General features: G+C 66.6%; 56 protein-coding genes (2 of these 56 only partly in view). 24 read left to right on the forward strand and 32 right to left on the reverse strand.

Features of this window, described 5'->3' with window-relative positions; translation table 11 throughout:
* The 5 genes in view from hemW to GO608_RS03995 are tightly spaced (at most 10 nt apart) and all read right to left on the reverse strand, a layout consistent with a single transcriptional unit that may run on beyond the window.
* Positions 1–931: the 5' portion of a radical SAM family heme chaperone HemW gene (gene hemW, locus GO608_RS03975; protein WP_169198411.1), read on the reverse strand. 293 nt of this gene lie to the left of the window's left edge; the window shows 931 of its 1,224 coding nt (coding positions 1–931); it begins with the start codon at positions 929–931; its stop codon lies off the left edge, out of view.
* Positions 928–1,524 (reverse strand): RdgB/HAM1 family non-canonical purine NTP pyrophosphatase, encoded by a 597-nt coding sequence (rdgB, locus tag GO608_RS03980; protein ID WP_169198412.1) that lies wholly within the window; start codon positions 1,522–1,524, stop codon positions 928–930. The genes hemW and rdgB overlap by 4 nt, the downstream gene beginning before the upstream one ends.
* A 4-nt stretch (positions 1,525–1,528) precedes the next feature.
* Positions 1,529–2,248 (reverse strand): ribonuclease PH, encoded by a 720-nt coding sequence (gene rph, locus GO608_RS03985; RefSeq protein ID WP_169198413.1) that lies wholly within the window; start codon positions 2,246–2,248, stop codon positions 1,529–1,531.
* 9 nt (positions 2,249–2,257) lie between these two features.
* The gene (locus GO608_RS03990; RefSeq protein WP_169198414.1) at positions 2,258–3,175 is read right to left on the reverse strand and encodes a PP2C family protein-serine/threonine phosphatase; all 918 of its coding nucleotides are present in this window, start codon (positions 3,173–3,175) and stop codon (positions 2,258–2,260) included.
* A gap of 10 nt (positions 3,176–3,185) precedes the next feature.
* The gene (locus GO608_RS03995; protein ID WP_169198415.1) at positions 3,186–4,130 is read right to left on the reverse strand and encodes a serine/threonine protein kinase; all 945 of its coding nucleotides are present in this window, start codon (positions 4,128–4,130) and stop codon (positions 3,186–3,188) included.
* Positions 4,131–4,222: 92 nt separating this feature from the next.
* Here GO608_RS03995 and GO608_RS04000 point away from each other — a divergent pair, with 92 nt between their 5' ends.
* The gene (locus tag GO608_RS04000) at positions 4,223–5,089 is read left to right on the forward strand and encodes a YicC/YloC family endoribonuclease (RefSeq protein ID WP_169198416.1); all 867 of its coding nucleotides are present in this window, start codon (positions 4,223–4,225) and stop codon (positions 5,087–5,089) included.
* A gap of 311 nt (positions 5,090–5,400) precedes the next feature.
* Here the strand turns inward: GO608_RS04000 and GO608_RS04005 are convergent, their stop codons facing one another.
* Positions 5,401–5,670: a hypothetical protein gene (locus GO608_RS04005; protein ID WP_211159369.1), complete on the reverse strand. Its 270-nt coding sequence runs from the start codon at positions 5,668–5,670 to the stop codon at positions 5,401–5,403.
* 390 nt (positions 5,671–6,060) lie between these two features.
* Between GO608_RS04005 and GO608_RS04010 the strand changes: the two genes are divergently transcribed.
* Positions 6,061–7,428 (forward strand): alkaline phosphatase D family protein, encoded by a 1,368-nt coding sequence (locus GO608_RS04010; RefSeq protein ID WP_247002848.1) that lies wholly within the window; start codon positions 6,061–6,063, stop codon positions 7,426–7,428.
* 248 nt (positions 7,429–7,676) lie between these two features.
* On the opposite strand, the gene GO608_RS04015 is transcribed toward GO608_RS04010, so the two are convergent.
* Positions 7,677–8,060, reverse strand: a complete 384-nt coding sequence (locus tag GO608_RS04015; protein ID WP_169198418.1) for a hypothetical protein — start codon at positions 8,058–8,060, stop codon at positions 7,677–7,679.
* Between the two features lie 671 nt (positions 8,061–8,731).
* On the opposite strand from GO608_RS04015, the gene GO608_RS04020 reads away from it, so the two are divergent.
* Positions 8,732–9,943, forward strand: a complete 1,212-nt coding sequence (locus tag GO608_RS04020) for a hypothetical protein (RefSeq protein WP_169198419.1) — start codon at positions 8,732–8,734, stop codon at positions 9,941–9,943.
* A gap of 121 nt (positions 9,944–10,064) precedes the next feature.
* Here GO608_RS04020 and GO608_RS04025 read toward each other — a convergent pair whose 3' ends face one another.
* Positions 10,065–11,420 carry an IS1182 family transposase gene (locus GO608_RS04025; RefSeq protein ID WP_169200653.1) on the reverse strand — a complete coding sequence of 452 codons (1,356 nt, stop codon included), beginning with the start codon at positions 11,418–11,420 and terminating at the stop codon, positions 10,065–10,067.
* 476 nt (positions 11,421–11,896) lie between these two features.
* Complete coding sequence (locus GO608_RS04030) at positions 11,897–14,053, reverse strand: diguanylate cyclase domain-containing protein (protein ID WP_169199307.1); 2,157 nt, start codon at positions 14,051–14,053, stop codon at positions 11,897–11,899.
* Positions 14,054–14,519: 466 nt separating this feature from the next.
* On the opposite strand from GO608_RS04030, the gene GO608_RS04035 reads away from it, so the two are divergent.
* The 7 genes from GO608_RS04035 (at position 14,520) to GO608_RS04065 (ending at position 21,293) form a co-directional block, all read left to right on the forward strand.
* Positions 14,520–15,086: a carboxymuconolactone decarboxylase family protein gene (locus GO608_RS04035; protein ID WP_169199306.1), complete on the forward strand. Its 567-nt coding sequence runs from the start codon at positions 14,520–14,522 to the stop codon at positions 15,084–15,086.
* 7 nt (positions 15,087–15,093) lie between these two features.
* Entirely contained in the window at positions 15,094–15,237 is a 144-nt protein-coding gene (locus tag GO608_RS04040) for a hypothetical protein (protein ID WP_169199305.1), read from the forward strand.
* 53 nt (positions 15,238–15,290) lie between these two features.
* Positions 15,291–17,495, forward strand: a complete 2,205-nt coding sequence (locus tag GO608_RS04045) for an OsmC domain/YcaO domain-containing protein (protein ID WP_169199304.1) — start codon at positions 15,291–15,293, stop codon at positions 17,493–17,495.
* A 91-nt stretch (positions 17,496–17,586) separates the two neighbouring features.
* Complete coding sequence (locus tag GO608_RS04050) at positions 17,587–18,804, forward strand: polysaccharide pyruvyl transferase family protein (RefSeq protein ID WP_169199303.1); 1,218 nt, start codon at positions 17,587–17,589, stop codon at positions 18,802–18,804.
* 3 nt (positions 18,805–18,807) lie between these two features.
* Positions 18,808–20,229 carry an FAD-dependent oxidoreductase gene (locus GO608_RS04055; RefSeq protein ID WP_169199302.1) on the forward strand — a complete coding sequence of 474 codons (1,422 nt, stop codon included), beginning with the start codon at positions 18,808–18,810 and terminating at the stop codon, positions 20,227–20,229.
* Positions 20,230–20,290: 61 nt separating this feature from the next.
* The gene (locus tag GO608_RS04060) at positions 20,291–20,716 is read left to right on the forward strand and encodes a PilZ domain-containing protein (protein WP_169199301.1); all 426 of its coding nucleotides are present in this window, start codon (positions 20,291–20,293) and stop codon (positions 20,714–20,716) included.
* 97 nt (positions 20,717–20,813) lie between these two features.
* On the forward strand, positions 20,814–21,293 hold the full coding sequence (locus GO608_RS04065) for a DUF456 domain-containing protein (RefSeq protein ID WP_169199300.1): 480 nt from the start codon (positions 20,814–20,816) through the stop codon (positions 21,291–21,293).
* A 120-nt stretch (positions 21,294–21,413) separates the two neighbouring features.
* On the opposite strand, the gene GO608_RS04070 is transcribed toward GO608_RS04065, so the two are convergent.
* The 11 genes from GO608_RS04070 to GO608_RS04120 form a co-directional block, all read right to left on the reverse strand.
* Complete coding sequence (locus GO608_RS04070) at positions 21,414–21,893, reverse strand: DUF4112 domain-containing protein (RefSeq protein WP_169199299.1); 480 nt, start codon at positions 21,891–21,893, stop codon at positions 21,414–21,416.
* Between the two features lie 216 nt (positions 21,894–22,109).
* The gene (locus GO608_RS04075; RefSeq protein ID WP_169199298.1) at positions 22,110–23,348 is read right to left on the reverse strand and encodes a DUF2254 domain-containing protein; all 1,239 of its coding nucleotides are present in this window, start codon (positions 23,346–23,348) and stop codon (positions 22,110–22,112) included.
* Positions 23,349–23,416: 68 nt separating this feature from the next.
* Positions 23,417–23,857, reverse strand: coding sequence for an acyloxyacyl hydrolase (locus GO608_RS04080; protein WP_281505705.1), 441 nt, complete (start codon positions 23,855–23,857; stop codon positions 23,417–23,419).
* Between the two features lie 246 nt (positions 23,858–24,103).
* Positions 24,104–24,403, reverse strand: a complete 300-nt coding sequence (locus GO608_RS04085; RefSeq protein WP_041645975.1) for an RnfH family protein — start codon at positions 24,401–24,403, stop codon at positions 24,104–24,106.
* A gap of 19 nt (positions 24,404–24,422) precedes the next feature.
* Positions 24,423–25,100 (reverse strand): electron transport complex subunit E, encoded by a 678-nt coding sequence (locus tag GO608_RS04090; protein WP_169199296.1) that lies wholly within the window; start codon positions 25,098–25,100, stop codon positions 24,423–24,425.
* Entirely contained in the window at positions 25,097–25,732 is a 636-nt protein-coding gene (locus tag GO608_RS04095; protein ID WP_169199295.1) for an RnfABCDGE type electron transport complex subunit G, read from the reverse strand. Before GO608_RS04095 ends, GO608_RS04090 begins: the two co-directional genes overlap by 4 nt.
* Positions 25,729–26,805, reverse strand: a complete 1,077-nt coding sequence (locus GO608_RS04100; protein WP_169199294.1) for an RnfABCDGE type electron transport complex subunit D — start codon at positions 26,803–26,805, stop codon at positions 25,729–25,731. The genes GO608_RS04095 and GO608_RS04100 overlap by 4 nt, the downstream gene beginning before the upstream one ends.
* A complete protein-coding gene (gene rsxC, locus GO608_RS04105; RefSeq protein ID WP_169199293.1) occupies positions 26,802–28,328 on the reverse strand; it encodes an electron transport complex subunit RsxC in 1,527 nt (508 codons plus the stop codon). Before rsxC ends, GO608_RS04100 begins: the two co-directional genes overlap by 4 nt.
* 9 nt (positions 28,329–28,337) lie before the next feature.
* The gene (locus GO608_RS04110) at positions 28,338–28,868 is read right to left on the reverse strand and encodes an RnfABCDGE type electron transport complex subunit B (RefSeq protein WP_169199292.1); all 531 of its coding nucleotides are present in this window, start codon (positions 28,866–28,868) and stop codon (positions 28,338–28,340) included.
* A gap of 13 nt (positions 28,869–28,881) precedes the next feature.
* On the reverse strand, positions 28,882–29,463 hold the full coding sequence (rsxA, locus tag GO608_RS04115; protein WP_169199291.1) for an electron transport complex subunit RsxA: 582 nt from the start codon (positions 29,461–29,463) through the stop codon (positions 28,882–28,884).
* A 13-nt stretch (positions 29,464–29,476) separates the two neighbouring features.
* Complete coding sequence (locus GO608_RS04120; protein WP_169199290.1) at positions 29,477–30,007, reverse strand: SoxR reducing system RseC family protein; 531 nt, start codon at positions 30,005–30,007, stop codon at positions 29,477–29,479.
* Positions 30,008–30,379: 372 nt separating this feature from the next.
* Here GO608_RS04120 and GO608_RS04125 point away from each other — a divergent pair, with 372 nt between their 5' ends.
* Complete coding sequence (locus GO608_RS04125) at positions 30,380–31,099, forward strand: DUF1499 domain-containing protein (protein WP_169199289.1); 720 nt, start codon at positions 30,380–30,382, stop codon at positions 31,097–31,099.
* A 3-nt stretch (positions 31,100–31,102) separates the two neighbouring features.
* On the opposite strand, the gene GO608_RS04130 is transcribed toward GO608_RS04125, so the two are convergent.
* Positions 31,103–32,080, reverse strand: coding sequence for an MBL fold metallo-hydrolase (locus tag GO608_RS04130; protein WP_169199288.1), 978 nt, complete (start codon positions 32,078–32,080; stop codon positions 31,103–31,105).
* A 272-nt stretch (positions 32,081–32,352) separates the two neighbouring features.
* Here GO608_RS04130 and GO608_RS04135 point away from each other — a divergent pair, with 272 nt between their 5' ends.
* Positions 32,353–33,405: an extracellular catalytic domain type 1 short-chain-length polyhydroxyalkanoate depolymerase gene (locus GO608_RS04135; protein ID WP_169199287.1), complete on the forward strand. Its 1,053-nt coding sequence runs from the start codon at positions 32,353–32,355 to the stop codon at positions 33,403–33,405.
* A gap of 43 nt (positions 33,406–33,448) precedes the next feature.
* Here the strand turns inward: GO608_RS04135 and GO608_RS04140 are convergent, their stop codons facing one another.
* The 3 genes from GO608_RS04140 to GO608_RS04150 all read right to left on the reverse strand — a co-directional run bounded on the left by GO608_RS04140 (position 33,449) and on the right by GO608_RS04150 (position 35,579).
* A complete protein-coding gene (locus GO608_RS04140) occupies positions 33,449–33,937 on the reverse strand; it encodes a chaperone NapD (protein ID WP_169199286.1) in 489 nt (162 codons plus the stop codon).
* A 389-nt stretch (positions 33,938–34,326) separates the two neighbouring features.
* A complete protein-coding gene (locus GO608_RS04145) occupies positions 34,327–34,725 on the reverse strand; it encodes a DUF488 domain-containing protein (RefSeq protein ID WP_169199285.1) in 399 nt (132 codons plus the stop codon).
* Between the two features lie 65 nt (positions 34,726–34,790).
* The gene (locus GO608_RS04150) at positions 34,791–35,579 is read right to left on the reverse strand and encodes an EcsC family protein (protein ID WP_211159463.1); all 789 of its coding nucleotides are present in this window, start codon (positions 35,577–35,579) and stop codon (positions 34,791–34,793) included.
* Positions 35,580–35,763: 184 nt separating this feature from the next.
* Here GO608_RS04150 and GO608_RS04155 point away from each other — a divergent pair, with 184 nt between their 5' ends.
* From GO608_RS04155 to GO608_RS04180, 6 genes are all read left to right on the forward strand, one after another.
* Complete coding sequence (locus GO608_RS04155; protein WP_169199284.1) at positions 35,764–36,993, forward strand: Eco57I restriction-modification methylase domain-containing protein; 1,230 nt, start codon at positions 35,764–35,766, stop codon at positions 36,991–36,993.
* Positions 36,994–37,087: 94 nt separating this feature from the next.
* Positions 37,088–38,383, forward strand: coding sequence for a glutamate--cysteine ligase (gshA, locus tag GO608_RS04160; RefSeq protein WP_169199283.1), 1,296 nt, complete (start codon positions 37,088–37,090; stop codon positions 38,381–38,383).
* Positions 38,384–39,394, forward strand: a complete 1,011-nt coding sequence (gene gshB / locus GO608_RS04165; RefSeq protein WP_169199282.1) for a glutathione synthase — start codon at positions 38,384–38,386, stop codon at positions 39,392–39,394.
* Entirely contained in the window at positions 39,394–40,449 is a 1,056-nt protein-coding gene (locus tag GO608_RS04170; protein ID WP_211159462.1) for an FAD:protein FMN transferase, read from the forward strand. Before gshB ends, GO608_RS04170 begins: the two co-directional genes overlap by 1 nt.
* Positions 40,450–40,456: 7 nt before the next feature.
* A complete protein-coding gene (locus GO608_RS04175; protein ID WP_169199281.1) occupies positions 40,457–41,371 on the forward strand; it encodes a DMT family transporter in 915 nt (304 codons plus the stop codon).
* 33 nt (positions 41,372–41,404) lie between these two features.
* Positions 41,405–42,010 (forward strand): 2-hydroxychromene-2-carboxylate isomerase, encoded by a 606-nt coding sequence (locus GO608_RS04180; RefSeq protein ID WP_011237276.1) that lies wholly within the window; start codon positions 41,405–41,407, stop codon positions 42,008–42,010.
* 82 nt (positions 42,011–42,092) lie between these two features.
* Here GO608_RS04180 and GO608_RS04185 read toward each other — a convergent pair whose 3' ends face one another.
* On the reverse strand, positions 42,093–42,719 hold the full coding sequence (locus tag GO608_RS04185; protein WP_247002851.1) for a hypothetical protein: 627 nt from the start codon (positions 42,717–42,719) through the stop codon (positions 42,093–42,095).
* A 60-nt stretch (positions 42,720–42,779) separates the two neighbouring features.
* Here GO608_RS04185 and GO608_RS04190 point away from each other — a divergent pair, with 60 nt between their 5' ends.
* Positions 42,780–44,747, forward strand: coding sequence for an ATP-binding cassette domain-containing protein (locus GO608_RS04190; protein WP_169199279.1), 1,968 nt, complete (start codon positions 42,780–42,782; stop codon positions 44,745–44,747).
* 139 nt (positions 44,748–44,886) lie between these two features.
* Here the strand turns inward: GO608_RS04190 and GO608_RS04195 are convergent, their stop codons facing one another.
* Positions 44,887–45,558, reverse strand: a complete 672-nt coding sequence (locus GO608_RS04195; RefSeq protein ID WP_169199278.1) for a transglutaminase-like domain-containing protein — start codon at positions 45,556–45,558, stop codon at positions 44,887–44,889.
* 355 nt (positions 45,559–45,913) lie between these two features.
* Entirely contained in the window at positions 45,914–46,300 is a 387-nt protein-coding gene (locus GO608_RS04200; RefSeq protein ID WP_247002853.1) for a hypothetical protein, read from the reverse strand.
* Between the two features lie 175 nt (positions 46,301–46,475).
* On the opposite strand from GO608_RS04200, the gene ilvA reads away from it, so the two are divergent.
* The 4 genes from ilvA (at position 46,476) to GO608_RS04220 (ending at position 50,646) form a co-directional block, all read left to right on the forward strand.
* Positions 46,476–47,717, forward strand: coding sequence for a threonine ammonia-lyase (gene ilvA / locus GO608_RS04205; RefSeq protein ID WP_169199276.1), 1,242 nt, complete (start codon positions 46,476–46,478; stop codon positions 47,715–47,717).
* Between the two features lie 82 nt (positions 47,718–47,799).
* Positions 47,800–48,411: a bifunctional phosphoserine phosphatase/homoserine phosphotransferase ThrH gene (thrH, locus tag GO608_RS04210; RefSeq protein WP_169199275.1), complete on the forward strand. Its 612-nt coding sequence runs from the start codon at positions 47,800–47,802 to the stop codon at positions 48,409–48,411.
* Between the two features lie 13 nt (positions 48,412–48,424).
* The gene (gene purU, locus GO608_RS04215) at positions 48,425–49,300 is read left to right on the forward strand and encodes a formyltetrahydrofolate deformylase (protein WP_169199274.1); all 876 of its coding nucleotides are present in this window, start codon (positions 48,425–48,427) and stop codon (positions 49,298–49,300) included.
* 83 nt (positions 49,301–49,383) lie between these two features.
* Positions 49,384–50,646, forward strand: coding sequence for an Hsp70 family protein (locus GO608_RS04220; protein WP_169199273.1), 1,263 nt, complete (start codon positions 49,384–49,386; stop codon positions 50,644–50,646).
* 111 nt (positions 50,647–50,757) lie between these two features.
* Here GO608_RS04220 and GO608_RS04225 read toward each other — a convergent pair whose 3' ends face one another.
* Positions 50,758–50,961: a cold-shock protein gene (locus GO608_RS04225; protein WP_011237778.1), complete on the reverse strand. Its 204-nt coding sequence runs from the start codon at positions 50,959–50,961 to the stop codon at positions 50,758–50,760.
* 367 nt (positions 50,962–51,328) lie between these two features.
* On the opposite strand from GO608_RS04225, the gene GO608_RS04230 reads away from it, so the two are divergent.
* Positions 51,329–52,666 carry an MFS transporter gene (locus GO608_RS04230; protein ID WP_247002855.1) on the forward strand — a complete coding sequence of 446 codons (1,338 nt, stop codon included), beginning with the start codon at positions 51,329–51,331 and terminating at the stop codon, positions 52,664–52,666.
* Positions 52,667–52,675: 9 nt separating this feature from the next.
* Here GO608_RS04230 and GO608_RS04235 read toward each other — a convergent pair whose 3' ends face one another.
* The 4 genes from GO608_RS04235 to GO608_RS04250 all read right to left on the reverse strand — a co-directional run.
* Positions 52,676–53,554, reverse strand: a complete 879-nt coding sequence (locus GO608_RS04235; RefSeq protein WP_169199272.1) for an alpha/beta fold hydrolase — start codon at positions 53,552–53,554, stop codon at positions 52,676–52,678.
* Between the two features lie 64 nt (positions 53,555–53,618).
* Positions 53,619–54,503 (reverse strand): transglutaminase-like domain-containing protein, encoded by an 885-nt coding sequence (locus GO608_RS04240; RefSeq protein ID WP_247002857.1) that lies wholly within the window; start codon positions 54,501–54,503, stop codon positions 53,619–53,621.
* 242 nt (positions 54,504–54,745) lie between these two features.
* Entirely contained in the window at positions 54,746–55,300 is a 555-nt protein-coding gene (locus GO608_RS04245; protein WP_169199271.1) for a TlpA family protein disulfide reductase, read from the reverse strand.
* Between the two features lie 295 nt (positions 55,301–55,595).
* Positions 55,596–55,991 carry the 3' portion of a CreA family protein gene (locus GO608_RS04250; RefSeq protein ID WP_169199270.1) on the reverse strand. 111 nt of this gene lie beyond the right edge of the window, so only the last 396 of its 507 coding nucleotides appear in the window; the start codon falls outside the window, past its right edge; the stop codon is at positions 55,596–55,598.

Raw genomic sequence — 55,991 nt, forward strand, 5'->3', positions numbered from 1 at the left:
GCTTGTGGCGCATCTCGCGCACGATCCCCTCGAAGCTCGACAGCTTGCCGTGCGCGCCTGCGCCGACGCCGAGATAGTCGCCGAACGTCCAGTAGTTCAGGTTGTGGCGGCATTCCTCACCGGGCCGGGCGAACGCCGAGGTCTCGTAGTGGCGGAATCCCACGCCGGCAAGCCGCGCTTCGATCGCATCCTGCATGTCGGCCGCGGTGTCGGTATCGGGCAGCGGCGGTGGAGCGTGGTGGAAAGGCGTGTTCGGCTCGAGCGTCAGCTGGTAGCACGACAGATGGGTCGCGCCGGTCGCGAGCGCGGTGTCGAGGTCGGCGAGCGCCTGCTCAAGCGCCTGCTCCGGCAGCGCGTACATCAGGTCGAGGTTCACGCGGTCGAAGTTCGCCAGCGCGGTGTCGATCGCGATGCGCGCTTCCCGCCCATCATGGATGCGCCCGAGGCGTACGAGCTGCGCGTCGTCGAAGCTCTGAATGCCGAGCGACAGGCGGTTCACGCCGGCAGCGCGGTAATCACGGAAGCGGCCCGCCTCGACGGTGCCGGGATTGGCTTCGAGCGTGATTTCGGCCAGCGGGTCGAGCTGCAGCAGCATGCGCACGCCGGTCAGCAGGCGGTCGAGCGCCGCCGCCGACATCAGGCTCGGCGTGCCGCCGCCGATGAACACCGACAGCACGCGCCGCCCCCACACCTGCGGCAACGCGGTCTCGATGTCGGCGAGCAGCGCGTCGATGTAGGCCTGCTCTGGGATCTCGATCGTGCCGCCGCGCGACGCGTGCGAGTTGAAGTCGCAGTATGGGCACTTCTTCACGCACCAAGGGTAATGCACGTACAGCGCGAGCGGCGGCGACGCCGTCAGTTGCGGTTGCTCCGGCAGCGGTCCGGGCGCAGCCGGGGCGGGCGCGAGGGAGATGATGCGATGGCGGGTCACAGCGGTTCGGTGGAGAGGCGGGCCAGCAGGTGGCGCATCGCCGCGCCACGGTGGCTGAGCGTGTTCTTCAGCTGCGCATCGAGCTCGGCAGCAGTCTGGCCGAGCTCGGGGACGAAGAACAGCGGATCGTAGCCGAAGCCGTTGGCGCCGCGCGGCGCGTAAAGGATCGTGCCGTGCCACTCGCCGTCGGCGATCAGCGGGCGCGGATCGTCGGCATGGCGCACCAGTACCACAACAGAGTAGAAGAATGCGCGCCGGTCGGGGCTGCCCGCGAGCCGCTCGACGAGCAGCGCATTGTTGCGCACGTCGGACTTCGGTTCGCCGGCAAAGCGCGCCGACTGCACGCCCGGCAACCCGCCGAGCGCCGCAACGCACAGCCCGGAGTCGTCGGCGAGCGCCGGCAGCCCGCTCAACGCCGCGGCCTGGCGCGCCTTCGCGAGCGCGTTTTCGACGAACGTCGGGTGCGGCTCGTCGGCTTCCGGAATGTCGAACGCCGACTGCGGCAGCACCTCGATGCCGAGCGGCGCGAGCAGCGTCGTCATCTCGGCGGCTTTCTTGGCGTTGTTGCTGGCGAGAACGAGTCGGGCGGTCATGATTTCAGTTCCGGTCGATCGCCGCTTTCTGCGCGTCGACGAGCCGGCGGATACCGGACTCGGCAAGCTCCAGCAGCGCGTTGAGCTCGGCGCGCGAGAACGTCGCGCCTTCGGCAGTGCCCTGCACTTCGACGAAACCTCCCGAACCCGTCATGACGACGTTCATGTCGGTATCGCAGCCCGAATCCTCGGCATAGTCGAGATCGAGCACCGGCACGCCCTGGAACACGCCGACCGACACCGCCGCGACGAACTCGCGCAGCGGGTTGTGCGGCAGCTTGCCCTCGGCGACGAGTTTGCCGAACGCGTCGTGGACCGCGACGCAGGCGCCGGTGATCGCGGCGGTGCGGGTGCCGCCGTCAGCCTGCAGCACGTCGCAGTCGATGACGATCTGGCGTTCGCCGAGCGCGCTGAGGTCGACGACCGCGCGCAGGCTGCGGCCGATCAGGCGCTGGATTTCCTGCGTGCGTCCGCTCTGCTTGCCCTTGGCCGCCTCGCGCGCGCTGCGCGTGTGGGTCGCGCGCGGCAGCATGCCGTATTCGGCGGTCAGCCAGCCTTGGCCGCGCCCGCGCAGGAACGGCGGCACGGTGTCCTCGACGCTGGCGGTGCACAGCACGCGCGTGGCGCCGAATTCGACGAGCACCGAGCCTTCGGCGTGGCAGGTGAAGTTGCGGGTGATCGTGACCGGGCGCAGCTGGTCGGGGCGGCGTTGGCTGGGACGCATGAAGGATTCCTATCGGCTGTACTTGTGAATGGCCTGGTTGATTTCGGCGATCGCTTTCTCGATCTCGTCATCGCTGATGTCGCCGGCGGCGGCCGGCACGCGCGCGCGGCCGAAGACGTTGAGCTGCGTGGTGACCCGGTCGAGTGCCAGCGTCTGCGTCGATTCCATGTCGTCGTGCGCGGAGCCGCTCTCGTCGTGCCAGCACATCGCGACCATCGACAGGTTGTCGCAGCCCGGGCCGGCGAGCTGCTCGGCGCGGTCCAGCAGCTTCGGCACGGCGTGCATGACATTGGTTCCAGCAAGCCCGTCGACGACGCCCTGGTCGCGCACTGGACCCCACACGCCGTCAGTGCATAGCGCGAGGATGTCGCCGTCGCGCAATGGCGTCGGCACCGACAGTTCGAGCTGCGGCGTCCGCGTGCCGCCGAGGCAGCTGTAGATGCGATTGCGCTCGGGATGGTGCGCGGCCGCTTCATCATCGAGCAGGCCCTGGTCGATCATCAGCTGCACGCGCGAATGGTCGCGCGTACGTGCGGCGACACGACCGTCCCGCAGCAGGTAGAGGCGCGAGTCGCCGGCATGCGCCCAGTGCGCGAGGCCATCTTGGACCACGCAGGCGACGATCGTCGTGCGCGGCGTGTCGTCGAGGTCTTTGTCGAACGCGTGATCGACAATCGCGGTGTGCGCGTTCATCAGCACATGCGACAGGAAACGCGCCGGCTGGCCAAGCGTCGGCGCCGCTTCGCGCCGGAACGCTTCAGTGATGGATTGCACAGCCAAGTGCGCGGCGATCTCGCCATGCCGGTGCCCGCCCATGCCGTCGGCGATCACCATCAGCAGCGCGTCGCGCGAGTAACAGTATGCGAGACGGTCCTGGTTGCTTTTGCGCCGGCCGATGCGGCTTTCCTGGTAGATCGTGAATTTCATCGCGCGCCTCTCAAGTGCGGCCGATAAACGATTTGATGCGCGCACCGAGGTCGCCGAACAGGCCGGCCGGAACCGCGTCGTCGCCACTGCGCATCAGCGTCTTCTGCAGCGAATAGACGCTTTGCGGCCGCTCGAGCGGATCGAGCTTCAGGCACCAGTCGATCGTCTGCAGCAACTGCGCTGAATAACGTGTGGCGTACGCCCTGGTCACGGGAACGAAAGTGTCGCGCCGGCTGCGCTCGTCCGAACGCGGCGGGGCTGTCCCGGCGATGCACGCGTACAGGCTCGCGCCGACACTGTAGATGTCGCTCCACGGCCCCAGCGCGTTGCGGTTCGCGAACTGCTCGGGCGACGCGAAGCCGGGGGTGTACATCGGTTTGAGCATCGCCTGGCCGGTCAGCAGGGTCTGGCGCGCGGCGCCGAAGTCGAGCAGCACCGGCGTGCCGTCGTTGCGCAGATAGATGTTGGACGGCTTGATGTCGAGGTGCAGCAGCTTGTGCGAGTGGACTTCGCGCAGGCCGTTGAGCATGCGCGCGAAAACGGCCCGGATGAAAGCCTCGCGCACCCCGTCGCGGTGTTTATGGATATAGTCGTGCAGCGTGCGACCGCGCTCGAACTGCATCACCATGTACACTGTGCCGTTGGCGCGAAAGAAATTGAGCACCCGGACGACGTTCGGATGGATCAGCTTCGCGAGCGAACGCCCTTCCTCGAAGAAGCATTTCATGCCGTAGCGGAAGGCCGGCCGGTTCTCTTCCGTGACCTGCGGTTCGAGTTCGCCGTCCTTGCGCAGCGCGAGAGAGTTCGGCAGGTATTCCTTGATCGCGACCGCAGTGCCATGACGATCACGCGCGAGATAGACAATCGAAAAACCGCCAACGGAAAGCTGCCGCTCTATTTGATACTGGTCCAGCTGAAAGCCGGAGGGCAGAGGGCAGTTGGCTTGAGGCGGCATCGACAGGGGGAGAGCCGGAGCCGGCTTTCCGCAGGATTTTCTTGATTGGACCTGCAGTGTAAAGGATCGCGGCAGGTTCCCGGAGACACTTCATGATCCACAGCATGACCGGTTTCGCGGCGCAGACGCGGGACCTCGGGCCGGTGAGCCTGCATATCGAACTGCGCAGCGTCAATTCCCGCTACCTCGACCTGTTCTTTCGCATCGGCGACGAACTGCGCCAGGCCGAGCCGGCACTGCGCGAGCGGATCACGGCGAAACTCACGCGCGGCAAGGTCGAATGCCGCCTCAATTTGCAGACGAACGGCGCCGCGCCGCGCAGCCTCGCGCTGAACACCGCGCTGCTCGATCAGCTGCGCGACGCCGAGCAGCTCGTGCGCGAACGCCTGCCGCAGGCCGGGTGCCTGTCGGTCAATGAAGTGCTGCGCTGGCCCGGCATGCTCGCCGACGACGGCGTGAGCTTCGAGCAGCTGCAGCCGGCGCTGCTCGAACTCGCGCAGGCCGCGCTCGACGAGCTCGCCGCGACGCGCCGGCGCGAAGGCGACAAGCTCGCCGCGATGATCCGCGAGCGGCTCGTCCGCCTGCGCGAACTGGTCGCCCAAGCCGAGCCTCGCGTGCCGGTGATCGTCACCGAATACCAGGAGCGGCTCGCGACGCGGCTGCGCGACGCTGTCGCTTCGCTGGACGAGGACCGGATTCGCCAGGAAGTCGCGCTGTTCGCCCACCGCATCGACGTCGCCGAGGAGCTGTCCCGCCTCGCCACCCATCTCGACGAAGTCGAACGCATCCTCGGCGCCGGCGGCGCAGCCGGAAAACGGCTCGATTTCCTGATGCAGGAGCTGAACCGCGAAGCCAACACGCTGGCATCGAAATCCGCCGCCACCGAGGTCACCGGCATCGCGATGGAGATGAAAGTGCTGATCGAGCAGATGCGGGAGCAGGTGCAGAACATCGAGTAGCGGGTCGCATAGCTTCATCCGGCCGCAAAAACCGATAAGGCCCGCGCAGTTAGCGGGCTTTGTTGTATCTCAGCGCCTCACGTCATATCACTGAATCGCGGTCTAGGCGTGTACCCAAACGTGCACCCAAAGCTGGTAAGGGCCGAAAAATTGGGTGCTGCTACGCGAGCTGGAGCGGGGATTACGCGAACAGGAGCGAGCGCGGCGAGACCTGTCATAAATGTACGCACTAGTCTGCAGTTCCTGCCTCTCCGATTGGCGGCTCCCAGGTGCGGATTCAACCGGTGAATGCAACAGCTCGGTGAAAACGTTCAGCTGGTGTCTGGTAGTTGAGTGTCTTCCTTGGTCGCTCGTTCAATCGCCTCGCGATGGTAATTCCGTAGGGCGCAGTAACCGAAGCGCATTGCACCGCCATAGCGTTCCGCGCAACATGCGGCATGCCCGACTATCGACGCGCCTGGCATGTCGGCGGCACCAGGTTCTTCACGGTCGATGCCCTGCAGCGCGTGGACAATGATTTGCTGATCCTGTTGCCCAACGTTGTTCGGGACGTTCTCCGCCGGCATCGGTTCGCCTTCCACGGTTGGGTCGTGCTGGCGTAACACCTGCACTGCGGGCGGGAATTGCCGTCATCGGATACGGATTTCGCCTCCCGCTGGCGATTGATCAAGGCAGGCTTCAAAGGTCTTGGCTGCCGCGGAGAGGCGCTCCGTGGTTCCCTGGGCGCGTGGACAGCGGGAGATACGGCAGCGGCGCTATTGGGAACACCTGATTCATGACGAGCAGGACTATCGTGCGCACCTCGACTACTGCATTTCAATCTCGTCAAATACGTGGATGTCCCGCGGGTGGCAGACTGGGCTCATTCGACGTTCCACGCCTGGGTGGGGCGTGGGAGGTCTATTCGCTCGATTGGGCAGGGAGTGGTCTCGCACCGTAGCCCGATGCATGCCGCCAGGTCCGTCCCCCCGTTGCGCCCCGGCCTCGCATGGCGCGCCCTGCGCCGCCTGGCGCTGCCCTGGCTGCTGCTGGCGCTGCACGCGGCCGGCGCCAGCGCGGCCACATTGGCCGGCGGCCCGATGGCCGGGCCGGCGACGGCCGGGCGGGTAGGGGTGTGGCTGATGACCGACGGCCCCGCCCAAGTGCAACTCGAGTACTGGCCGCACGGGCAGCCCGACGCGGCGCGGCGCAGCGCGCCAGTCGCCGTCAGCCCGGAGCGCGGCCACACCGCGCGCGTGGACCTCGACGGTCTGCAGGCCGCCACCCGTTACGCCTACCGCGTGCTGCTCGACGGGACGCCGGTCGAGCTCGGCGAGGTGCCCGCGTTCACCACCGCGCCCGCGGATCCGGCCGCGCCGCGCGAACTGGTCATCGCCACCGGCTCGTGCAACTACGTCCCCGACCCCCCTTACGAGGTCACGCCGGACTCCTTCGGCGCCGGCTTCGAGATCTTCGATACCATCGTCGCACGGCGGCCCGACGTGATGCTGTGGCTCGGGGACAGCATCTACTACCGCGACGACGACTTCGCGCCCGCGGACGAGGCCGCCGCGCGGATGCACCGGCGCTGGGCGGCCACGCGCGGCTTCGCGTCGCTGCAGCGGCTGCTGCGCACCGGCCAGCACGTCGCAATCTGGGACGACCACGACTACGGCCCGAACAACTCGAACCGCGACTTCGCGTTCAAGGCGACGGGGCTGGAGCTGTTCCAGGACTACTGGGTGAACCCCAGCTACGGACTGCCGGGCGCGCCCGGGGTCTTCGCCCGGGTGCCGCTCGGCGACGTCGAGCTGTTCCTGCTCGACGACCGTTACCACCGCGACGACGATGCCGGTGCGGACCCGGCGCGGACGATGCTGGGCGCGGCGCAGCTCGAGTGGCTCAAGGGTGCGCTGCGCGACTCGCGCGCGAGCTTCAAGCTGGTCGCCAACGGCAGCCGCATGCTCAGCGACCGCCCGTCGCCGGAGAGCCGCGGCGGTGAGGGCTGGCACAACTTCCCGCGCGAGCGCCAGGCGTTCCTCGACTGGCTCGCTACAGAGCGCATCGACGGCGTGTTCTTTCTCTCCGGCGACATCCATTACACCCACCTGACCGAGCGCGAGCGCCCCGGCACCTACCCGCTGACCGAGCTGACCTGCTCGCCGCTGACCGCGCGCGTGCATCCCCGCCCATTCCCGGTGCGCGAAGTGCCCGGGACGCTGGTCACGCAGCGCAACTTCTGCACGCTGGAATTCTCCGGGCCGGCCGGCGCGCGGTTGCTCCGCGTCGCCACGTGGAATGCCGCGGGCACGCGCCTGTGGGAGGAGGAATTTCCGGCCGCGCGGCTGCGCACGCCGTGAGCGCGCCCACCCGCCGCCCGGTAGCGGGACTGATGTTGGCAGAGCCGATTCGGCTAGTCCCAGACAGTCGCCCTAACATTTCACTTACCGGCAAGCAGCCGTTGAGGAGGCGCCCGCGCCGGAATTAGAAGCGGCGCCGGGCACCTTACAGTAGTTAAGCCAATGTTCCTTGCTGTCACTGCGTGACCCACGTCATCGAGGTCGCTCTCGAATACGCAGGTGTCGGCCAGATTTACACATGTCAGCGATCAAGGAGCGGCGCAGACCATATCCGCCTGTTTTTCCTGTGTGCAGCAGTTTTGGCGTGGATATTGCTGGCAGTAAATTTTGGTAGGTCGGTGGGTCAATGACGTTCTCGCGCGTCCGATCATGATCCATTCGCCCCCACGCACAAACCGTTTCCATGCCTTCCACATGGTTCTTACTGAACCTTGCTCACACGAGGGATTGGCGATGAGATCCACGATCGGCAAACTTGCAGCAAGCTTCGTCGCCGCTGTCATTGCCATGTTCTCGGCACCGGCCACCGCCGTGATCGAGACCAACGGATGTCTGGATAAGAACCGAAGCTGCACGTTGAGCGAGCTGGTTGACAAGCGCGCCTCGTTCGAGGTGAACGGCGTCGAATTCACTGACTGGGCCTTGTTCGAGGGACCGACCGAAGGCGCCGTCATCTACCCGATGGCCATAAACGGTGTCGGGTTCGAGCTGGTGTTCGATCCCCCCTTCACGGTCGACGAAAAGGGGGTAACAGCCAATTTCATCCTGGATTACAGCATCTCGCTCGAGCGGGTCCGCTCACTGTCGGTGGGCATATCCACTGGGTGGATGCACGGCGCCGGCGACATTGCGAATTTCCTGCTGGACGTGGTCGCCGCGCCGGAAGCCCGCATTCGGGTCGACTGCCCTTACGACATAATGGCCGACTGCTCTAATTTGGGCGGCCTCGTGTCCGTCGGGTATTACCCGCCGTTCGAGCCCGCAGAGGTTATTAGCAACTACCTCACCCTGTTCATCACGGAGGATACCGGCCTGATTAGCGAACCGTTGGCGCAGATAGTCAGTTTCGGAAACTTCTTCCAGGTCGCGGAACCGGGCACCCTACTGCTGTCGCTTTCGGGGCTCGTGCTGCTCGCGCTGGTCTTCTTGCGACCGTCCCGCTCCAGAGGCAAGGCGCAGGCGGCGCTCGCCGCCGCATTCTGCATAGCCCTGGGCGGCTCTCGTCAAGGGTTGGGAGTACTCAATCATTGCCACGGATGCGCGTCTCAGCCTGCCCGCGCTCGATTCGGACCAAATCGCTTATATGCGATCGCCCGACCGCGAACTGACCACGACTCGCGTCGAAACCTTCGATCCACTTGCGGGCACCCGGTTAGTGGCCGAGAACTTCTCCACGACACCCCCCGATCGCTTTCCGCTGAACTACCAGGCCTTCTTCCCGGACGAGTTCGGCAACACGCGCTTCCTCGGCAGAGTCTCTCTCGACAACGGCCAAGTGGCCTTCATGGCCAACGCACAGACCTTGCCGCCCGACGACAATCCGGTGATACAGGGCGTGTTTGTTGGCGGCCAGGGGCCGCGAACCGTCGCCACGACGAGTATCGACGGCAGTCCCACGCCCGGCGAAGGCAACTTTCAGGGCTTCCCTGGTCTGCGGGCGTCGATCAGCGGGGGCAACGTGGCCTTCAACGGGTTCGGAGAATCGGGCTCGGCGGCCACGGGCATTTACGCCAATTTCGGCGGGACGCTGCAGCGCGTGGCGGATACGTCGACTCCGGTGCCGCCTTCGCCGGGGACCTCCGTTGGCGCCGGCCATTTCACCTCCCTCTCTCTGCTTCCCGTGATGGTCGGCAGCGACGTTGTGTTCTCCGGGCGGGGCAGCATCCCAGTACCACCCTCCGGCGAAGGCTTCGACGGCATCTACCTGGCTAACCTCGACGGACAGGCATCCAGCCTGTTCGCCCTCGTGACGGACGACACGAAGATACCTGGCACCGATGTCAGTTTCGGCGGGCATAGCTTCGGGACCACTCCTGCCTTCGGCGGTGCGTCAGTGGCGTTCTTCGGGCAGGCATCGAGCGGCGAGCACAGCGGCATCTATCTCGCCGATCGCTTCTCCGGCTTGGTCACCCGCATAGCCGACACCAACACGCTGGTGCCCGGCAAGGACACGACGTTCTCGGCCTTTCGCGATACCGACATCTCGGTTGACCGCGGAAATGTCGTCTTCGCCGCCGAGACAGCGGATGGACCGGGGATCTACATGTACCTCAATGGCAGCCTGATCGAGGTGGCCGAAGCGGCCGATTTCGCCTTTCCGAATTTCGAAACCATCATCGCCCTTGGCCTGCAAGGCGAGGCGTTGGACGGCCGCGACGTCGCCTTCTGGGCGGAAGCCGTAGGCGAAGGTGGAGCCCAGGAGTTCATCATCCTGGCCTCGATTCCGATTCCGGCCACGCTATGGCTCGTCGGACTGGCGCTAATGGTAATGTTCGGGATCAGGCGGAATCGCTAGCAGTCCGTCGGACTACGCCACCCACGGTGGCGTAGTGTTCGCGATGCGAAACGTGAATCGGGCGTGAAGGCCGTTTTCACCGTCATTTTTGCGAGAATGCGCACGATTCCCCGCCGTTTCCTTACTGTGGACGCAATACGGCCATGCGCTTCAGATTCCACGCGAGGCAAACGAGGCTCCATTCGTTCGTCACGTTGTCGAGGCCGCGCAGCAGAAACTGCCGGAAGCCCATCACCGACTTGATGATGCCGAACACCGGCTCGACGGTTTGTTTGCGCAGGGCATAAGCCGCGCGTCCGGCACGTGTCTTCAACCGGTGCTTCATCGTCTCGACCGCCGAGGCCCCCGCGGCCAGCGGTTCGGGTTCGCTGAAACGTTCCCGCCAATCCGGATGATGCGCGTCGCGCTTGACCGCGATCAGCGGTTCGATCTTCGCGGTGACGCACGCCGTGACGTTCTTCTCGCTGTAGTAACCGGTGTCGGCGAGCCAAATCGCCGGCTGATTCAACCCCTCGGGATTGGCCTGGACCTTCGCCAGCATCGGCTCGATCTGTTCCTTGTCGTTGGTCGCCTGGGTCACGTGAGTGGCGAGGATGAGCATCGATTCGGTATCGACCACCGCCTGCGCGTTGTAGCTCTGCTCGAATCCGCCACCCGCGACCGGCATGATCCGGGACTCTTCGTCGGTCAGATTGATCTGGTCGTCGGCGCGGGGCCCGGCTTGCGGCGGTTTCGGCCCTTTGCCCTTGGACTTCTTGCCCGTTTCGGCTTCCTTCTTTGCGCGGGCGGCGAGCTTCGCCTGGTGCTCGGCCTGTTCGCGTGCGAAGCGCTCCGCGGCACGCGCTTCGATCTTCGCTTTCGCTTCCGCGATCGCCGCCAGCCGGTCTTCCCGGCGGCGGATTTCCTCGGGCAGCTTCACCCCGTCCGGCAGCGAGGATTGATCGGCCGCCTCGGCCAGCTTCATGAGCTCCTGCACCTCGGCCTTGAGCTGCGCCTCGATCGTCCGTGCGTGCCCATAGGAGAGCGCACTGTGCCGGCTCGCGTTGGCGTGGATCTTGGTCCCGTCCAGACTCACCGTGCCAAAGCGCGAGAGCTGGTTCTCGCGCGCCACCTGCAGCACCTGGACAAAGGCCGCTTCGAACTCCCCGCCGAAGCGCTTCCTGAAATTGGCCAGCGTGTCGTGATCCGGATGCCGATTGCAGGCGATGAACCGGAAGGCGAGCGAGTCATACGTCGCCCGCTCGATCTTGCGGCTCGAGAAGGTCCCGGTAGCGTAGCCGTAGATCAGCAGCGCGAGCAGCGTTGCCGGATGATAGGCGTCGCTGCCTCGTCCCGCGTATGCCCGCTCGATCGCCGACAGATCCAGCTGCTCGACGACGTCCACCACGTACCGCGCCAGATGCGCTTCCGGCAACCACTCCTGCACCGAGGGCGGCAGCAGAAAGTCAGTGTCCCGGTCTATCGGGTGGAAAGCCATTTCCGCAAATCCCGTCAGTTCGCCTGGCTATGATTATCGCCTATCCCGCTCAAAGTCCGACACGCTGCTAGGTTCTGACTTTCCACACGTCTGGCTCATCATCCTGGACGGCCTGCAGTGGTTACCAGTTGCAGGGAAGGAAGCGACGTTGACCGATGGGGGCACAAGCGTTTTGTGACGCCCCCTGAGCGGCTGCTTTGTACGTGCCCGAATGGCCGTTCAGGGTCGCTACCGCCAGTTCGAAGAACCGAAGACCTGCCGTTCGACACCGCTCAGCGCCGAGAAGGGCGATCAGTGGGATTTCAACACGAAGCTCCATCTGGACGCCAAAGTCCATTCCGGCCTGACGCATAGGGTATCGGGCGACTCTCAGAGCGTCGGCGGGCCCGAGCTGAACGCTCTTATCACTGCCGGATGGGCGGCCCGGTTCAGTCGAAACGGCCGGCTCACCGGCGGGCACTTTAAGCCTTGCCGGTTCAATCTCCGGAAGGATGCTCCGGGGGCCGGGTCGCGCGCGCTCGTTGCTCCCGCAACCGCGCCAGCGCTTCAAACGCGATTGCCTTGCCCCCTTGGGCGTCGACGACCGGCCGTTCGTCCAGCGGTCCCCGCTTCAGCCTCGTTTGGTCCCCAGTCGCCAGACCGGATCGCTCGTCGAGCTCTCGCGTGTAGACGTGATAATTGGCCCGGCCGGACTGCTTCGCCTGGTACATGGCCAGATCGGCCGCGTGAATCAGCGCGTCGAGCTCGGTCGTGTGCTCCGGAAAATAGCTGATGCCGATCGAAGGCGATATCCCGACCTCCAGCGCATCGATGCGGAACGGCCGAGTGATCTCGTCGATCACGTGCCGCGCGACCACTTCGGCGCGCCGGGTATCGGCGTCGAGGTAGGGCAACACGATGACGAACTCGTCGCCCCCGAGGCGGCCGACCAGATCTTCCTGCCGCGTGCAGGCGACGAGCCGCTTGCTGACCTCCTGCAGCACGCGGTCGCCGATCTCGTGGCCGTAGCGGTCATTGACCGGCTTGAAGCGGTCGAGATCGATGAACAGCAGCGCCCCTTGGCCGTGGCCGCGTCGAGCCGCGGCCAGCAGATGGGCGCAATAGTTCGCCACGAGCGCGCGATTGGGCAGTCCCGTCAGGGAGTCGAGCAGTGCCGCCTCGCACACGCGCTGCTCCGCGAGCTTGCGCTCGGTGATGTCGCGGCAAGTCGCCAGCATCAGCCATCCGTCGTCGAACTCCAGAACGGTCGCAGTGATTTCGACGGGAAAGGTGCTCCCGTCCCTGCGCCGCTGCGCGTCTTCGAAGGGCGCAATCGCGCCTTGCTTCCCGCGGGCGAAAATTTCCGCAAAGTATGCGTTCGCGTGAATCGCGATGTCGGCGATGTTGAGCTCGAGGAGCTGCGCTTCGTCGTACCCGAGCCGTTCGCACGCCCGCTTGTTGGCATATCGGAGGCCGCCCGCCTCGTCCACAAGCAGGTGCACGTCGGTTGAGTGGTCGCTAAAGAACTTGAACTTCCTCAACTCCTCTTGCTGGGCGTGTAGCGTCCGGGCTCGCTCTTTCAGCAGCTCGCCGGCGCGCTCGATCGCTGCAGCCACTTCAGCGGCTTCCTTGATGTGCACCTGCGGCACCGCGGTCGGTGCGCCGCTGCCCAGCGCGATCGCCGGAGCGGTCAGAGCCTGCACCGAATGCGCGATCCTAGCGGCCATGACGCGGGCCAGCGCGAGTCCGATGCCGAAGAGCGCCGCGACCCCTACCGTCAGCAACGCGAGGGTCTGCACAAACGGCCGTTGAATCGCCTGGCGGGGAATCCCGACAGCAATTCCCCAGTTCGTCACCCGAGAGCGGCAATAGAAGGACACGACTTCAATGCCCTCCAGTGTCGTCAGTTCGACCGCACCATCGGGGGACTTCTGCATCGCCTGAAACAACTGGTCGACGACTTTCGAGCCGACAAAGCGCTCTTTCTCAGCCGTGCGCACGACGATCGTCCCCAAGCCGTCGAAAATGACCGCGACCCAGTCTTCGGGCAGGCGCTGAGCGGTCAGGATGGTAGTGAAGGTCTCCGATGCGATGCCGACGGACAGCGCATAAGCGATCTCGCCGCCGACCCTCACGGGGACGCTCACGGTCACGACCGGGCGCTTCAGGACGGGGCCGACGTAGACGTCGGAAACAGTCGGCTTTCCGGTTGTGAAGATGTCCCGTACCTGGTCCTCGGCGCCGCCCTCGGGCAAGGGCGCCCCGAATTCCACCGTGGTGTTCACGAGCTGCCGCCCGGCGACGTCCCTCAAAATGACGTGAGTCCCCAGACCTGCGACGTTCACGACTTCCCGCGCCCGCTCATGGAAGCGGGCCAGATCGTTTCGCTTGAGCGTTTCCGACGTGGAGAGCGTCTGCGCGACGGCCTGGACGTGGAGGAGGTGGCTATCGACGCGTTGAACGAGCGCCCGCAGGGTCCGGACCATATCCTTTTCCTGCTGGGCGCGTCCTTCCTGGTATTGGTAGACGACAAGAACGGTCGCGCCGATGACGCCCGGCAGCAGGCAGGCGAGGACCAGCCAGATCAGGAAGGTGCGTACCGACCGGCGCGGGAGGGGCGCGGCCGCAGGGACCGATTTAATTGCCTCAAACACTTGATGGGGCATCCGGTTTAGAACCCTTCGGACGGAACACGCCTCCCGGGCGGGGAGGGGGCATTTTGGCCGCGCCGTGAATTTCTTGCTTGACTCGCCTCAAGCGATGGGGCGCCGGTCTCGCGCATTTTGTAACGGGACGTGTGAAAGCCAAAGGTGCCAGCTGCTCAAAGCGAGCTGCCCAAGCTGGGGCTGCTTACGCCAAAGCCGCAGGTCCTGGTGGGCGTCCCTCCGAATCGAGTAAAAGGTTTTCCTGTGATGCCCCGATCACTCGATTGACGACACCAAGGATGTCGACTTGGGGAATACGGGCTTGGAATCGTTGTTCGTAGCTGGCCTTCTTTGCTTGCCGCCCTGTCGCCCGCCCGCTGCGCTCCCGTAACGCAATATTGTTCCCGAATGTTAGATTACGGCGAGCATGCCCTCCCTGTAGACTTCTACTCTGCCCCTGTTTTCCGTTCCGCCCATGGCCACCCGACTCGACGAACTTTCAGAACGTGACTTTCCCTGGTATGTGCGCCTGGTTTTTGCATACCAGAAACGTAAATACGGGCAGGTGCTGTCCCCTATGTGGGCGTGGGGGCGGCAGCCCGCGATCATGTTCGTTTTCCTCCTTTTGATCGGACGCTTCAAACGGCTGGCTTCGCCCGGCCCCCTGTTGCGGACGTTGATGAGCGTGCGCATCTCGCAGATCAATCATTGCGACTTCTGCGTGGACTTCAATGCCCACAATTTCCTCGCCGCGCATGGGGCGCACGAAAAGATCGACTTCATCGACCGCTGGCTGGAGCACCCCGAGGTTTTCAGCGAGGAAGAACGGGCGGCGCTGGCTTACGCCGAGGCGGTAACGCTGAACGATGGTGCCGGCACTGCGCGCGCGCTGACGGAGCTCAAGCGCTTCTTCAAGGATGACGCGATCGTCGCCATCACCGCGTGGATCGGCGTGCAGAATCTTTCGAGCAAGTTCAACGACGCGCTGAGCATCCCGATGCAGGGGTTCTGCCGGGTTCCGCCCCGTTCACCCTCTGGTTGAATCCCCCATGCGCTTCATCCGCGAATTTCCGTTTCCGATCCTGATCGTCGTCGCTGTGCTGATGCTTGGCGCGCCTTTCGTTCCCGAGCCGCACCTGATCGAGAAGTCTCGCATCGCGACCACCGGCACGCTTACCGCGTTTTTCCACTGAGAAATCCTATAATAGCGGTCAATTCGTTTTGAACGCTATTTTGGGATTCCCACATGGAAATTAAGGTCAACTTTCTCGACAAACTTCGTCTTGAAGCCAAGTTCGATGACTTCACGGTAATCGCCGACCAGCCTGTCCGCTATAAGGGCGACGGCTCGGCGCCTGGTCCATTCGATTACTTTCTGGCTTCGTCGGCTTTGTGTGCGGCTTACTTCGTGAAGCTGTACTGCGAAACTCGCAATATTCCGACCGATAACATCCGCCTGTCACAGAACAATATTGTCGATCCGGAAAACCGCTATCAACAGATTTTAAAGATTCAGGTCGAGTTGCCGGCGGATATTTCCGCCAAAGATCGGCAGGGCATTTTGCGCTCCATGGACCGGTGTACCGTGAAAAAGGTGGTGCAAACCGGGCCTGAATTTGTGATCGAGGAAGTAGAGAATCTGGATGCCGATGCTCAGGCCCTGCTGACACTGAATCCGGCTTCGGAAGTCAGTACCTATATCGCCGGCAAGGATCTGCCGCTGGAGCAGACCATCGCCAACATGTCCGAGGTCTTGGCAGGCCTGGGCATGAAAATTGAAATCGCTTCGTGGCGCAATCTGGTGCCCAACGTGTGGTCGCTGCATATCCGCGATGCGCACTCGCCGATGTGCTTTACCAACGGCAAGGGCGCGACCAAGGAAAGCGCGCTGGCGTCGGCGCTGGGCGAGTTCATCGAGCGGGCGAATTGCAATCACTTCTACAACGACCAGTTCTGGGGCGAAGACATTGCCAACGCGGCGTTCGTGCATTACCCGAACGAGCGCTGGTTCAAGCCGGGTCGGAAAGATGCGCTGCCCACCGGGATTCTCGACGAATACTGCCTGGAAATTTACAACGCCGATGGCGAGTTGCGGGGCTCGCATCTCTACGACACCAATTCCGGCAATATCGAGCGCGGCATCTGCGCGCTGCCCTATGTGCGCCAGTCGGACGGCGAAGTGGTGTATTTCCCGACCAACCTGATCGACAACCTGTTCCTCAGCAATGGCATGAGTGCCGGCAATACGCTGGCGGAAGCGCAGGTGCAATGCCTGTCGGAAATCTTCGAGCGGGCGGTCAAACGGGAAATTCTGGAAGGTGAAATTGCCTTGCCGGATGTGCCGCACGAAGTGCTGGCGAAATACCCCGGCATTCAGGCCGGCATTGCGGAACTGGAAAATCAGGGCTTTCCGGTGCTGGTGAAGGATGCGTCGCTGGGCGGGAAATTCCCGGTGATGTGCGTCACCTTGATGAACCCGCGTACCGGTGGTGTGTTTGCGTCGTTCGGGGCGCACCCAAGCCTGGAAGTGGCGCTGGAGCGCAGTCTGACCGAGTTGCTGCAGGGGCGCAGTTTTGAAGGCCTGAACGATCTGCCCCGGCCCACCTTTGAAAGCAACGCTGTCACCGAGCCGAATAACTTCGTTGAACACTTTATCGATTCCAGCGGCGTGGTGTCGTGGCGTTTTTTCAGCGCCAAAGCGGATTATGACTTTGTCGAGTGGGACTTTTCCGGTCAAGGTGAAAACTCGAATGCCGACGAAGCTGCAGCGTTGTTCGGCATTCTCGGCGACATGGGCAAGGAAGCGTACATGGCGGTCTATGATCAGCTCGGCGCAACAGCCTGTCGCATCCTGGTGCCGGGTTATTCGGAAATTTATCCGGCAGAGGATTTGATCTGGGACAACACCAACAAAGCGTTGTCGTTCCGAGCCGATATTTTGAACTTGCATCGCCTCGATGATGCCAGCCTGGAAGCACTGCTCGAACGCCTGGAAGACAGCGAGCTTGATGATTACACCGGCATCATCACGTTGATCGGCATCGAATTTGACGAGAATACGGCCTGGGGTCAGTTAACGATTCTCGAGTTGAAGCTGCTGATCAACCTTGCTTTGCGGCAGTTTGAAGCGGCACACGAACTGGTGGAAACCTTCCTGCAATATAACGAGAACACGGTCGAGCGCGGATTGTTCTATCAGGCCTTGAACGTGGTGCTGGAGGTGCTGCTGGACGACGACCTGGAACTGGACGATTACATCGTCAATTTCCGCCGGATGTTTGGCAACCCGCGGATGGATGCGGTGATGGGGTCGGTGGACGGCAGCGTGCGCTTCTTCGGCTTGACGCCGACGAGCATGAAGCTGGAAGGGCTCGACAGGCATCAGCGCCTGATCGATAGCTACCAAAAGCTGTATAGGGCGCGGGCCGAGGTGGCGGCTTTATCCCGTTAGGGTTACGAGCCATGGCTGGATCAACCAATCGGCAGCTGAACTCTGCTTCCCGCTGGCGGTCGATCAGTCACTGCCCCAGGCGACTAAACCCATGGAAGACCGTGAATCCGGAGCACGCAGCGCTCGCCCGAAGCCCGCTCCCGAGCCGCCTGCAGGTGCGGCAGCGGATGCCGGACGCGTCTTTCGCGTCGGTATTTCGGGCTCCTATGGCGGCCTGAACCTCGGTGACGAGGCCATTCTCGGCGCCATGGTGTCCGAGCTGCGAGCCTCGCTGCCGGTGGAGATTACGGTGTTCTCGCGCAACGTGGAGGACACACGTCGTCGCCACAAGGTCGACCACGTCCACCCGGTGCGTCAGCTCACCCGCAACGAAGCCCGCGCGGTGGTGGAAGGCCTGGACGTGTTCGTGCTGGGCGGCGGCGGCATCCTCTACGACGACGAGACTGAAATTTACCTGCGCGAGGTCATGCTCGCCCATGAAGCGGGGGTGCCGGTGATGGTCTATGCCATCAGCGCGGGCCCGTTGGTGCGCACGGCGAACCGGGATCTGGTGCGCGAGGCTCTCAACCGGGCCGCCGTCATCACGGTGCGCGACCGCCAGGGGCGGCGTCTGCTGGAAGAAATCGGGGTGGACCGGGAGGTGCGGGTAACCGCCGATCCGGCCCTGCTGCTCGAACCGGAGCCCTTGCCGAAGGACGCGCTGCGGCGCGAAGGGATCGATCACGGCCGGCGCCTGATCGGTGCCTCGGTACGCGAGCCCGGCCCGGCGGCCCCGGATATCGACATCGACCATTGCCACAGCCTGTTCGCCAACGCGGCCGATTTCATCGCCGATCGTCTCGATGCGGACATCGTGTTCGTGCCGCTCGAGCGCCAGCACGTCGACATGCAGCACAGCTACGCGGTGCTCTCGCGCATGCAGCTCGTGCAGCGCGGGACGCTGTTGAAGGGCGAATACACGCCCGGCCAGCTCCTCACGCTCATGGGACACTTCGAGCTGGCGATCGGCATGCGGCTGCATTTCCTGATCTTCGCCGCGATCCAGGGCGTGCCCTTCGTGGCGCTGCCTTACGCGTCCAAGGTGACGGGGCTGCTGCAGGATCTCGAGCTCGAGATGCCGCCGATGAACGACGTGAATACCGGGCGCCTGCTGGCCAACGTGGACCGTTCCTGGGACCAGCGCGACGTGTTGCGCCGCCACCTCCAGCAGCGGCTGCCGGCACTGCAGGAGCGGGCGCGCGAGAACAATCGCCTGCTGGTGGCGCTGCTCCATGCCGGCGCTTCGATGCGCAGCCTGAAAGGAGGTTGACCCGTGCCGGCGCTGAGCAAACCCTCGTCCATTCGTTCGATCACGCTGCCGCCGCGCTCGGCCGTGCTCGCGGCCGAGACCGATGTGCTGGTGGTGGGCGGCGGCCCGGCAGGCATCGGCGCGGCGCTCGGAGCGGCACGGGCGGGTGCGCGCACCGTGCTCGTCGAGCGCTACGGCTTTCTCGGCGGCAACGCCACGGCGGCACTCGTCATGCCGCTGATGTCCTTCCACACGCAGCGGCCCACCTTCAGGCTCCAGGGGGTGACGAATCTGCTGCCGGACGACCACGGTCCCGGTCATCCGGTCATCGCCGGCGCGCTGAAGGAGCTAACTCAGCGCCTGGTGGCGGCGGGCGGGGCGCTGGCACCGACCCTGGAGACCGGCTACGTGGTGCCTTTCGATCCGGAATCGTTCAAGCTGGTGGCGATGGAAATGCTCGACGAGGCAGGCGTCGAGCTGCTGTTCCACGCCTTGGCAAGCGGCCTCGTCGGCGAGAGCGTACGCGACGGAGTGGTGTTCGAGACCAAATCCGGACCGGTGGTGGTCAAGGCGCGGGTGGTCGTCGACTGTTCGGGAGACTCCGACGTAGCGGCGCAGGCGGGCGCACGCTACGAAATCGGACGTGATCCGGACGGCCTGGTGCAACCGATGACCCTGATGTTCCGCATGGGAGAGTTCGCCCGCGCCGCTTTCGCCGCCTACGCCGAGCAGCACCCCGACCAGTGGCGTGGGGTCCATGGCCTGTGGGACCTGGTGCGCAAGGCCACGGAAGCGGGCGAGCTGGAGCTCACGCGCGAGGACATCCTGTTCTTCGCCACGCCCCACGAGGGCGAAGTGAGCGTGAACAGCACGCGGGTGACGCGGGTGCTGGGCACCGACGTGTGGGACCTCACCTACGCCGAGATTGAAAGCCGCCGCCAGATGCGCCAGGTGGTGCACTTTCTGCAGCGCTACGTGCCTGGGTTCGAGAAGGCCTACGCGCTGCAGAGCGGCGTCACCATCGGTGTGCGCGAGACCCGGCGCGTGCTGGGCGCATACTGTCTCACCGCGGACGATCTCCTGCACGCGCGCAAGTTCGACGACGTCATCGCGCGCGGCACCTACCCGGTGGACATCCACAACCCGGAGGGCAAGGGCACGGTGCTCAAGCGCATCCCGCCCGGGGAAGCCTACGACATTCCGCTGCGCTGCCTGATCCCGCAAGGGGTCGACGATCTGCTCGTCGCCGGTCGCGGCATTTCCGGCACCCACGAGGCCCATTCGTCGTTCCGCGTGATGCCGATCTCGGTGGCCACCGGCCAGGCGGCGGGAGTGTGTGCCGCCTTGGCCGCGCGCCACGACCAGGCCCCGCGCGCGCTGTCCGTCTCCGCAGTGCAGAACGAACTGCTGCGCCAAGGCGCGGACCTCGGTCAGCGGGAGCGCTGAACGTGGCCGCGGCGGTCGATGACGTCACCTTACGATGGACGGAGCGCGCCCGAGGACGGCCATGAGGCATTTCATACGACATCCGGTCAGCATTCCGATCGAAGTCCGTGCCGGCGAGCACGCGGGCAGCGAGCTTCGTCCCGCCGGGAACGTGAGCCTCGGTGGACTCGAGTTCGATTCGGACTCCGAGATCGCGCCGGGCAGCCTCGTCGAGGTGCGCATTCCGCTTATCGAACCGACGTTCGCAACCTGCGGCCGTGTCGCCTGGTGCCGGCGCACCGGAGACAGCTTCGAGCTCGGCGTGCAGTTTCTCGATGCCGACGAAGCCTATCGCACCCGCATGGTCGAGCAGGTCTGCCACATCGAGGAATACCGACGCAGCGTGCAACGCATCGAGGGGCGCGAGTTGAGCGCCGAGGAAGCGGCGTTCGAATGGATCCACCGGTTCGCCGGACAGTTCCCGGAGGCGGGCAACGAACACTCCTGAGTGCCTGGCAATGCGCCAAGACGCGAGCTTGCATTGCAAGAGCTGACCCTATGATCTCGACCCCGTGGTCTCCTGCTCTTTCCCGACGCCAGACGTCATGGAACTGCTGCTGCTGATCGTCGCGGTTGTCGCGATCGTCGCCGGGATCGCCGGCGTGATCCTGCCGCTGTTGCCGGGAACGCCGCTCGTCTTTGCGGGCCTGTGGCTGCTCGCGTGGCTGGACGGTTACGTGCGCGTCGGCGGGGTCACGGTCGGCGTGCTCGGGACGCTCGCGGCGCTGGCCTGGCTCGTCGACTATCTCGCGTCGGCATTAGGCGTCAAACGCGTCGGCGCGAGCGGGCTCGCGGTCACTGGCGCGCTCGTCGGCGCCGTGCTCGGCATCCTGGGCGGCTTCATCGGCGTCGTCGTCGGCCCGATCATCGGCGCAACCGCCGGAGAACTGATCGCGCGCCGCAGTCACGGCCAAGCCGCGCGGGCAGGCTTGGCCGCCGGCCTCGGCTTCGTGATCGCGATCGTCGCCAAGCTCGGCCTCACGTTTGCAATGCTCGGAATCTTTGCGCTCGCGTGGCTGGTTTGAAGTGGGTCGGGGGTACGCGTCGGTTCCGGTGGGGCGTCACGGTCAAGACACGCCTTCGGCAAAGCGCGGCGGCAACCAGCGGGCGGCTGCCGCTCCGGCGAATTCCCCTCGCGTACTGTCTCATCCGCCGCCGCCGACGGCGGCGAGGATCGCCTTGACGAAAAACGCGGAGATCGTCGCGAAGATCAGCATCACGACGAGGAGCGCGACGATGACCAGCGCGACGAGGCGGCGGCTGCTGCGCGTGCTTGCGGTCGGGTCGTCGAGGTGCTGCTCGAGCAGCTGCACGTTGCGCTGGTTCGCTTTCCACGCCGCGTCGAACACGTCGCCGAGGATTGGCACGAGGCCGACGAGCCCTTCTACGGCGACGTTCCCGATCATGCGCAGCAGCACGCTGCGCGGGACGCCGAGCCGCGCAGCCTCGCGAACGATGTAGCCCGACAGCACCACCCCCACCGCATCGCCGAGAAACGGCACGAGGCCGATCAATGCCTCGATGCCGATCCTGAAGCCGCCGGGCAGCCGGATCGAACTGTCGAGCAGCCACGCGAGCGCGCGCAGTTTCTCGCGCGTGCGGGCGGCGTCGCGCCGCGCTTTCATCGGCTACCTTTCGCGCGTGGCGACCCCGGGCTGCAGCGGGGGGCGTTGTGTGAGGGTGGCGGGATTTCGGGGAGCGGATCGTCGGACATGGTGCGGGGAGCGGGTGGACGGGAATCGGGAGGTCGGGCGGCGTCGCCGACGACCGCCGTTGCTGTGCAAACGGCGTTCCTCACGCGCCCGTCGAGGGGATGGGGTCGTGGGGTGGAGTTCCAGGGATCACCCGAGGGCGGCTGCGAGCTGTTCGATCTTCGCTACGTCTTCTTCCAGTGGCAGGGCGTGTCGGGCACGCCCGAGTGCCAGTTGCGACTGCTGTCGCGCCGCAGCCGGAAAGGCCGGGTGGGCCAGGCGGGACAGCGACCGCAAGGTTTTTTGCAGCCGGATGCCCACTGCCAGCGTGCCGGCTCCGGCCTCGGAAATGGGCGAGAACGCATCGTTGAAAAGATCTTCGATCGCGAGCGGCGGGATGAAAACGTGGGGATGCAAGATTTCGCTGTCTTCGTCCCGAGGGTCGGCCAGCAGGGCGAGCACGCGGGCCAGTGCGGCGAGTGTCGCGATTGCGGTGCCGGGATCGTTGATGGCCGGCGATAGCGCTTTCGATGCGATCTCCGACAACACGACGACGCCGAAGCGAGGATCCTGATCGAAGGAGCGTCGCTCGCCGACATTGAAAGCCTCGCGCGCGGCTTGCAGGACTTTGTCATCGGCCACGAAATCGAACCAGGCAAGCGGCACGACCGTATCGACGAAGTCCCCGGGGATTGCGTCGACATGGATTTCGCCGCCTGCCTGGCAAGCCAGCCGCTCGAGCGTGTCCACGTCGATGTGCTGCAGGTAGCCGATCCGGGTACTGGTGACGGAAGCGACGGCCGGCGGCGGTCCGATCCGCATCCGCCCGCCGAGGGATGGATGCTTCCAGCGCGCGCGTATCGCATCGCCGGCGGCGGCCTCGACGCGTTCGATGGCATCGCCGACACGGCCGAAACGTGCCAGCAAGTCGATCCAGGCTAGCAGGGTGAGCACGATGACGCCGATGATCCCGATCGTGCCGACGAACAGCACCACCCGGCCACTGTCTCCATATACGCCAGCATTAAGCGCAATGATGCCGACCAGGCTGAACAGGAAACTGCCGACGAAAGTGCCCAGCGCATTCTGGGCGCTGCTGTCCTGTATCAGCAGATCGGCAACCCGGGGCGTCGTCGCGCTTGAAGCGGTGGCATAAGCGGACACCATCGTCACCAGTGAAAACGTCGTCACGGCCAGCATGCTCGATGCGAGTATCTCCAGCACGTTGCCGATACTCGAAGCCCCGATTTTGACCGACCAATCGGCAGGAATGAGTGGCGCGAGGACGATTCCGGCGGCGGCAGTGAGTATCCCGGCCACGGCGAAGAGCGTCGCCCGCACCCAAAGACGCCGGCCGACTTCGATGATCAGCCAGCGCAGGCGCGACAAACCGGATTTCCTGTCCGTTCAAGCATGGCAGCCATTCTAGTCCTGGCGGCCGTGACGCTTTGCCCTTTTCAAAAGCGCAAACGGTAATGCAGCGTGTAAGTCTCGACGCCACCGTTCGGCTGCTTGAGCCCGGCATTGGAATAGTGGATCACCCGCACGCCGAGTTCCTGATCGGCGAAGCGGACGCCGAAGCCAACGCGGTCCTCGAACTGGAAGGATGAGCCGAGGTCGTTGCCTTCCACCTCGGTGCTGCTGAATGCCGCGATCCCGATGCCGATCGCGACATAAGGCCGGAACGTCTTGCCGGTGAATTCGTAGACGAACACCGGGCTGAAGGACAGGCTGTGGTTGCTGGCAGTCTCGTCGCCTTCCCAGTACGTGTAGCCGGCATCCCAGTAACCGCCGAGATGCCCCGTGCTGCTCTGCAGCCAGCGGGTGCCGAAGTCGAGCTGGGTGCTGACCCGATAAACCGCCGTCGAGTCACCGGTCTGGCCGACAGCGAAAGTCACATCGGCCGCCTGCGCAGCGCCGCCGCTCCCCGCGAATAAAATTGCAAGAGCGCCGGCCAAAAACGTTTTGTTCATCGAAATGCCTATTTTTTGTTAGTTGGATACCCCCTGTGAGGTGGTGCAAAGTTTAGAGACGGAAGTTTTCCGGCAAATTGATGGACGTCAAACGCAAAAACTTATTGAATACACAAAGAAAATAGGGGAAATGGGGAATGGGATCGGGTATTCCGGGCTTTTCCCCGGCGGTCAGGCCGGGATCGCTTCGGGTTTCGCGGACGTGTCGTCGGCATCGGCTTTCTTACGCACCGCCTTCGGGTCGCACGTGATCGGGCGGTAGATCTCGACCCGGTCGCCGTGCCTGAGCGGAGTGTCGAGTTTCACGACTTTGGCGAAAACGCCGACTTTCTGCACCGTCAGGTCGATATGCGGGAACTGCGCGAGGATGCCCGAGCGCTCGATTGCCGCGCCGACGGTGGTTCCGTCCGGGACTTCGAGGTTCAGCCACACCTGGTGCGACGGCTCCGAATAGGCGACTCCGATTTTCATGGGCATTTCCATTTCTCCCTCAAGCGGCCGGCGCGGAGGCGGGCACCTGCGGCACTGCCTGCCGCCGGGTTTCGCGCCGTGTTTCGAATAAGCGCCTGGCCGCGAGGAGCAGCCCGAGCACCGCGAAGCCCCCGGGGGGCAGGATCATCAGCAGCGCGCCGTCGTATTCCGGAACTCGCATCTCGAGAAACGCGAAGCCCGGCCCGAGCAGCAGGCTCGCCTGCGCGAACAGCGTGCCGGAGCCGAGGAGTTCTCGGATCAGTCCGATCACGGTCAGCGCGAGCGTGAAGCCGAGCCCGGTCGCCAGCCCGTCGAGCGCCGAGGCGGCGACGCCGTTCTTGCTCGCGAACGCTTCGGCGCGTCCGAGGATCGCGCAGTTGACGACGATCAGCGCGATGAAAAGGCCCAGGATCTTGTGCAGTTCGTGCGCCCACGCGTTCATCGCCATATCGACGATCGTCACGAGCGTCGCGATCAGCACGACGAAGACGGGGATGCGCACCTGCGAGCTGACGACGTTGCGGATCATCGACACGAGGGCGTTCGACACGACGAGCACCGCCGTCGTCGCCAGCCCCATCGCCAGCGCGTTTGTGCCGGTCGTCGTGACCGCCATCGTCGGGCACAGCGCGAGCATCTGCGAGAAGACGACGTTGTTCTCCCACAGGCCGTCCCTGACGATGCCTCCGATGTTCATGGTTTGTCTCCGAGAATGTCGCTGCGATGAGCGGCGAAGAAGTCGAGCCCGCCCTTGACCGCTTTGACGACCGCACGCGGCGTGATCGTCGCGCCGGCGAACGCGTCGAAGACGCCGCCGTCCTTGTTCACGCCCCACTTTGCGGGTGCCGGGTCGGCGAGCGACTTGCCCGCGAAGCCGTCGATCCAGCGCGACTTCGCGGTCTCGATCTTGTCGCCGAGGCCGGGCGTCTCGGTGTGCTTGAGGACACGCACGCCGAGCACCGTGCCGCGCGCGTCGACGGCCATCAGCACCGTCACGTCGCCAGCGTAGCCGCGCTCGGCAGTCTTGAATACCGCGCCGACCGGCATGCCCGCATGCTTCGCGAGATGCACCGTGACCTTGCCTTTCGGGCCGTCGAGCTCGACGACGTCGCGCAGTAGGTCGTTGTCGGCGAAACCGCGCGGCAGCACCTGAGCGAGCGTCAGGCGCATGTCTTTTTCTTCCGCGGCGGCGATCGGCACTTTCGTCGCGTCGAACGCCCACGCGAGCGCAGTGCCGGCGAGCAGCGCGATCGCGCCGAGCAGCACGGGCTGGTAGGGCAGCGTCTCGCGGAGCGCGTCGAACGCCGGAGCGCGTTCCGTCCCGCTCACTTCACACCTCGCTGCGCGGCCGCATCGATCGGGGCGCCGCGGTAAGTCCTGCCGAGGATGCGCGGCCGGCAGTAGCGGTCGATTACCGGCGTCAGCGCGTTCAGCAGCAGCACGGCGAACGCCATGCCTTCCGGATAGCCCCCCCAGCTGCGGATGATCCACGTCAGGAGCCCGATGCCGAAGCCGAAGACGAGCTGCCCGAAAGCGGTGTTCGGCGACGTCACGTAGTCGGTGGAGATGAAAAACGCGCCGAGGATCGCCGCGCCCGACAGCAGATGGGCGGAGGCCGGCAGGTAATGCGCCGGATCGAGCGCGTGGCCGATTGCCGCAGGGATCGCGAGTCCGGCCAGCACGGCGAGCGGAATATGCCAGCGGATGACGCCGGTTGCGAGCAAGTACAGACCGCCGGCGAGAAGGAAGATCGCGCCCGTTTCGCCGAGGCTGCCGGCGCGCGAACCGACCCACGAGAATAGCGGATCGGTCGCCGCGCCGATCGCGTGCAGCACGTCGACGCCGCGAGAGAGTTCCGTCTTCGCGTGGCCGAGCAGCGACGCCGACGCAATCGCGTCCGGAGCGGGCGGCGACGCGAGCGTGATCTGCAGCCCTTCGCCGAAGCCGGGGGCGCCGTCCGCCGTCATCGGCAGCGGCGCGACCCACTGGGTCATCACGACGGGGAACGACACCAGCAGCGCGACGCGCGCGACCATTGCCGGGTTGAAAAGATTCTGGCCGAGGCCGCCGAACAGCTGCTTGCCGATCGCGATCGCGATGAAGCCGCCGAGCGCGCCGATCCACGCTGGTGCCCACGGCGGCAGCGACAGCGCGAGGAGCCAGCCGGTAAGGACGGCGGAGCCGTCGCCGAGGCTGCTCTCGACGCGCATCAGGCGCTGGCAGACGAGCTCGGTCAGCACGCACGCGCCGACCGTGATGACGAAAAGATGCACGGCCGGCCAGCCGAAAAGCCAGAAGCCGAACAGCGTCGCCGGCAGCAGCGCAAGCTGCACGTGGCGCATCGTCCGCGCGATCGACGCTCCGCCATGCGCGTGCGGCGAAGCGGGAGGTAGCGTGCTCATGCGGATTCTCCTGCCGGTGGTGCGGCGGCGCCGGCAGGCCGGGGCGCCGGCGCCGGTTGCGGGTCGGGCCCCGCTTTGCGCCGCGCGGCGGTCTCGGCCTTCTCGCGCGTCTCGCGTTCGAGCCGCTCGGCCCTTGCCTGCGCGAGCGTCTTCGTCGCTTCGTTGCGGAGCTTGTTGCGGTCCCGCGCGGCGAGCTCGCCTTTGGCGTGATGGAAATACTGCACCAGCGGGATGTGCGACGGGCAGTCGTACGCGCAGCAACCGCATGCGATGCAGTCCTTGAGGCCGAACTTCACCGCAGCGTCGAGATCGCCCGCCCGGATGCGGCGCGCGATCTCGAGCGGCAACAGGCCGACCGGGCACGCGCGCACGCAGGTGCTGCAGCGGATGCACGGGCCGGGCGTACGCAAGCCGACTTCGTCGGCATCGAGGACGAGGATGCCTCCCGTGCCCTTGATGACCGGCACGCGCAGCGAAGGCACTTGCATCCCCGTCATCGGACCGCCCATTAACAGGCGCGCCGGTGCCCCGCGATCCGCGCGCAGGCCGCCGCAGAACTCGAGGACTTCGTCGGCGAGCGTCCCGATCAGCACTTCGACGTTGCCGGGCTCGCGCACGCACGCGCCATTGACGGTCACGAGCCGCGACACCAGCGGCCGGCCGAAACGCACTGCGTCGCGCACGGCGACCGCGGTGGCGACGTTGTGCACGACGACGCCGACGTCCGCCGGGCGGCCCTGCGCCGGCACTTCGAGCCCGGTGAGCGCGAGGACGAGGTGTTTCTCCGACCCCATCGGGTAGCGCGTCGGGACCGGTTCGACCCGGATTTTAGGGTGTCCGGCCGCGGCGGCGCGCATCGCGGCGATCGCTTCGGGCTTGTTGTCCTCGATGCCGATGCGCGCTTCGCGCGCGCCGGCCGCGTGCAACATGATCGCGATGCCATCGACGGCTTCTTCCGCGCGGTCGCGCATCAGCCGGTCGTCGCACGACAGGAATGGCTCGCACTCGCCGCCGTTGATGATCAGCAGGTCGACGTTCGCGTCGCGCCCGCCGCTGAGCTTGACCGCCGACGGAAACGCCGCGCCGCCAAGACCGACGACGCCGGCTGCCGAAACGCGCCGGCCGATCTCGGCCGGCTCGAGCGCGAACGGGTCGGCGCACGCCGTCAGCGTCGTCCACTCGTCCCGGCCGTCGCTGTCGATCGTGATCGCCGCGACCGGCAGCCCCGACGGGTGCGGCGCGACGATGTCGCCGATCGCGACGATTCGCCCGGAGGTGGGCGCATGGATCGCAGCGGAGATCGCGCCCTGCGGCGCGGCGATCCGCTGTCCCTTCTGAACGGTGTCGCCGACGGCGACGGCAGCGTGCGCGGGCGCGCCGACGTGCTGCAAGAGCGGCACGTAGAGCCGCTCGGGCAGCGGCATTTTGCGCACCAGCGCGTCCGCCGCCGGCCGCTTGTGGTCTTCGGGGTGGATGCCGCGGCTGAATTTGCGCGTGCGCAGGAAGCGGTCGATGAAGCCCATTTCGTTTCCTCAGGCGCAAGCCGCAGGCTTCGGCCAGACCCACTGCTGCAGCGTGACCGGCAACGGCTGCATCGCCATCGCCTCGGTCGGGCAGCGCTCGATGCAACTGCCGCAACCGGTGCAGGCATCGCGCAGCACATTGTGGATCTGCTTGGGTCCGCCGAGGATCGCGTCAGTCGGGCAGACCTTGATGCAGCGCGTGCAGCCGATGCAGATATCTTCCCTGATGCCGGCGACTTTCGGGCCTTCGTCACGCAGGCCGGCGAGGTCGACGGCGATGCCGAGCCGCGCGGCGATCGTTTCGGCAAGCGCCCGCCCGCCTGGCGGGCAGCAGGCCGGGGACGCAGTGCCCGCAGCGATTGCCGCTGCCGCCCCGGCGCAACCGGGGAAACCGCACTGGCCGCAGTTCGAGCCCGGCATCATCGCTTCGAGTTCGGTGACGACCGGATTCGCCTCGACGGCGAAAAAGCGGCTGGCGAGACCGAGCATGACGCCGAGCGCGGCGCCGAGAAGAGTCAGACTGACGACGGCGAAAAGCACCTGTTTCCCCTCCTTAAGCGGCGACCAGCCCGGACAGCCCCATGAAGGCGAGGCTGAGCAGGCTGATCGTGATGAATGCGGCCGGTGCGCCGGCGAAAGCGGCCGGGACGGACGCGAGCGCGAGGCGTTCGCGCAGGCCGGCGAAGATCAGCAGCACGAGCGTGAAGCCGAGCGCCGAGCCGAAGCCGAACAGCACGCTCTTGAAGAAGCCGTAGCCCTGCTGCACGTTGAGCAGCGCGACACCCAGCACTGCGCAGTTCGTCGTGATCAGCGGCAAGTAAATGCCGAGGCTCTGGTACAGCGCCGGGCTCGTCTTGCGGATCGCCATTTCGGTGAATTGCACGGCCGCCGCGATGACCAGGATGAAACTCAGGATGCGCAGGAAGCCGAGGTCGAACGGCGCCAGCAGCCAGTGCTCGAGCATCCAGCTCGCGGCTGCCGCGAGCGTGATGACGAAAGTCGTCGCCAGCCCCATGCCGAGGGCCGCATCCATGCTTTTCGACACGCCCATCGCCGGACACAGGCCGAGGAATTTGACCAGCACGACGTTGTTGACGAGAGCGGTCGACAGCAGCAGGAGCGCATATTCGTGCATCGCGTGCTCCCGCTCAGGCCGGATTGCGGGAAAAGTCGGGGCCCGCGTGGCGCAGGAAGCGCGGCACCGTGCTGCCGCTTGTGGCGAGTCGCGACGCGAGGCGGCGGGCGATCGCGAGGCCGAGCAGGAGGCCGCTTGCCATCGCGCCGAAAGTGAGCACGTCGCTGCCGCCTGCAAACTCGGCGGTCGCGCCGGCGCCCAGCATGATCGCGAGCGGCAGCGCATAGGCGGTCAACGCAGCCGTCGCGAGCGCGTCCTCGCCGACGCCGACGACGACGCGGTCGCCGACTTCGAGGCCCGGCCCGTCGGCGCCCGTGTCGACCGGAAAACGGCGCGCCGCCATCCGGCGCGAGAAAGTGCCGGCGCCGCTGGCGAGGGCGAATGTCGCCGAACCGCAGCTCCGCGCGGCCGCGCAGCTGCCGCACCCGGAGCTCGGCTCCGGCTCGAGCCACGCGACGGCGCCGGTGATCCCGACGACGCGCGCAGTGCCTTCGAGCAGCGGCGCGCCGCTGCGGGCGATGCCGTCATGTTCCCGCGCATTCATGTTGACCGAGCCTCCTTCGTCGAGATGATGTCGTTGCCGCTGTGACGGATCGAAACCGGGTCTTTTCCCGCGGTCGTCGTCCTGCGCACGGCAGCGCAGCAAAAAGATTGACATCAAACAATCAGCGGCGCAAACGATACATAAAACCAAGGACAAAAGTCAATGGGTGTAACGCAAGGCGCGCGTTCGGGACGTCGCTTTTTTTCCCGATTCCGGGCTCCCTGCGATCACTGATCCTGACAAAAACGGCAGCCGGAGCAGAGACGGTGTCCTATAGTTGCTGTCCGAATCCGGCGGCCGGACGTTCGCGCGGGCAGGATATTGGCCGCGGAGCACTCGCGGGTGCGGGAATCTGACCGAGGAGACTTCGACATGATGCTGTCCCGCCTCACGCTTGGCGTCGCGATCCTCGCCGCCGTGATGCTGTTCCTATCCGGCTCGGGCACGCGCTTCGGGTTGTGGCCGTTTCCGACCGGATTCATGCTGCTGAAATGGGCCGCGTATTTCGGCGTGGGGGCGGCCGCGGTTGCGCTCGTCGGCCTGATCGTGCCGAAGCTGCGCGCCGGACACGGGCGCAGCTTCGCCGCGGCGCTCGCGCTCGGCCTCGCCGTCGCGGCCGTGCCGGTGTACTGGATGCAGGCGGCCGGCCAAGTGCCGCGGATTCACGACATCAGCACCGACCTCGACAATCCGCCGGCTTTCGTCGCGGTACTGGCGCAGCGGGGCGACGCGTCGAATCCGCCCGAGCATGGCGGCCCGGCGGTTGCCGAAGCGCAGCGCCGCGCCTATCCGGACATCCGCCCGCTGGTGCTGCCGCTGCCGCCCGCGGACGCTTTCGCGCACGCGTTGCGGGCGGCGCGCGCGATGGGTTGGGAGATCGTCGCGCAGGATGCTGCCGCGGGACGGATCGAAGCGACGGCGACGACACTGTGGTTCGGCTTCAGGGACGATGTCGTCGTGCGCGTCGCATCGATAGAGGGCGGCAGCCGCATCGACGTCCGCTCGGCGTCACGCGTCGGCGTCAGCGACGTCGGCGCCAACGCGAAGCGCATCCGGGCTTATCTGGCGAGGCTCGCGGACTCCGCCGATTGACGTTCAGCAGCCGGAGAGGCATTTCGCGTCGGCGTCGAACGTCATCGTCCGGCCGCTCAGCGGCACGCGCATCGGCGCCGTCAGGGCCTTGCCGAACTGCGCGGTGCGCGTCTCGGGCAGCAACTGGCCATCGCGCGTCGCCGCCTCGTTCGCATGCGACGCGATCACCGCGTTCGGCTTGACCATTTCGTTGATGACGTGAGCCGCTTCGGCCGGGCCCGCCGTGAAAGTGCCGCCGATGTTGATCACTGCGAGCTTCGCATCGTAGAAGCGCCGCACGACGAGATCCTGCTCGGCGGTCACGCCGGTGTCGCCGGACAGGTACGCGACGAGGCCGTTCGAGAACTTCAGCACGTAGCCGCCGGGCGGGCCGACGTAAGCGGTCAGTCCGGCGGCTTTCAGCGCTTCGGCGTGGCCGTCGTCGAGAAACGCCGGGTCGAGGCCGTTGCTGTGGACCGCGGGCACGCTGGCGATGGTGACGCCGCCGACTTTTGCGCTGCCGCCGAAGCGCAGCAGCTGGACCTGTTTCGGGTCGCCGCCCGCCGCCTTGACACGGGCGGCGAGAAAGCCGTGCATCTCGCCGCCGACGATCAGTTTCGCTTTCTTGCCGACGGCGATGTTCACGGTGTTGGAATTCGGCGTCACCTTCACCGAAGCATCCGGTTTGCCGCATTCCCCCGCGTTCGCCGCCGGCGTGTGCGCGTCGCCGAGATGATCACCATGCACGTGCGTCAGCAGCACCGCGTCGATCTGGCCGAGCCGCGGGTCGTCCGCGCCGCGCACCGTGCGTCCGGCGTCATAGAGAATACGAGTGCCGTCAGGGTCCTCGAACACCATCGCGCGGTCGAACGCGCAGAATTCCCCGTCGTGGCTTCCGAGCGGAGTGATCCTGACGGTTGCGTCAGGCGCAGCCGGCGTCGCCGCAGTGGCCGGCGGGGTTGCGATCGCTGCGAACGCGAGCGCGAAAGCTGTCGTTTTCATTCTTTTCCCTCCGTGGACGGCGGGCAGCGCGATTCCGCACGATGATGCGCCTTCAACGCCGGAAAACTTTCCCGAAGCTTAGACCACCGGTCGGCATCCGGCCTGTGAGGGCCGGGGCAAGCGCGAGCGGCGCGGAGGCACCGCAGCCTTCGGCGCGCAGCGGGGATGAAACAAAGGCTTGCGGGCATTCGCGGCGATCGTGGTTATCGTTGGGCATCCCGGCAGGGTGCAACGCAATTCGCCGGTGTCGCCATCACAGGGAGAAATCGCGGATGAGAGCACGAAAATCCGCCTGGGTCGGCGTGTGGTTCGATCTCGCCCGGACGACCGCCCGCGCGTCGGGAAAGATCAACCGGGCGGCCGGCAAGGCGACGGCGAAGCGCGCCGGACCGGCGCTGCGCAAAGCCGCGACGCAGCTCTTGACCGGCGTCGCGACACCGACGCCCCCTCCCGCGACGCGCGGCGGCGGGCGTTGGGAAGTCGGCCGCTGGGGCCTCGGGCCGATGGCGATGCGCCGCTACCGCCTGTACCTGCCGCCGGGTGTCCGCCGGCCGCTGCCGCTGGTCGTGCTGTTGCACGGCTGTGGCCAGGATTCGGCGAGTTTCGCGGCGACGACGCGCGCCGCGGCGAATGCCCGCGCTGGAGGCTATGCCGTGCTGTTGCCGGAACAGGCCTCCGAGGCGAACCCGAACCGCTGCTGGAACTGGTTCGGGCGCGAGCCGGTCGTCGCGACCGAAGCCGCGATCCTGAAAGCCATCGTCGATCACGTCTGCGACGCCCATCGGTTGCGGACCGACCGAGTGTTCGCACTCGGCCTGTCGGCAGGAGGCGCGATGGCGCTGACGCTCGCGCTGCGCTATCCGGGGCTGTTCGCCGCCGTCGGCACGCACTCGGGCGCCGTGCCGCACAGCGCATCGTCGGCGCTGCAGGCCGGGCACGCGATGCGCGGCCGGCGCTCGCCCGAACTCGCCGGGCTGCGCCAGCGGCTCGGCGGGCGCCGGCTGCCGCCGCTGATCGTGATCCACGGCGAAGCCGACCGCAGCGTCGCATGGGCGAACGCCGAAGAATCGGTCGCGCTTTGGCTCGGACTGATGGCGCCGGTCGTCGCGTCGGCGGGAATATCCCGGGCCGCGCGGCGCGGTGCGCGCTATCCGTATGCCGTGACCGATTGGAAGCGTGACCGCCGCGCGTACGTGCGGATGATCCGCGTCGCCGGGCTCGGCCATGCGTGGAGCGGCGGGGCAGCGAAGCAGGCTTTTTCAGATCCGCGCGGACCTGACGCATTGAAGCTTTTCTGGCGCTTCTTCGACGCGTGTGTCGAGTGACGCAGTGGCGGATGCAATTCGGCGGCTGGCTCGGGCGAGCGGGCTAAGGAGCGCGGTGTTCTTCGCGCCGCCGCGACGGGTCGTTCGCTGCGGCGCCGTGTTCGCGGTGGTACACCGGCGTCACGCTCACGACGCCGGGGATTTCCCGTATCCAGCCGACCAGTTCCAGAGTGTCGGAAAAACGCGTGCAGTCGCTGATCACGGCGAGCTTGCCCGCCGGGTTGATCGTGCAGATATCGAGCTCGGGCACTGCCGCGATTGCCCGGGCGACCTCCGCGGTGCGTGCGGGTTCGGTCTCGACGAGAATGCCTGGGACATGCGCTGGACAATCGTCGGCAACCAGCGGCGAAGAACCCTCGGCCGCGGAGCCGTATCGTGCGCCGAAGCTCCTGAAGAGGAAGTGGAGCGCGACCGGCAACAGCGCGAGCGCCGGGTTGACAGCGATGCCGAGAAAAACACCTGCCAGCGCGAGAAGAATCAGGCGCGGAAGCTGGTGGGGCTTCTTCCATTGGGAACTCGATCGTGCATCCATTGCCATCGCTCCAGAACAAGGCTTGCTGCACAGAAACGGGAGGCGACGATGTTCCGTCTGCATGCCTGCGGTCCGCGCGCCGGTTTCCGACGCTCCCAGTGCAGTCACGGGTTTGTCGTGGGCCAACGCGGCCCTCCTGCGGGAAGCCATGTGAAGGATACAGCTTAATGGGTATTCGATAGGCCTAACAACCGGTAGATTCATCCAATGGATGCGGCCGGAACAACGCGGCCGGAGAATTCGTGTGCTGCTGTCACGGGGCTGAGGGCGAGGGCGGGCTGCCGGCACTTTCCCGGTCCACTGATGCTTCGATCGGTACTCGCGCGCAGAATTCCTCAGTCTGCCCTTTCGTCAGGGATCTCCGCGCCCCCGCTGTGCAGGCGCAGGATTCAGGAGCCGGCAGGATCGACCCGCGCGCCTTTTTCGACCAGCAGCGCGCGAAGAATGGAGCGATGGCAGTGCGATTCGTCGGCGCAATAGCAGCCGAGGGAAAAGTTCGCACTGTGCGACAGCGCCGCAAGCACGTCGAGCGAGCGGCTGTTCTCGGGCGTCGCCATTTCGGCGCGGTAGTGCTTCGCGAAAGCGTGCCAGTCGGCGGGCGTGGCGGCATGTTGCGCCATTTTCATCGTCGCCACGCTCGGCGCGAGGTTCGGATACCAGACGTCGTACCAGTCGCGCGACGCGAACTCGGTTTTCGGCACGCCGCGCGGAGGGCGGCGTACGGTCCCGATGCGCACCCCTTCATCTGCGGCCCGGGGCGTGCCGAGCCGCACGATACGAACGACCATCGCTGCCTCCTCGTGTGTTGCCGGGGAATGGCGCCGGCGGGGGCGGGCGCCGCCCGCGGCGAGCTTCATCGTTCCTTATAGACGAGCCTGACTTCGTCGGCACCATGCACCCGTTCGAGGCGGCGCACCGTGAAGTGGCCGCGGGCCATGTCCTGGAAGTGGTCGATGAACAAGGTGTTGATCACCGCTCCGCCGAGCGCGCCGACGACCGGCACGGCCTGTGCCGCGACTTTCTGCGACACGGTGATCGAAAAGCGCGACGCGATCTGGGTGATGAGCTGCACGATCGCCGGCGCGCCGCGGGAGATCGCGCCCTGCTGTGCGGCGTATCGCGCCGCTTCGGAGACCGCTTTCGCCATTGCCGCGCGCGCCGCGAAGTATCCCGTCTCCGCCGCGTCGTCATGACCGGATTTCCCTCCCAGCGCGAGCACCTGGACGCACTGCAGGCGCGCTTCGGCCGACCCGAGGTCTTCGCCTTCGCTGCGCGCGATCTCGGCGATGGAGCGCAGCATGATCGTCGTCGACAGCGGTAGCTCGATCGCCAGCGCCGCGAGGCCGAGCGCGCCGCCCGCCGCGCCCGTCGTCCCGACTGCGAGCTTGTGCCAGCGGTTCGAGGTCGTCGACCGCGTCTCGGTGCGTTCGCGATCGAGCGTGCGCAGCGCGACGTCGAGCGCGGTCTCGATCGCCTTGCGCGTCGCGTTCATCACCGCCGCGTTCCAGCTCTTCGGCAGCATCCCGAAACCGCGCTCGATCGGCGAGCCGACGACGTCGCTGATGCGCGCGGCCAGCCCGGGATTCTCGAGCAGCGCGCGTGCGCGACGCAGGTCTTCGATGTCTGCGGCGGTCAGTCCCATGGATGGCTCCGGTATCGAAAGTCAGAGGTGGGGCGGCGAAGACAGGTTCCCTCGCGGACGCCGCGCGTTGCGCCGACCTGCGCGGCAGTTTATCTTCACAGGCTTTGCCCTTTCTTGATACGAGCCTGAGGATCCCGATGAAACCCGTGCAGTCCTCCCGTGCCGGCGCTGCGGACTGCCGCACATGAATGTGCAGCTCGAACTCGGACTGCGTGACGTGGCGGCGCTCGGCCAGGTGTTCACGCCTGAGCCGGTCGTGCAGGCGATGCTCGCGCTGCGGCGCAATCGCGGCCGCGTGCTCGAGCCGGCGTGCGGCGACGGCGCGTTCCTGCGCCACTTGCCCGGCGCGGTGGGCATCGAGTTCGACTGCGCGCATTGCCCGCCGGGCGCGCTGAACGTGGATTTTTTTGCCTATCCGGTCGCCGAGCGCTTCGACACGATCATCGGCAATCCGCCTTACGTACGCTTCCAGGACATTCCGCCGGCGACGCGACGACTGCTGCACACGGAACATTTCGACGGGCGCTCGAACCTGTACCTGTTCTTCATCGAGAAGTGCGTGCGTCATCTTGCGCCGGGCGGCGAGCTGATCTTCATCACGCCGCGCGACTTCCTCAAGGGGACGTCGGCGGTCAAGCTCAACCGGCTGCTGTTCGCCGCCGGCACGATCACCGACGCGATCGAACTCGGCGACGCGCGGGTGTTCGACGACGCGGTGCCGAACTGCCTGATCTGGCGCTTCGAGAAGGACCGCTTCGCGCGCGACATGCGCTACGCGCAGATCGGCGTCGCCGACCGGCTTGCCGCCGCACTCGCCGCGCCGCGCTGGCAGGCGCGCCACCTCGTCGAATGTGCCGGGCACCTGATGTTCGCGCGCGGCGACTATCCGCTGCGGCTGTCGGACGTCGCGTTCGTCAAGGTCGGTGCGGTTTCGGGCGCGGACGACCTATACGCCGGTGCGGCAGGCGCGAACCGGGATTTCGTCTGCTCGGCGACGGGCAGGACCGGCGAGACGCGCCGCATGCTGTGGATCGCGCCGGGCGATCCGCCGCCGCCGGCGCTGCTCGCGCACAAGGCGCGGCTGATCGCGCGCCGCGTCCAGCCTTTCGACGAGTCGAACTGGTGGCACTGGGGGCGCGGTTACCATCAGTCGGCGCAGCCGCGCGTGTACGTCAATGGCCGCACGCGCACGCCACGGCCGTTTTTCCTGCACGATTGCTGCCATTACGATGGCGCCGTGCTGGCGGTTTTTCCGCGCCGCGCGGACATCGATATCGCCGCTTTCCGCGCTGCGCTGAACGATGTGGACTGGGCCGATCTGGGTTTCGTCTGCGACGGCCGCTTCCTCTTTTCGCAGCGCAGCCTCGAAAATGCGCCGCTGCCGGAGCACTTCCGGGCCTTCGTCGCGGTCTGAGTGGCGTGGGAGCGTGCCACGCCGGCTGGTGTAATATTGGTTGCAATTCACTTGCCGCGGCACGTCCGCCCGCGCACTTTCCCGAGAAAAGCTCATGGTTCCTCATCTGACTACCGCGCTGACCGGCCCGCTTTTGGAACTGGAAAAGCGTTTCCTCGACCACGCGACGGAAATCGAGCGCTGGATGCGCGTGCAGTGGCAGGATCACCTGCCGCCGTTCTACGGCTCAACGGACCTGCGCAACTCCGGTTTCAAGCTCGCACCGGTGGACCTGAACCTGTTCCCCGGCGGCTTCAACAACCTCAACGACGCTTTCATGCCCCTGTGCGTGCAGGCGGCGCAGGCGGCGATCGAGCGCATCTGCCCCGATGCGCGGCAATTGCTGCTGATCCCGGAAAACCACACGCGCAACCAGTTCTACCTGCAGAACGTCGCCAAGCTGGTGTCGGTGCTGCAGCTCACCGGGCTAGACGTGCGCCTCGGCTCGCTGCTGCCCGAAATCACTGCGCCGACGACGCTCGAGCTGGCGAACGGCAGCACGCTGACGCTCGAACCGCTGGAACGGCACGGTGCGCGCCTCGGTCTCGCCGATTTCGAGCCGTGCGCGGTGCTGTTGAACAACGACCTGTCGGGCGGCGTGCCGCCAATCCTCAAGGGACTCGACGATCAGTGGCTGATTCCGCCGCTGCATGCGGGCTGGCACGTGCGCCGCAAGTCGATCCACGCGGCCGTCTATGACCGCGTCGCGCGCGATTTCGCTTCGGTCATCGGCATTGACCCATGGCGCATCAACCCCGAGTTCGGCGTGTGCAGCCAGATCGACTTCCACGAACGCACCGGCGAGGAACGCCTCGCCGACGAGGTCGACGCGCTGCTCACCCGCATCCGCGAGAAATACCGTGAATACGAAGTCACCGAGACGCCGTTCGTCGTCGTCAAGGCCGACGCCGGCACGTACGGCATGGGCGTCATGACGGTGCGGGACGCGTCCGAAGTGCGCGGCCTGAACCGCCGCCAGCGCAACAAGATGAGCGTCGTCAAGGAAGGCCTCGAGGTGCACGAGGTCATCATCCAGGAAGGCGTGCATACTTTCGAGACCGTCGACGACGCGGTCGCCGAGCCGGTCGTCTACATGATGGACCACTACGTCGTGGGCGGCTTCTACCGCGTGCACACCGAGCGCGCGCGCGACGAGAACCTCAACGCGCCGGGCATGCACTTCAAGCCGCTGGCGTTCGAGACCTGCTGCTCGCTGCCGGACTGCCGCCAAGGGCCGGATGCGGCGCCGAACCGCTTCTACGCGTACGGCGTCGTCGCCCGGCTCGCGCTGCTCGCCGCTTCGATCGAGATCGAGGAAACGATGCCGGCCGAAGCCGAACTGGCGGCGTGAATGAACCATTCTGATCGAATCCCGGGCGAGCGCCCGGCGCCTGAGCCGAAAGTGCAGCCGTCGCGCCCGCTGAATCTTGCCTTCATCCTCGACCCGCTGCACGGCCTCAAGGCCTACAAGGATTCGAGCATCGCGATGATGCGCGAAGCCGCGGCGCGCGGCCACCGCGTGTCCGCGATCCAGCGTGAGGCGCTGACGTGGCGCGAGGGCGTGGTCGCCGCGCGCAGCCACGCGATCCACACCCGGGCCGACGAGCGCGGCTGGTACGAAGCGGGCGACGAGGCGTCGCTGCCGCTCGCCGCGTTCGACGCCGTCGTGATGCGCCAGGACCCGCCGTTCGACTTCGAATACATCACCGCGTCGTGGCTGCTCGAACGCGCTGTCGCCGGCGGGGCGCGCGTGTTCAACGATCCGCGCGCGATCCGCGACCATTCGGAGAAGATCGCGATCACCGAATTCGCGCAGTTCACCGCGACGACACTCGTCGCGCGCGACGCTGCCGACATCGACGCGTTCATCGACGAGCTCGGCGACGTGATCCTCAAGCCGCTCGACGGCATGGGCGGCAGCCAGATCTTCCGCGTGACTGCATCCGATCCGAACCGCAACGTCATCGTCGAGACTCTGACGCACGAAGGCACGCGCACGATCATGGCGCAGCGCTATCTGCCCGCGATCGCCGACGGCGACAAGCGCGTGCTGATCATCGGCGGCGAAGTCGTGCCGTACGCGCTCGCGCGCATCCCGAAACCTGGCGAGACGCGCGGCAACCTCGCTGCGGGCGGGCGCGGCGTCGCGATGCCGCTGACCGGGCGCGAGCGCGAGATCGCGGAATTCCTCGCGCCGGTCCTGTGGCAGCGCGGCCTGATGGTCGTCGGCCTCGACGTCATCGGCGGCCACCTGACCGAGATCAACGTCACGAGCCCGACGTGCTTCGTCGAGATCGCCGCGCAGACCGGATTTTCGGTCGCCGGGCTGTTCGTCGACAAGCTCGAACAGGCCTGCGCCTGATGCGCGGGTGGCACAGGCTTGGCCGCCTCGGCGCGGCGTGGGTCGCGCTGTGGTGCGTCGCGCTCCTCGGGGCGTGCACGCAGCCGCAGCTTTTCCACCAGGAAGCCTATGTGTTCGGCACGCGCGTCGATCTCACCGTGTATGGCGAACCGCACGAAGTCGCGGCCGAGGCGATGGGCGCGGTGCTGCACGAGTTCGACCGCCTGCACCGCGCCTACCACGCGTGGCAGCCTTCGGAGCTGACGGCGCTGAACGAGGCCATTGCGCGCAGCGAGGCGGCCGTGGTGTCCGAGGAGCTCGCGGCGATGCTGACCGACGCGCAGCGGCTGTCCGCGGCGGGCGACGGGCTGTTCAACCCGGCGATGGGCGCGCTGATCGGCCTGTGGGGCTTCCACGCCGACGAATTCGCGCCGCGCCTGCCCGATCCGGCCGCGCTGCGCACGGTGATCGAAGCGCGACCGCGCATGTCGGACCTCGTTATCACCGGCAACCGCGTCGAGAGCCGCAATCCGGTTGTGCAGCTCGATCTGGGCGGTTACGCGAAAGGCTACGCGCTCGACCGCGCCGTCGCGATCCTGCGCGACAAGGGCATCGACAACGCGCTCGTCAATATCGGCGGCAACGTCATGGCGCTCGGCAAGAAAGGCGACACGCCGTGGCGCCTCGGGCTGCAGCATCCGCGTGAGCCCCAACCGCTCGCGACGCTGCCGCTGTACGACGGCGAAGCGATCGGGACGTCGGGCGACTACCAGCGCTATTTCGAACTCGAGGGGCGCCGTTATTCGCATCTGCTCGATCCGCGCACGGGCATGCCCGCGACCGGCAGCCAGTCGCTGACGGTGCTGGTCACGCCGCGCGAGGACGCGGGCACGCTGTCGGACGCGGCGAGCAAGCCCGCTTTCATCGCCGGCGACGACTGGCGCGAATACACGCGCCGCTACGACATCGATCACGCGCTGCGCGTCACCGCCGACGGCCGCATCGAAGTCACCCGCGCGCTGCGCGCCCGTCTCCAGTTCCCCTCCGGCACGCCCGGAGTCACTGTCGTCGAATAGGTTGATCATGCCTCCTCGTCCGCATCTCGATCGCTTTGCCATGGGACTGATGGTGCTGCTGTGCACCGTGTGGGGATTGCAGCAGGTCGCGATCAAGCTTGCCAATGCCGGCATTTCGCCGGTATGGCAGGCGGGGCTGCGCTCGCTCGGCGCGACGGCGCTGGTGTGGGGGTGGGCGAGCGCGCGCGGCGTGAAGCTGTGGTCGGCGGACGGCACGCTTGCGCCGGGCCTCGTCGCCGGTCTGCTGTTCGCCGGCGAGTTCGCACTGATCTTCTGGGCGCTCGAATTCACGACCGCTTCGCGCGGTGTGATTTTTCTGTACACGGCGCCGTTCTTCGTCGCGCTCGGCGCAGTGTGGCTGCTGCCGCACGAGCGGATGCGTCGCGCGCAGTGGGCCGGCATGGCGCTGGCGTTCCTCGGCGTGCTGACGCTGTTCGGCGAGAGCCTGCTGCTCGGATCCGGTCGCGCCTGGATCGGCGATCTGATGATGCTGCTCGCCGCGAGCATGTGGGCCGCGACCACGCTGACCGTCAAGGTCAGTCCGCTGATCCGCGTGCCGGCCGAAAAGACGCTGCTGTATCAACTTGGCATCTCGGCGCTGGTGCTGCCGCTGCTGTCGCTCGCGTTCGGCGAGCCGGGCGTGTTTGCGCCCACGACAGTGGTGTGGGCAAGCCTCGCATTCCAGACCGTCATCGTCGCCGCTGCGAGCTATGTCGCGTGGTTCTGGCTGATCAGCCAGTATCCGGCGACGCGGCTGTCGTCGTTCTCGTTCCTGACGCCGGTGATGGGCGTGCTCGCCGGCGGCATCCTGCTCGGCGAGGCGCTGACGCCGGCGGTGTTCGCCGCGCTCGCGCTCGTCGGCACCGGCATCTGGATCGCGAACCGCCCGTCTCCCGAAGCGGCGCCCGTGCGGGTGCGCTAAAGTCCATCATCTACAGGAACGGAGGGCCTTCCCATGCAGCGACCCCGCGTCGAGTTCTGGTACGAGTTCGCGAGTTCCTATTCGTATCTTTCGGTAATGCGCGTCGAAGCGCTCGCGGGCGCTGCCGGCGTCGATGTCGCGTGGCGGCCTTTCCTGCTCGGGCCGGTGTTCCTCTCCCTCGGCTGGAACGACTCGCCCTTCAACATCTACCCGCCGAAAGGCCGCTACATGTGGCGCGACCTCGCCCGGCTCGCAGAAAAATACGACCTGCCGTTCCGCGTGCCGAGCCGCTTTCCCCGCAACGGCCTGCTCGCGGCGCGCGTCGCGCTGCTAGGAGTCGAAGAGGGCTGGATCGCCCCGTTTTCGCGCGAGATCATGCGCGCGAACTTTGCCGAGGATCGCGAAATCGGCGACGAGGAAGTCGTGGAGGCGGTCCTGCGCGACCTGGGTCTGCCCGCCGGCGAACTGCTCGCAGCGGCTGTCGCCACCGACAACAAGCTCGCGCTGCGGCACCAGACCGAGGAGGCGACTGCGCTCGGTCTGTTCGGTGCACCGACGTTCCGCGTCGGCGACGAGCTTTTCTGGGGCAACGACCGGCTCGAAGACGCGCTCGACTGGGCGAACCGGCGGCCCGGCTGACGGAAAAGGTTATCTCCTGCGCGAGCGGGGGAGCCGGCGACGGGTAACCGAAGGCAAGCTGCCGGAGTTCGCCAGGCGGCTGTCAGTTGCCGGCCTTTTCCTTTTCTTTTTCCTGCTCGTGCTTGCGGATCCGCTCGTCGTAGCGCGCGCGGTCGCGCGCGGCGTCTTCGGCCCGTTTCGCGGCTTCCGCTTCGTCTTTGGCGCGTTCGCGCGCTTTTTCCGCGTCCTGCTCGCGTTGCCGCTCCCGAGCGGCATCGGCACTGCGTGCAGCCTGCGCGTCGCGTTCCCGTCGCGTGGCTTCGGCGGCAGGATCGGGCGCGATCTGTGGGTCGGCGGACGGCGCGGCAGGGGGCGGCGCGACCGGTAGCGGCGCCTGTGCGTCGGACGACGGCGCTGGCGGCACGGTGCCCCGCAGCGCGGCCTGGCGCTGTTTTTCGGCGAGTTCGAGCCGGTTCGCCTCGGCTTCGATCGCGCGCGCCTTGCGGATCTTGTCGAGGCGCTGTTCCTTCGCCTGGGCGATACAGCGGTTGACGAGGAAACGTTCGTAGCACGCCGGTTCGGCGCGACGCAGCGCGTCATCGGCCTCTGCGCGCAGCGCACGGGCCTCGTCGCGCAGGCGCTCGGCGTGCTCGAGGTCGGCTTCGGCGGCGCCCGCGGCCGCAGCCGCGACGGCGAACAGCAGCGCCAGCAGGCGAGGGATCATCGGCATTCGGCAGCGGTCCATTGTGGGGATGCGTAGAATAACGCCTTTGCCCGAAGATGCGCTGACGTGATCCAGTTCCGCAACCTCCGCCTCGCCCGAGGCGCCAAAATCCTCGTCGATGCCGCCTCCTTGCAGATCCACCCCGGCTGGCGGGTCGGTCTGACCGGCGCGAACGGCACCGGCAAATCGAGCCTGTTCGCGCTGTTGCGCGGCGAATTGCACCAGGACCAGGGCGACCTCGACATCCCCGCCGGCTGGCAGATCGCGCACGTCGCGCAGGAAACCCCGGCGCTGGCGAAAGCCGCGATCGAGTACGTGCTCGACGGCGACGTCGAGCTGCGCACCATCGAGGCGCACCTCGCCGCGGCCGAAGCTGCGCACGACGGCGCGCATGAGAGTGCTCATCGCGAAGCCCATATTGGCGCTCATATTGGTGAACTCCACGCTCGCCTGCACGAGATCGGCGGCTACGCGGCGCCCGCCCGCGCCGCGGCGCTGCTCGACGGCCTCGGCTTCCTGCCGGGGGAGGCCGACCGCCCGGTGGCGGACTTATCCGGCGGCTGGCGCATGCGGCTGAACCTCGCGCAGGCGCTGATGTGCCGCTCCGACCTGCTGCTGCTCGACGAGCCGACGAACCACCTCGATCTCGACGCGGTGCTGTGGCTCGAGCAGTGGCTGCGCGACTACCGCGGCACGCTGGTGCTGATCTCGCACGACCGCGAGTTCCTCGACGCGTGCGTCACGCACATCGCGCACATCGAGTCGCAGCGCCTGACGCTGTATTCCGGCGGCTACTCCGACTTCGAGCGCCAGCGCGCCGAGCGCCTGTCGCAGCAGCAGTCGCTGTTCGACAAGCAGCAGCGCGAGATCGCGCACATCGAGGACTACATCCGCCGCTTTCGCGCGAAAGCGACGAAGGCACGCCAGGCGCAGAGCCGCATCAAGGCGCTCGAACGCATGGAGCGCATCGCCGCCGCGCATATCGACACGCCGTTCAGCTTCAGCTTCCGCGATGGCCCGCCGGCGCCCGATCCGCTCTTGCAGGTCGAGGACGGCGTGGTGCGCTATGGCGAGCGCACCGTGCTCGGCGGCATCCGCCTGACGCTGCGCCCGGGCGAGCGTGTCGGCCTGCTGGGGCGCAACGGCGCCGGCAAATCGACGCTGATCAAGCTGCTCGCCGGCCAGCTGCCGCTCGCCGCCGGCAGCCGCAGCGAAGGCAAGGGCCTCGCGATCGGCTACTTCGCGCAGCACCAGCTCGAAACGCTGCGCCCGGACGAGTCGCCGCTGCAGCATCTGACGCGCCTCGACCCGCGCGCGCGCGAACAGGAGCTGCGCGACTACCTCGGCGGCTTCGACTTCCGCGGGGACGGCGTTGGTGGCACTTCGACGCCGGCGACGACGCCGTGCGGCAGCTTCTCCGGCGGCGAGAAGTCGCGCCTCGCGCTGGCGCTGATGATCTGGCAGCGGCCGAACCTGATGCTGCTCGACGAGCCGACGAACCACCTCGACCTCGAAATGCGCCACGCGCTGACGCTCGCGCTGCAGGACTACGAAGGGGGCATGGTGCTGGTGTCGCACGACCGGGCGCTGCTGCGCGCGACCTGCGACCGCTTCCTGCTCGTCGACGATGGTCGCATCCAGCCGTTCGACGGCGACCTCGACGACTACCGCGACTGGCTTGCCGAGCGCCGCGCGCAGGCGAGCGAAGCGGCGAAATGCCCGGACCGCAGCGCCGACAAGGCGGCGCGCAAGGCAGACCGGGAACAGTCCGCAGCCGAGCGCCAGGCGCGCCTCGCCGCGCGGCGCCCGCTCGTCAAGGAACTCGAGCAACTCGAAAAGAAGCTCGCCGGTTGGCACGGCGAGAAGAAGCTCCTCGACGCGCGCCTCGCCGACCCGGCGCTCTACAGCGGCGCCGAAGCCGGCCAGCTGCAGACGCTGCTGAAGCGCCAGGCGGAACTCGCCGGCTGGGTCGACGACGCCGAACTGCGCTGGCTCGAAATCTCGGAGCAGCTCGAAGCGATGCAGGCCGACTGAGAGGGGGCGAAGAAATCGTCGCGCGCGGCGCCCCGCCGCCTCGCCGGCGGGCGGTTCAAGGTCGCGCGACGAGTCCTGATAGCTTTCCCGCAGTTCGCCTTCCCAGCCCGACAGCGCAAATGGCGCCCCTGTTCCCGCCCTACGCGGGCTGGTTTTCCCTTTCCACATCCGCGAGAAAATCCGCAGCCCTCAATTGCTCGGCCTGCTCGAGCCATACCGGGTAATGCGTGCGGAAATCGTCGGCGATCAGCGACAGCGGCACGTCGGCGTAGTGGCCGCGCTGGTGCACGTACTCCATGTGCTGATTGCCGCTGCGGTCGAACGGGTGATAAATCGAGTCGCTTCGGCCGTCGAATTCCAGCGGTAGCAACCCGAATCGCTCGCACAGCGCGAGGTTGAATGCCGGTGTGGCCTTGTACCACGACCCGTCGATGAGGATTTCAGTGTAGCCGTGCCACCGGTACAGGTCCTCTCCGAAAGTCTCGCGCATGCGTTCGGTGCTGAGGTGGTTGCGCACGTCGGCGTAACCCGGCCGCGCCGGAATTCCCGAAGCGCGGCACACCGCGGCCAGCAGCGTCGCTTTCGGCACGCACCAGCCGGCGCCGCTGGCGATGACGCTGCTCGCCTTCATCCCGGTTTCCGACAGGTCGATGCGATAGGGGTCGTAACGGAAGCCGTCGCGCACCGCATAGTACAGCGACACTGCGCGCTCGCGGACGTCGTTGCCGCGGCAGTGCGCGCGGGCGAAGGCGAGGACTTCGGGGTGGTCGCTGTCGATCAGTGCGGTCGGCGAAAGGTATGCATTATTCATCACGGTGCTCAATCCAGTGAAGCGAGGGGATACGGGAGAATAAAACGAAAAACCTGGTCTGTCCCCTGTTTCCCCGGATAGGCCTGTCCAAGCTCACATATCGCCCTTCGACAAGTTCAGGGCGACGGCTGTCCTTACTGGCGGAGTCGATACTGGCAGGATCGGGCAGGCGCCGCGTTTCGGCCGCCGTGAGTGCCGACCGACAATTTGTGCCACGTGGCGACAAACTTCAGGAGGCGGTCGGGGCGGTCGGGCGGTCCGCCGGACGTGGTAACTCGAGTCGAAGGGTGCCGATGGGAGGCAAGGCCGCTGGCAGGCGTCCCCGTCCAACGACCTGCCAGGGCTCGCTCTCGTACTATTCAATGACTGTCAACGTGTAGTGGATGAGAATGCCGGTGTATCCCATTCCACCGCTTGGGTCATCAAGAGGAGGGACTTCCGCTCCCCCTTCGCGTTGCTTGATCCTGCCGCCCACTATGTTCCTCGCGGCGTCTGCCGAGATTTCCTCGGCCGCAGGAAGGTCCTTTATCGTCACCGTCGCCATTGCAGTTCTCCTGAAAAAGTGGATGAAGAAGCCGGAGGGCCTTTCGAGCATGCATCGGTTGCGCTCGTCCTTTCCATAGCAAGGGTTACGCCAGTTCCGAGTCGCTTGTCTCTTGATCGATAAGTCGTTGAACTTTGAAATAAAAATCGAAAGCAGCTTCCGGGGTGATGGAGGCCGAAAGGCCAAGTGTCGGGTCATGTCGAACATCCTCCGCTGCCGAGTGTTCGTGCCATCCGCTGCCTGAATTGCTATTCGCCGACTCTGAGCGGGACGTCGGGGCGTTGGCAAGGCGCCCGGCGTCTGCCCGCACCGCCGCTTTGCGCATACAGTAGCGATTCGAACGCCCGTTCCGGGCCCGTCGTGGAGAATCGACATGGCGTCCATCCCGGTGCCGCTCGCACTGCCCGATCTCGTCGCCGCACGCGAACGCATCCGCGACGCGGTCGTTCGTACCGGCCAGTGGCAGAACGACGCGCTGTCCGACGAGCTCGGCATGCCGCTGCAACTGAAGCTCGAAAACATGCAGCGCACCGGCTCGTTCAAGCTGCGCGGCGCGACGCACAAGATCGGCCGCCTGCTGGAAGGCGGTGCCCAGCCGGCCGGCGTCGTCGCGGCATCGGCCGGCAACCACGCGCAGGGCGTTGCGCGCGCGGCTGCGCGGGTCGGCCTCGGTGCGGTCGTCGTGATGCCGGCGAACGCGCCGCTGACGAAGATCCAGGCGTGCCGCAAGCTTGGCGCCGACGTGCGCCTCGTTGGCGACACGCTCGAAGCCGCCAGCGACGAGGCGCGCCGGCTCGCCGACGGCGAAGGGCTGGCGCTGATCCCTCCGTACGACGACTGGGACGTGATCGCCGGCCAGGCGAGCTGCGGCCTGGAGATGCTCGAAGACGCGCCGGACATGACGGTCGCGATCGTGCCGCTCGGCGGCGGCGGGCTGATCTCCGGCGTCGCGCTGGCGCTGAAGCTGCAGAATCCGGCGATCCGCGTCATCGGCGTGCAGACCGACGCGGTCGCGCCGTGGCGCCATTTCCTGCGCGACGGCACGCTCGAAGCGGTGCCCGCGGGCGCCCACACGATTGCCGACGGCATCAAGGTGAAGCGCCCCGGGATGCTGACGCGGCAGGTGATCGCGCGCCACGTCGACGACATCGTCACCGTCGACGACAACGCGATCGCCGAGGCGATCGTCACGCTGCTCGAGCGCACGCGCACGATCGGCGAAGGCGCGGGCGTGGTCGGGCTCGCGGCGCTTTTGCAGCGCAAGGTCCACCTCGCGCCCGACGACCGCGCAGTGGTCGTGATTTCGGGCGGCAACGTCGATATGACACTCGTCGGCCGTTCGATCGACTACGGCCTCGCGTCCAGCGGGCGGCTGATGAGCGTCGCGGTGATGATTTCCGATGCGCCGGGCCAGTTGCTCGCGCTGCTGGCGGCGGTCGCCGGGCTCGGCATGAACGTGCGCCATGTCGAGCACCGCCGCGGCGAACTCCACGTCGCAGTCGGCATGACCGAAGTGATCCTGCAGATCGAGACGCGCGATGCGGAGCACCAGCACGCGCTGCTGACGCACTTCGCCGCCCAGGGCCTTGCGGTGCGCAACCTGCTCGCGGGCTGACGTCCGCAACCGGATTCGCCGGCAGGCCGGCCGCGCCGCTGCTAGAATCGCGGCTTTCCCCTTGCCGCTACAGGATATCGCCGTGCAGATCGTCTGTCTCGACCTCGAAGGTGTGCTGGTTCCCGAAATCTGGATCGAATTCGCCGAGCGTACCGGCATTCCCGAACTGCGTCGCACGACTCGCGACGAGCCGGACTACGACACGCTGATGAAGTACCGGCTGAACATTCTCGCCGAGCGCAGGCTCGGCCTGCCGGACATCCAGGAAGTCATCTCCAGCATGGGACCGATGGCCGGCGCGCGCGAATTCCTCGACGCGCTGCGCGAACGCTACCAGGTCGTGATCCTGTCCGACACGTTCCAGGAGTTCGCGAAGCCGCTGATGAAGCAGCTCGGCTGGCCGACGCTGCTGTGCCATCGCCTCGAAGCCGATGCGAACGGCGTGCTCGTTAACTACCACCTGCGCATGCCGGACCAGAAGCGCGAAGCGGTCAAGCGCTTCAAGGAGCTGAACCTGACGGTGGTCGCTGCCGGCGATTCGTACAACGACACCGCGATGTTGGGTGAAGCGCACGGCGGCATCCTGTTCCATCCGCCGGAGAACGTCATCCGCGAATTCCCGCAGTTTCCGGTGACGCGCAACTACGCCGAGCTGCGCCGCGAGATCGACAAGGCTTTCGCCCGCGTCGCCTGACCGAGGCCTCGTCATGCACCGCGACCGCCATTTCACGCTGTCCGCGTCCTGCCCCGACCGCGTCGGCATCGTCGCGCGGGTGTCGGGCTTCATCGCCGAGCATCGCGGCTGGATTCTCGAGACTTCGCTGCACGCCGAGCCTCCTGCCGACGGCGAGGCGCTCGGGCGCTATTTCATGCGCATCGAGATCAGGGCTTCGTCGCTGCCGTTTCACCTCGCCGAGTTCCGCGAGCGTTTTCGTCCGCTCGCCGACGAGCTCGAGATGGACTGGACGATCACCGATTCGGCGGTCAAAAAACGCGTCGTCGTGCTGGTGTCGAAGCAGGAGCACTGCCTTTACGATCTGCTCGCGCGCTGGCAGTCGAAGGAACTGGACATCGAGATCCCGTGCGTGATCTCGAATCACGACACGTTCCGCGGCCTCGTCGAGTGGCACGGCATCCCGTTCCACCACGTGCCGGTGAACGCCGACAACAAGGCGCAGGCCTACGCCGAAGTGGGGCGCATTTTCGAGGAAGTGCGCGGCGAGACGATGGTGCTCGCGCGCTACATGCAGGTGCTGTCGCCGCAGCTGTGCGCGGCGTACGCGGGGCGCATCATCAACATCCACCACAGTTTCCTGCCGAGCTTCGTCGGCGCGAAACCGTATCACCAGGCGTGGGCGAAAGGCGTCAAGCTGATCGGCGCGACCTGCCACTACGTGACTGCGGACCTCGACCAGGGGCCGATCATCGACCAGGACGTGATCCGCATCGACCATTCCGATTCGGTCGAGGACATGGTCCGCTACGGCAAGGACATCGAAAAGATGGTCCTCGCGCGCGGCCTGCGCTACCACCTCGAAGGCCGCGTGTTGGTGCATCGCAACAAGACAATCGTGTTCCGCTGACGGCCGCGGGGCGCCACGAAGCTCGCGCGGAGCTTCGCGGTGGCGTAGCATTGCGGCCCTTTTCCGACCGGCTGCATCCGCTTATGGGCAAAACCTCCGCACGGGCCTGCGGCGTCGATTTCGGCACCTCCAACTCCACGGTCGGCTGGCTGCGGCCCGGCGTCCCGGCACTGCTCGAACTCGAGGACGGCAAGCCCACGCTGCCGTCCGCGGTGTTCTTCAATGCCGACGAGGAGACGACGTACTACGGCCGCGCCGCGCTCGCCGAATACCTCGAAGGCTACGAAGGCCGCCTGATGCGCTCGCTGAAGAGCCTCCTGGGCAGCAGCCTGATGGACGGCCAGACCGAAGTGCATGGGCGCGCATTGCCGTTCCGCGATCTCCTCGCGAGCTTCCTCGGCGAACTGAAGGCACGCGCCGAAGCGGCGGCGGGACGAAGCTTCACGCAGGCCGTGTTCGGCCGGCCGGTGCATTTCGTCGATGACGACGAGCGCGCCGACCGCAAGGCGCAGGACACGCTCGAGGCGATCGCACGGCAGGCGGGTTTTCGCGACGTCAGCTTCCAGTTCGAGCCGATCGGCGCGGCGCTGCATTACGAGACCGGCCTCGAACGCGAGGAGCTGGTGTTGATCGCCGACATTGGCGGGGGCACCGCGGACTTCTCGCTCGTACGACTGTCGCCAGCGCGCGCCGGGCGCGACGAGCGCCGCGAGGACTTGCTCGGCAACGCCGGCGTACACGTCGGCGGCACCGATTTCGACCGCGCGCTGAGCCTCGAATGCGTGATGCCGCTGCTCGGCTATCGCGGCCGGATGAAGAACGGCGCCGAAGTGCCGTCGAGCCTGTTCTTCCAGCTCGCGACGTGGCACACGATCAATTTCGCCTACACACGGCAGGCGTGGGCCGACCTGCAGCACATCTATCGCGATGCGGTCGCGCGTACGGAGCTCGACCGCCTGTCACGGCTCGTCAGCCGGCGCGAAGGGCACTGGCTCGCGCTGCAGGTCGAGCAGGCGAAGATCGAGCTGTCGCAGGCGCCGGTCACTGCGCTGCAGCTCGACCGGCTTGAACCCGGACTCGTGCACGAGATCGGCCGCGAAGCTTTCGCCCGGGCGACGACGGCGCTCGTCGAGCGAGTCGCAGCGGCGGTGGCGGGCCTGCTGACCGATGCGGGGGTCGCGCGCGAGCGTGTCGATACGATCTATTTCACGGGCGGCGCGAGCGGCGTCCCGCAGTTGCGCGCACGCATCGCGGCCGAGCTGCCCGCCGCGCGCAGTGTCGAAGGGGACCTTTACGGCAGCATCGGCAGCGGGCTCGCGGTCGAGGCGGCACGCCGCTACGGGTGAACAGCGGAACTCCGGACCCGCAAAAGCAAAAAGCCCGGCAATGCCGGGCTTTGACTCGCTGCGCGGGCCGTGCGGTTTAGCGGACGGCTGCGCGAGAGATCGACTCGAGGATCAGAGCGGGCGGATGTTGCCTGCCTGCTTGCCCTTCGGGCCCGACGTCTCGTCGTACTGAACTTTCTGACCTTCGGTCAGGCTCTTGAAGCCCGAACCCTGGATCGCGGAGAAGTGTGCGAACAGATCTTCACCGCCGTTGTCCGGCGTGATGAACCCGAAGCCCTTGGAGTCATTGAACCACTTAACAGTACCAGTTGCCATTTCGAAAAATCCCAAATCAAAGTTAATGAAGGGCGTTTGCCCGGAAGTGCGGCAATCGAGATCGGGGAAAGACGAACTGAGTACCCAAAGGCCGTCGAGCACGAAAAACCACGCGATTGCAGATGCGCATGCGCAGTCTGGTGAAAAACCGACGCGCGGTCAAGGGCTGAAATGGATTGTCACGCTCATCCCGGGGGTTTATAGGGGATTGCCGGTATGGGCAGTGGCAATGTCATACTGTCTGGCCGGTAATTTTGCCGCTCGCAAAGCCTTTCCCGGCAGCCGCTTGTGCCCCCGAAAGTTGCCGCGCCGAACGTCGCCGATGGCAGAATCCGCCCACTCCGGATCCACGATGGTGCAGGGTGGCATGAGTTCCCAATTCAGACTGATGAGCGAGCGGCGCTTCCTGCCGTTTTTCATCACGCAGTTTCTCGGCGCGTACAACGACAACCTGTACAAGAACGCCCTGGTCGTGCTGATGACCTTCGAAGCCGCGCGCTTCACGACGATCGCGCCGGGCGTGCTGGTGAACCTTGCTGCCGGGATTTTCATCCTGCCGTTCTTTCTGTTCTCGGCAACAGCGGGCCAATGCGCCGACAAGTTCGAGAAAAGTCGGCTCATCCGCTGGACGAAGCTGCTCGAAATCCTCGTCATGGCGCTCGCGGCGCTGGCGTTCGCGCTCGAATCGCTGCCGTTGATGCTCGGCGCGCTGTTTCTGATGGGCGCGCAGTCGGCCCTGTTCGGGCCGGTGAAATACGCGATCCTGCCGGTGCACCTGCGCGAGGACGAACTGGTCGGCGGCAATGCGCTCGTCGAGTCGGGCACGTTCGTCGCGATCCTCGTCGGGACAATCGCCGGCGGAGTGACGATCAGCCTCCCGGGTGGCCCGCTATGGGTGTCGGTCGCGGCGCTGTCGGTCGCAGGGCTCGGCTACGCGGCAAGCCGGGCGATTCCGGTCGCGCCGGCGGCCGATCCGGGGCTGCGCATCAACTGGAACCCGCTGACCGAAACCTGGCGCAACCTCCGTTTCACTCGCGAGGACCGCACCGTGTTCCCGGCGGTGCTCGCGATCTCGTGGTTCTGGTTCTACGGCGCGCTGCTGCTGTCGCAGTTCCCCGGCTACGCGAAAGACGTCCTCGGGGGTGACGAACACGCGGTGACGCTGCTGCTCGCAGTGTTCTCAATCGGCATCGGCATCGGTTCGCTGATGTGCGAGCGGCTCTCCGGCAAGCACCTCGAACCCGGCCTCGTGCCGTTCGGCTCGATCGGGCTGAGCCTGTTCGCGTTCGACCTGTGGTGGGCAAGCCCGGTACTTGCGGCGGGCAGCGCGCCGCTGCCGTTGGCCGCGGTGCTCGCCGATGCCGCGACGTGGCGGGTGCTCGTCGATCTGCTGTTGATCGCAGTGTTCGGCGGTTTTTTCATCGTCCCGCTCTACACGCTCGTCCAGGCCCGCTCCGCGGCCGCTCACCGCTCGCGCGTCATCGCCGGCCTCAACATCCTCAATGCGCTGTTCATGGTCGCCGCCGCCGGCATGGGCGCGGGGCTGCTCGCGGCCGGCCTGTCGGTGCCGCAGCTGATCCTCGTCGGGGCGCTGCTCAACGCGGCGGCGGGGCTTTTTCTCTGCGTCCGGGCGCCGGAGTTCCCGCGGCGCTTCGCCGCCTGGCTGCGCGGCGCGGCGGCCAAGCGCCCCGGCGATGCCCGCTGACGGCCCGGCTCAGTCGCGCAGCAGGAAGTTTTCGAGCGCCGCAGCGACCTGCTCCGGCTGGTCGTGCTGGAGATTGTGCCCGGCGTCGGTCACGGTGGTGACCCGCACGTCGGCGAAACACGCGAGCCGCTGCCGGTAGTCGTCCGAAGTCGCCGGGAACCGATCGAGGACATAGCCCTCGTCCGAGATCAGCAGCAGCACCGGCGCCGTGATCGCGCGCCAAGAGGCCAGCGTGTCGTCGAGGCGGTACGGTGCAGGCGCGGCGGTCTTGTGCCAGGGGTCGCAGGCCATTTCGACCTCCCCGTCAGGCAGGACGCGGCTGACGTTTCGCGCGAGGAACGCGGCACGCTCTTCCGTCAGCCGCGGGTTGGCCTGCTGCAGGCGGCGCGCCAGAGCATCGTGATCCGCGTAGCGTCGTAACTGCGGGTCGGCCAGCACGGCGTCGAGCCACTGGGCGAGACGCGTCGGCGCTTCGTCGGCGCTGCCGTCCTTGAGGCCGAGAACGTCGAGCATCGCCACCTGCGACACGCGTTGCGGCCGCGCGCCCGCGTACACGCCGGCGATGTTGCCGCCCATGCTGTGGCCGACGAGGCGCACCGGGCGGTCAGGCGAATAATGCCCGAGCAGGGCGTCGAGATCGGCGTAGTAATCGGGAAACCAGTACGGCCGGCGCAGCCACTCGCTCGCGCCGTAGCCTCGCCAGTCGGGCGCGATGACGTGCCAGTCCTGCGCGAGCGCGGCGACGACAAACTGGAATGTCGCCGAGTTGTCCATCCAGCCGTGCAGGAAGAACACCGGCGGCGCAGCCGCGGCGCCCCAGTGCCGGACGTTGTAGCGCAGCCCGCGCACATCGAGCTGCTCGCATCGGGATTCGGGATTCGGTTTCATGACGGCAATGGTAGCAGCGCGCGGGCCGCGGTTGGCGCGGGCCGGCGCGCTGCAGCGACCGCCCTCAGGCGGCAGTGACTTCCCGCGCGGTCAGCGAATAGCGGAAAGTTGCCGGGTCGAGGCTGTCGAAGCGCGTTTCGCCGCTTTCGCCCTGCGGGTACATCAGGTAGGGCGCCTGCGGCCCGCTGCTGCCCGGCAGGCGCACGTCGTGGGCGAAGTTGTAGCCGAGCCAGTTCATTTCCCAGGCGCCGAAGAGCACCCGGCGCGCGGCGGCGACTTTCGGGTCGTCGAGCGCGAGGCCGACCGGCGGTTCCTCGAGCACGACCTTGCGCACGTCCGCCGGATCGACCGGTACCCAGCCGAACCGCTCGAGCCAGACTTCGGCACGGCAATGCTGGGCTTTCGAGACGTCGCCGCTTTTGCCGAGGCTTTTGTAGCCAAAACGCGAGTCGGCGACGCGCACGCCATACACGTCGCGCGCCGGCAAGCCGGCGGCGCGCGCGAGCCCGACATAGAGGGCGTTCAGGTCCGCGCACTTGCCGGAAAGATCGCCCGTTTCGAGCATCGTGCGGATGTCACCGACGCCGCAGCCGCGGGTCTTCGGATTGCGGAAGGTGTTGTCGACGATCCAGTCGTAAATTGCCCGTGCACGCGCTTCGTCGCCGGTCGCGCCGCGCACGATCGACTCTGCCGTGTCGCGCATCAGGCCGTCGGTCGGAATCAGCGCAGTGGCGCGGGTATACAGCGCGCGTTCGGCCGCCGGCAACTCGCGTGCGACGCCCGGGCGGGTGAAGTCGACGGCCCGGTCGCGGGTCGCGAAGCGGCTGACGACTTCGAGCAGCGGACTCGCGGTGCCGGCTGCCCATTCGGCCTGCAGCATCGCGGCGCCGTAGTCCGCTTCGGTGACGACGCGCATCGTGTCGGCATTGCCCTGCCACAGGTTGCCCATCGGGCGCATCCATTCAGGGTTGTCGATCGACGGCAATGGCACCCAAACGCGCGTCGAGTCGCCGCTCGTCGCGGGCTCGATACGGCTTGTCAGTTCGAAAACGCGCCAGCCGTTGGTCGGGTGCGGCGCGAAAGGCTATGTCGTCGCCGAGCCGGCGGCGCGGCTCCAGGCCGGGAGCGCGAAGCTCGCGGTGAGGGTGGAGGTTCTGAGGAAGTTCCTGCGGTTCATGGCAATCGTCCTGATCAGTGCGGTGCGGGGTCGTTCGGGGGCGCGACGAGCGTCATGACCCGCTCGCGCACGGCGCGGTCATTCCAGTCGAGTTCGCCGCGTACGCGGTGGCGGGGCCGGTGCGATGCGTCGAGGAGAAACGTCGTCGGGAGGAAGCGAACGTCCCAGGCGCGGGCGATGACCTGGTCGGGGTCGGCGACGACGAGCGGGTCAAGGCGGCGCGCGGCGAAGAAACGGCGCACGTCGTCCTCGCGGTCGGCGACCGCGACGGTGAGCAGCGCAAGGTTCGCTTCGACAGCGTCGAGCCCTGCCAATGCGGGCATTTCGGCGCGGCAGGGTTCGCACCAGGTCGCCCAGAAATTGACGAGTACCGCCCGGTTGCGCAGCGGTTCCAGCGCCGCCTGCAAAGCCGCGGGCACTGCACTTGGCGCGTCCACCGCTTCGAAGCGGTCGAGCGCGCCCATGCCGCGGGTTGCGCCGACGAGCGTTTTCGGCGCGGCCGCCAGCGCGGCGAAGCCCGCGAGCGACGCGAGCGCGCGCCTGCGCAAGGCGCGACGGATGTCGGACATTGTCGTCTCCCGATTCCTTTCAGCCGCTCCGGCGCGGAAGCCGCCGGAGCTTAAATCGGGCGTGCGCGTTCGCGACGCCCGTCGAAGATGGCGGTACACAGACCGCCGGCCCGCTGCCAAAGCCTATCAATGAGGTCCTCGGCACCGTGGACGCCGGAACGTCCGCTGGCATTTTCCGGCCGATGCGCGACAACGCCCGGCCGAGCCGCGCATTATCGCCCCTGCGGGCGGATTTCAGAACCGTTCAGGCGCAGAACTTTCGGGGGACGCCTTGCGGCGAGGGGGAGCGGCGGCGTCAGCGACGCAGCGGAATCGGCGTCGCCCGGTCGACTGCCACGGCGGTGACGCTGTTCTTCGGGCTGCCTTCGATGAGCTTGTCGGAGTAGGTCAGATAAACCAGGACGTTACGGCGTACATCGACCATGCGCACGACTTGCAGGCGCTTGAACAGCACCGACAGGCGCTCGGAGAATACTTCCTCCTGCTGCGGCAGCGGTTCGCGCGTGCGGATCGGGCCGACCTGGCGGCATGCGATCGACGCTTCGGCGAGATCTTCCGCAAGACCGACCGCGCCCGACAGCCCGCCGGTCTTCGCGCGCGACACGTAGCACGTCACCCCCTCGACGCGCGGGTCGTCGTACGCTTCGACGACGACCTTGTGGTTCGGGCCGATCAGCTTCCACACCGTCGA

It is taken from the genome of Aromatoleum buckelii (assembly GCF_012910785.2).
Taxonomy (GTDB): Bacteria; Pseudomonadota; Gammaproteobacteria; order Burkholderiales; family Rhodocyclaceae; genus Aromatoleum; species Aromatoleum buckelii.

Coding starts and splice junctions, on each gene's coding strand:
- rdgB (WP_169198412.1), bottom strand. CDS start 1,524: ATGACCGCCCGACTCGTTCTCGCCAGCAACAACGCCAAGAAAGCCGCC.
- rph (WP_169198413.1), bottom strand. CDS start 2,248: ATGCGTCCCAGCCAACGCCGCCCCGACCAGCTGCGCCCGGTCACGATC.
- GO608_RS03990 (WP_169198414.1), bottom strand. CDS start 3,175: ATGAAATTCACGATCTACCAGGAAAGCCGCATCGGCCGGCGCAAAAGC.
- GO608_RS03995 (WP_169198415.1), bottom strand. CDS start 4,130: ATGCCGCCTCAAGCCAACTGCCCTCTGCCCTCCGGCTTTCAGCTGGAC.
- GO608_RS04000 (WP_169198416.1), top strand. CDS start 4,223: ATGATCCACAGCATGACCGGTTTCGCGGCGCAGACGCGGGACCTCGGG.
- GO608_RS04020 (WP_169198419.1), top strand. CDS start 8,732: ATGCGATCGCCCGACCGCGAACTGACCACGACTCGCGTCGAAACCTTC.
- GO608_RS04025 (WP_169200653.1), bottom strand. CDS start 11,420: ATGGCTTTCCACCCGATAGACCGGGACACTGACTTTCTGCTGCCGCCC.
- GO608_RS04035 (WP_169199306.1), top strand. CDS start 14,520: ATGGCCACCCGACTCGACGAACTTTCAGAACGTGACTTTCCCTGGTAT.
- GO608_RS04040 (WP_169199305.1), top strand. CDS start 15,094: ATGCGCTTCATCCGCGAATTTCCGTTTCCGATCCTGATCGTCGTCGCT.
- GO608_RS04045 (WP_169199304.1), top strand. CDS start 15,291: ATGGAAATTAAGGTCAACTTTCTCGACAAACTTCGTCTTGAAGCCAAG.
- GO608_RS04050 (WP_169199303.1), top strand. CDS start 17,587: ATGGAAGACCGTGAATCCGGAGCACGCAGCGCTCGCCCGAAGCCCGCT.
- GO608_RS04060 (WP_169199301.1), top strand. CDS start 20,291: ATGAGGCATTTCATACGACATCCGGTCAGCATTCCGATCGAAGTCCGT.
- GO608_RS04065 (WP_169199300.1), top strand. CDS start 20,814: ATGGAACTGCTGCTGCTGATCGTCGCGGTTGTCGCGATCGTCGCCGGG.
- GO608_RS04070 (WP_169199299.1), bottom strand. CDS start 21,893: ATGAAAGCGCGGCGCGACGCCGCCCGCACGCGCGAGAAACTGCGCGCG.
- GO608_RS04085 (WP_041645975.1), bottom strand. CDS start 24,403: ATGAAAATCGGAGTCGCCTATTCGGAGCCGTCGCACCAGGTGTGGCTG.
- GO608_RS04090 (WP_169199296.1), bottom strand. CDS start 25,100: ATGAACATCGGAGGCATCGTCAGGGACGGCCTGTGGGAGAACAACGTC.
- GO608_RS04100 (WP_169199294.1), bottom strand. CDS start 26,805: ATGAGCACGCTACCTCCCGCTTCGCCGCACGCGCATGGCGGAGCGTCG.
- rsxC (WP_169199293.1), bottom strand. CDS start 28,328: ATGGGCTTCATCGACCGCTTCCTGCGCACGCGCAAATTCAGCCGCGGC.
- rsxA (WP_169199291.1), bottom strand. CDS start 29,463: ATGCACGAATATGCGCTCCTGCTGCTGTCGACCGCTCTCGTCAACAAC.
- GO608_RS04120 (WP_169199290.1), bottom strand. CDS start 30,007: ATGAATGCGCGGGAACATGACGGCATCGCCCGCAGCGGCGCGCCGCTG.
- GO608_RS04125 (WP_169199289.1), top strand. CDS start 30,380: ATGATGCTGTCCCGCCTCACGCTTGGCGTCGCGATCCTCGCCGCCGTG.
- GO608_RS04130 (WP_169199288.1), bottom strand. CDS start 32,080: ATGAAAACGACAGCTTTCGCGCTCGCGTTCGCAGCGATCGCAACCCCG.
- GO608_RS04135 (WP_169199287.1), top strand. CDS start 32,353: ATGAGAGCACGAAAATCCGCCTGGGTCGGCGTGTGGTTCGATCTCGCC.
- GO608_RS04140 (WP_169199286.1), bottom strand. CDS start 33,937: ATGGATGCACGATCGAGTTCCCAATGGAAGAAGCCCCACCAGCTTCCG.
- GO608_RS04145 (WP_169199285.1), bottom strand. CDS start 34,725: ATGGTCGTTCGTATCGTGCGGCTCGGCACGCCCCGGGCCGCAGATGAA.
- GO608_RS04150 (WP_211159463.1), bottom strand. CDS start 35,579: ATGGGACTGACCGCCGCAGACATCGAAGACCTGCGTCGCGCACGCGCG.
- GO608_RS04155 (WP_169199284.1), top strand. CDS start 35,764: ATGAATGTGCAGCTCGAACTCGGACTGCGTGACGTGGCGGCGCTCGGC.
- gshA (WP_169199283.1), top strand. CDS start 37,088: ATGGTTCCTCATCTGACTACCGCGCTGACCGGCCCGCTTTTGGAACTG.
- gshB (WP_169199282.1), top strand. CDS start 38,384: ATGAACCATTCTGATCGAATCCCGGGCGAGCGCCCGGCGCCTGAGCCG.
- GO608_RS04170 (WP_211159462.1), top strand. CDS start 39,394: ATGCGCGGGTGGCACAGGCTTGGCCGCCTCGGCGCGGCGTGGGTCGCG.
- GO608_RS04175 (WP_169199281.1), top strand. CDS start 40,457: ATGCCTCCTCGTCCGCATCTCGATCGCTTTGCCATGGGACTGATGGTG.
- GO608_RS04180 (WP_011237276.1), top strand. CDS start 41,405: ATGCAGCGACCCCGCGTCGAGTTCTGGTACGAGTTCGCGAGTTCCTAT.
- GO608_RS04185 (WP_247002851.1), bottom strand. CDS start 42,719: ATGCCGATGATCCCTCGCCTGCTGGCGCTGCTGTTCGCCGTCGCGGCT.
- GO608_RS04195 (WP_169199278.1), bottom strand. CDS start 45,558: ATGAATAATGCATACCTTTCGCCGACCGCACTGATCGACAGCGACCAC.
- GO608_RS04200 (WP_247002853.1), bottom strand. CDS start 46,300: ATGACCCGACACTTGGCCTTTCGGCCTCCATCACCCCGGAAGCTGCTT.
- ilvA (WP_169199276.1), top strand. CDS start 46,476: ATGGCGTCCATCCCGGTGCCGCTCGCACTGCCCGATCTCGTCGCCGCA.
- purU (WP_169199274.1), top strand. CDS start 48,425: ATGCACCGCGACCGCCATTTCACGCTGTCCGCGTCCTGCCCCGACCGC.
- GO608_RS04220 (WP_169199273.1), top strand. CDS start 49,384: ATGGGCAAAACCTCCGCACGGGCCTGCGGCGTCGATTTCGGCACCTCC.
- GO608_RS04225 (WP_011237778.1), bottom strand. CDS start 50,961: ATGGCAACTGGTACTGTTAAGTGGTTCAATGACTCCAAGGGCTTCGGG.
- GO608_RS04230 (WP_247002855.1), top strand. CDS start 51,329: ATGAGTTCCCAATTCAGACTGATGAGCGAGCGGCGCTTCCTGCCGTTT.
- GO608_RS04235 (WP_169199272.1), bottom strand. CDS start 53,554: ATGAAACCGAATCCCGAATCCCGATGCGAGCAGCTCGATGTGCGCGGG.
- GO608_RS04240 (WP_247002857.1), bottom strand. CDS start 54,503: ATGGGCAACCTGTGGCAGGGCAATGCCGACACGATGCGCGTCGTCACC.
- GO608_RS04245 (WP_169199271.1), bottom strand. CDS start 55,300: ATGTCCGACATCCGTCGCGCCTTGCGCAGGCGCGCGCTCGCGTCGCTC.